The following is a 55006-nucleotide window of genomic DNA, read 5'->3' on the forward strand; positions in this document are numbered from 1 at the left end:
CCCAGGGCCTCAAGTGCGCCGATCTGTCGTAGCTGCACCGGTCAGTCGTTGCGACCACCGCTGCGGTGAAACCCCTCTAGGCCGGGTCGATCAGAGGGTCAACACAAAAAGTGCCATTTTTCTGCAAAATTTCAAAAATCCTTTAGTTTTGGCGGCTTAAGCCTGGCGCCATGGTCGGCCCCTCGCGGAACCTTTGGCAGCTTCGCGATTCCGCCCTAGGCAGACATGGGTGTAGGGCTTTCCTAGTGACCGCGTACCAGGGAACGAGTGATACGAGCATGACGTCGCCCCGGATCACCGTCGCCCTGAGCGTCTACAACAACGCGGAATATCTGGCTGACGCGCTGGACAGCATCCTTGCCCAGACCTTTGGCGATTTCGAGCTGGTGATCGTCGATGACGGCTCGACCGACCACTCCCCCGCCATTATCGACCGCTATGCGGCGATCGATCCGCGTATCCGGGTGATCCGCCAGGCCAATCAGGGGCTGGTGGCCAGCCTGAACCATATCATCGCGGTGGCACGTGGCCCCTATATCGCCCGCATGGACGGCGATGACGTCGCCCTGCCCGAGCGTTTCGCACGGCAGGTGGCCTTTCTCGACACGAACCTGGACCATGGCGTTGTCGGGACACAGATCGAGACGATCGATGCGCAGGGGCATCGCCGCAGCGAACCGCCGGTCGATCACCCCTTGTCCGCCGATGTCATTGCCGCCGCCTTGCCGACCGCGTCGCCGCTTTGCCATCCTTCGGTGATGATGCGTCGTGACGTACTGGAAGCCGCAGGCGGCTATCGGCCCGCCTATCGCCATTGCGAGGATTACGACCTGTGGCTTCGGTTGGCGGAGCGGACGCGGATCGCCAATCTGCCCGAGCGGCTGCACCTCTATCGCTATTCCCCATCGCAGGTGTCGCACCGGCATGTCTTGGCCCAGCGTTATGGCGTGGCGGTCGCGCGGCTGGCCCGGGTGGCGCGTGCCGAAGGGCGACCTGACCCTTCGGACGGCTGGACCGCCCTTCCCCCGATCGAGACGCTCGATACCATTTTCGGGCGGCCGGGTGTGGCAAGCGATGTCCGCGCCGAAGTGGTGCGCGGGCTCTTATACGCGCCCGAAGTGATGGCGGGAGAAGGGCTGACCTGGATCGCCGCGCATCTCGACGATGTGCGCCGGGCGGGTGGCGAACCCGTAGCCGGGCTTTGGCGAGCCGTGGCGCGGTTGGCGAGTCACCATCAGCGGCTGGGCGCGATCCGGCTCGCCGGGCTGCTGACCCGGCATCGGATCCGGCGATGAGCGGTTCTTCGGTTCGCGGGGCGGCGCTCTGGTCGATCGGCGCGCAATATATCGCCTTTGCGATTCAGTTCGTCGTCAGCGTGGTCATATCGCGCTTCTTCCTCAGCCCGTCCGAGATGGGGCTTTATTCGATCGCGCTGTCGGCCGCGATGCTGGTGTCCGCGTTGCAGGATTTCGGCATCCGCCGGTTCGTGGCGGGCGAGCGCGACCTGACCGAAGAGCAGCTGCGCACCTGTTTTTCGGTGTCGCTGATCTTTGCGCTGGGTATCGGCCTGATCATCTTTGCGCTCGCTTGGCCGGTGGCGCGATTCTACGACAATGTCCGGCTGACCCCGCTGCTCGTCATCATCGCCGGGTCCTATCTGATCGTGCCCTTCGGCATCGTGCCGGGCGCGATGCTTCAGCGACGGATGGACTATTACTCCATCTTCCTGACCAGCGTCGGCGCGGCGGTGGTCAATGCGGTGTTTTCGCTGGCACTGGCCTGGGCGGGCTATTCGGCCTTTGCGCTGGCCTGGGCCTCGGTCGCGCAACAGGCGGCCCGCGCGATCATCGGCCAGTGGCGGTCCGGCATCCGTCCGCCTTTCCCACCCAGCCTGAAGGGCATCGGCCCGATCCTGCGTTTCGGATCGAACAGCTCGCTTCTCTATATCAGCGACGCGATCAGCTCGCGCAGCCCGGAGCTGGTCATCGGCCGTATCCTGACCCTGACCGCGGTCGGCCTGTACAGCCGCGCCTCGAGCCTGGGCGCGCAGTTGCAGATGCTGGTCAGCGGCGCGGTCGATGGCGTCTTCTATCCGGCCTTTGCCCGCCTGCGCGATGCGGGAGCCGATCTGGCCGCGCCCTATCAGCGGGTGGTCGCGGCCTATAGCGGCGTGACCTGGCCCGCCATGACCTTCCTCGCCACCGCCGCGACGCCGATCGTGCTGATGCTCTATGGGCCGCGCTGGGCGGGCGTGGCGCCGCTGTTGAGCTGGATCGCGCTGGGGCAGTTGTTCTTCGCCGCCGTGCCGCTGCATTTCGAGCTGCCCATCCTGCTGGGACATATCCGGCGGCTGATCGTCGCCAATGCGCTGGATACGATCGCGTCGATCGGGCTGCTGATCCTGGGGGCGACGGTCAGCCTGGAATGGGCGGCGATCTCGCGCATCGGCTATGGGATCGTGTGGTTCGTGCTTTACGCCACGCTGATGAAGCCGCTGACCGGCTTTGCCTGGCGGGGGATGGTCAAAGTCTATGCCCAGAGCCTGATCGCCACGCTGGCGACGGTCGCGCCGCTGCTGGCCGTCTATCGCTGGGTCGCATCGCCCGAGGCGGTCGGCTTCACGCTGTTGAGCGTGAGCGCGGCGGCGGGCGTGCTGGCCTGGCTGGCGGTCGTCTATGCCGTGCGCCACCCGGTCCGGCGCGAGATCGATGCGATCGCCGGGGGCATCTGGGCCAAGCTGCCGGTCGGGCGGTTGCGCCGGGCCGGGTAAGGCCTGCCCGGCTTGTCGAGCGGGCCCCCGTTGCCCATAGTCGGCCCATGTCCCCGCCCCCACCCGGACTCGACGATCCCGAACAAGCGGCCTTCGCCTGGGCGCGGTTCCGCATGCTGATGGCGTGGATGACGGTCGCGGCCGCCGTCGCGGTGGCCTTCGCGATGATCGCGCTGGCCGAGGTCTATGGCCCGCTCAACGGGGTGACGATGCTGGGGGTGATTGGCGGGATCGGCGGCATGGTGATGCTGACCGGGGCGCTGATGGGGCTGGTCTTCCTCAGCTCGGGCACCGGGCATGACGAGGATGTCGACCGGCGACCATAAAAAACCGGCCCCCGCGAACATCGCGAAGGCCGGTCCTTTATCCATCGAAAGCGTGGAAGGCGATCAGCCCGCCGCCGCCTCCGGCTCCACCGGAGCCGCCGCGCGGACGCGACGACGGCGGGGCTTTTCCTCGGGAGCCGCTTCCGCCTCGGGCGCAGCGCTCAGGGCCGGGGGCAGGCGATCGGCGTCGAAGCCGGTCTGCTCGCCCGTATCCTGCACCTCGGCGGGACGCTCGCGACGCGGGCGACCGCGACGACGGGGCGCTTCCTCCTCGGCCTGCGGTGCCGAAGCGACCTCGGGGGTGATGACGGGCGCGGTCACGACCGGCTGCGCATCCTCGACCATGGCGGGCTGTTCGGCGCGCATCGGGCGGCGATCCTCGCGCGGCTCACGGCGCGGGCGATCGTCGCGGTCGCGCCGGGGACGCTCTTCGCGCTGCTGATTGTCGCGAGCATAGGTTTCGCGCGGCTGGTTGTCGCGCTGGCTGTCTCTGGGCTGACGCTCACGCCGCGGCTGTTCGACCTCGCCCTGCTGCTCGCCGGGACGGATGGGATCGCCCTCGTCGCCATAATCCTCGGCGTCGTTGTCGAAGCCGTCGTCATACTGGTCGTCGCGCGATTCCTCGCGCTGGCGGCGCTGATTCTGCTCCTCGAAGCGCGAGCGGGTTTCGCTCAGCACCCGGAAATAGTGATCGGCGAACTGCCAGTAATATTCGGTGTTGACCCGGTCGCCCTGACGCTGCGCCTCGGTCGCCAGATTCTTGTACTTCTCGTACAGCTGGCTGGCGTTGCCGCGCGCGCGGTTGTCGATGCGATTGCCATTGTCGGAACGGCCGGGATTGCCGCCCGGACGCTGCCCACCATTGTTGTTGCCGCCACGACCGCGACGGCGGCCGGCCTGCCGATTATTGATCAAGCTGTTCGTCCTTAGTCGTCAAACCAACAAGGTCCACTTTTTCCGACCCACTCTTCCCGACATCGCGCGCGGTTCGCGCGATGCGAAGCTGTCGCACCCGATTTCGGGCGCTGCCACGGCCGCCGGACAGCAGCGACTACATGACGAAGGGTATGGGCATCGGCCCGACATCCTGCGACCCCGAAAAACCGGTGAGAGTGCCAGATGTTCGCGTGCCCCTGTGCCCGCTCTAGCGGGTCGGACCTAGGTCCTTCAAGTGAAATATAGGGCATCACGCGCGATTGTTCAATGCGCCAGCAGGGCACGCGGCCGCCCGCCCAGATCGCGGTGCAGCGTTACCGCAAAGCCTTGATCCGCCAGCAAAGCCGTCACCGCCCCGGCCTGTTCATGCCCGATCTCGACCACCGCCGCCCCGCCGGGGGCGAGCAGGCGGCGCAGTTCGGGGGCGAGCAGCCGGTAATCGTCCAGCCCGTCCGGCCCGGCGAAGAGTGCGGTGCCGGGCTCGTAATCGCGTACCTCGGGCGAGAGCGGCTCGGCCGTTCCGATATAGGGCGGGTTGGTGACGATGCAGTCGAACGGCCCCGCCAGCCCGGTCGCCCAGTCGCCGCACAAGAACCGCGCCCGGTCGGCCAGGCCACAGGCCGCGGCGTTGGCGACGGCGTATCGCAACGCTTGCGGGGAACGGTCGACACCCAGCCCCTTCGTGTCGCGCCACTCGTCGAGAAGGGCGAGCAGCAACGTGCCTGGCCCGGTGCCCAGGTCGAGCAGGGTGGCGGGGGCACGCCCCCTGAAGTGCCGTAGCGCCGCATCGACCAGCGTCTCGCTATCGACGCGGGGGACCAGCGCGCCGGGGCCGACCATCAGGTCCAGCGTCCAGAAACCCCGCGTGCCGGTGATATAGGCGACCGGCTCCTGCGCGGCGCGGCGCTCGACCAGCGGCCAGAAGCTGTCGGGGACCGGGCGGGTCAGGTCGAGCAGCAGGGCATTGCGCTCGATCCCCAGGGCGTGGGCGAGCAGCAGTTCCGCGTCGAGCCGCGCGGTGGGGGAGAATGCGAAACGTTCGGCGGCTGTTGCGATCGCGGTGCGGGCGTCCGTCACGCCGTCTCACCCCGGCGCATGCTGGAAATCAGAGAAAATCGGTTCGCGCGGAGGCGCGGAGGCGCGGAGATGTGCGGCTTGGGGCAGCGCTTGGGTGCCATCGACCGGCGAAGATGGAAAGCCTGCGGCGCAGCGGGTTGCACCGCTCCGCGTCTCCGCGTCTCCGCGCGAATATCAGCCATCGAGCGCGGCGAGCCGTTCGGCTTCATCCTCCGCCAGCAGCGCGCCGATCAGTTCGTCCAGTTCGCCCTCCAGGATTTCGGGCAGGCGGTGCAGCGTCAGGTTGATCCGGTGATCGGTCACGCGGCCCTGCGGAAAATTGTACGTCCGGATCCGCTCCGACCGGTCGCCCGAGCCGACCATCGACCGCCGGGTACCTGCGCGTTCCGCCGCCAGCCGCTCGCGTTCGGCTTCGTAGAGGCGGGTTCGCAGCACCTTCATCGCCTTGGCGCGGTTCTTGTGCTGCGAGCGTTCGTCCTGCTGGATCACGACCAGCCCGGTCGGGATATGGGTGATGCGGATCGCCGAGTCGGTGGTGTTGACGTGCTGCCCGCCTGCACCCGACGAGCGGTAGATGTCGATGCGCAGATCCTTGTCGTCGATCTGGAGATCGACCTCCTCCGCTTCGGGGAGCACCGCGACGGTCGCCGCTGAGGTGTGGATGCGCCCGCCCGATTCGGTGACGGGCACGCGCTGGACGCGGTGGACGCCCGATTCGAACTTCAGCTTGGCGAACACGCCCGCCCCCGCGACCGAGGCGACGACTTCCTTATAGCCGCCGGTATCGGGCACCGAGGCGGAGATGACCTCGACCCGCCAGCCCTGCCGCTCGGCATAACGCTGGTACATGCGGAACAGGTCGCCCGCGAACAAAGCCGCCTCATCGCCACCGGTCCCGGCGCGGATTTCAAGCATCGCGGCGCGTTCGTCGGCGGCGTCGCGCGGCAGCAGGGCCAGCGCCAAATGGCGATCCGCCGCCGCCAGCGCATTGCGGTTAGCGTGGAGTTCCTCTGCCGCCAGCTCGCGCAGCTCGTCGTCGCCGTCCTGCGTCATGAACGCCAGGCTGTCGGCCTCCTGCCGCAACCGACGCACCTCGGCGGCGGCATTGGCGACCGGCTCCAGCTCGGCATATTCCTTCGACACCGCGACAAAGCGGTCCGAGGGCAGCTCGCCGGTGGCCATCATCGCCTGCAATTCGTCGCGTCGCGCCTCGATCTGCGCGATGCGCTCCGCCGAAATGGTCTTCATCGCGGCGTCAGACGCTGCGCCAATGGGGGAAGCTGCTCGCCATGATCCTCGGCGATCTCATCCTCGAACAGCAGGTCGGACAGGCTCTGCGCCACCATGTCGAGCGACACCTTGGCCTGCTCGCCGGTCTTCAGCGCCTTGACCTGCACCTGGCCGTTCGCCAGCTCGTCATCGCCCAGGATCAGCGCATAGCGCGCGCCCTGGTCGTTCGCCTTGGCCATGCGACGCTTCATATTGCCACGAAACGCCATGTCGGTCGCGACGTCCGCGCGGCGCAGCTCGGCGACCAGCCCCGTCGCACGCAATTCCGCCGCCGCCCCCATTGACACCACGACCGCATCGATCCCCGGCTTCTCCGGTTCGTCGAGCAGCATCGCCAGCCGTTCGACCCCGGCCGCCCAGCCCACGCCCGCCGTCGCCGGTCCGCCAAGCGACTCGATCAGTCCGTCATAGCGCCCCCCCGCCAACACGGTGCCCTGCGAGCCCAGCCGGTCGGTCACGAACTCGAACGCCGTGTGGCGGTAATAATCGAGCCCCCGCACCAGCCGCGCATTGCGTGTCCAGGCGACCCCCGCCGCGTCCAGCCCCGCCGTCACCGCCTCGAAAAAGGCACGGGCTTCGGGGGTCAGATAGGCGTCGATATCGGGCGCGGCATCGGCAATCGGCCGGTCGCGCGGGTCCTTCGAGTCGAGGATGCGCAACGGATTCTTCTCCAGCCGCACCAGGCTGTCTTCGGACAGTTGATCCCGGTGCGCCTCGAAATGCGCGACCAGCGCGTCACGCCAAGCGTCGCGCGTCTCGGCATCGCCCAGCGTGTTGAGTTGCAGCGTCACGCCCTCGGCGATACCCAGTTCGCGCAGCAACTGGTCGGCCATCACCAGCAGTTCGACATCCGCCGCCGGTTCGGGCGCGCCCAAAATCTCGGCGTCGATCTGGTGGAACTGGCGATAGCGGCCCTTTTGCGGGCGCTCGTAACGGAACACCGCGCCCGAGGTGACGAGCTTGAGCGGCGCATATTGCTGCCACCCCTCGGTCAGATAGGCGCGCGCGATCCCGGCGGTGAATTCGGGCCGCAGGGTCAGCAGGTCGCCGCCGCGATCGGGGAAGGTGTACATTTCCTTCGACACGACATCGGTCGTCTCGCCGATCGACCGGGCAAAGACCTGCGTATCCTCGAACACCGGCAGGTCGAGCCGCTGGAAGGCGTAGAGGCCATGGACATGCTCGAAGGTGCCGAGCACCTGCGCAAAGCGGCGCTGTTCGTCGCCGAAGATGTCCTGCGTGCCGCGCACGCGCTTGGGGGTTTCGATCCGTGCCATAGAGGTGGCGCTATCTAAGGTAGCGAGCGCCGCTGCGCTAGAGTGCGATCACCCGTCCCTGGACAACCAATCCGCCAGTGCCAGTTCGGTCGTGGGACGCGTCTCCGCGCACATGCTGTGCCGCATGATCTCCAGCGCCCAGCGGCGATGATCGTCGCTCTCGCTGGCCACCGTATCGCCCGGCACCCACAGGTCGTACTCGCGCATATGCGCATCGGCGGCGGTGAACAGCACGCAGATATCCGCCGCCACCCCGGTCAGGATGACGCGGCTGACGCCCAGTTGCGGCAGCAGCACCGGCAGGTTGGTGGCATAGAAGCCCGAAAATTGCGGCTTCACGATGAAATAGTCGCTGTCGCGCGGCCGGAGCGCGGCGATCAACGCACGGCCGGGGCTGTCCTCACGGTCGCAATGCGCGACGATCGAGGAGCGTTCGGAATGCCAATGGCCGAAATTGTCGTTGACGTAGATGACCGGCACGCCCGCTTCGTCCGCCTCCTCCCGCAACGCCACGATCCGCCGCGCCGCCGCCTCGGCCGCTGCGCGCAGATCCTCCCCGCCCTCGAAGTCCAGGTCGTTGATCATGTCGATAATGATCAGTGCGGCGGCATGGGGGGCAGTGTCGGGCATGGCGGCAACATGTCACACCACGCACCCTAAAGCCTTGATCTGCTTGAATTACACTTCCCCATCGACGGTGAGGCCGAACAATTTGAACCGAACCAGCAACGATATCGGACCAATCGGTTGACCGTATTCCCAAGCGATTGAAGCAGAAACGAAAATATCATTGAAATATATGCAAGCTGCCAATGTCGTTTATTTTCGGCAATACAAGATTTACCGACGTGCCTATAGGGTCAGTACCGCCGGAGTTTACCATGCCTGACCGCCAAGAACTTGAGGAATCGCTTTCCCGCCTCGCCACTTCGAACCGTTTGCCGCCCCACCTCGAGCGGCAATTCGATTGCGATCGCGCCGATAGTTCACGCAGCCAGGTCGCCTATGTCCTTGTCACCCTTCTGGTTCTGACACTGTTCGGCCTAGTGGCGGATGCGCGCATCGGCGTTTTGAATCTGTCTCTCCACTGGAAGCTGAGCCTGCAATTGCCCGCCATCGCGCTGGGGCTGTGGCTCGTGGCGCAGCGGCGAATCGCACCGGCCCATATGTGGCTGGCCGGGGCGATCCCGCTGGTCATCACCGTCGCGCTGGTCACCCGCCTGTCACTGGCGGTACCGCCACCCCTGTCCGAGCGGCTGGCCACGACCGCGCTGGTCGCGGCCTTTGTCACCAATCTCGTCCTGCCGATCAGGACGCACGCGGCGATCCTGGTGTCGCTCGCCAATATCGCCGCCTATCTGGGCCTGCCCTTCGCCATTGCCCCCTGGACCCCGCTGCTCCAGTCGGTCGACATCCTGATCTTTCACAGTGCGATGATCCTGGCGACGCCGGTAGGCGGCTTTTTCTACGAGCGGGTGCAGAAGGAGCGTTTCCTGCTGACCCTGATCCAGCACCGGCAGAGCAGCGAGCTGGAAGCCGCGGTCCAAGAGCTGACCCGCATGTCCCTTTGCGATCCGCTGACCGGGGCGGGCAATCGGCGCAGTCTGGACGCACGCTATCCCGAATTGTGGCAGGCCGCCCGGACGCGCGGCGAGGCGTTCAGCCTGATCCTGATCGATGTCGATCATTTCAAGCTGTTCAACGATTCGGCCGGACATGCGGCGGGCGACCTGTGCCTGCAGGCGGTGACGAAAACGATCGCCGCCGCCGCCCGCTGCCCGATCGAGCAGGTCACCCGCTGCGGCGGCGAGGAGTTCGCCCTGCTGGTCCCCGGCGCCGACCTGAGGGTTGCGGAGGCCGTTCGTCGCCATGTCGAGGCCATGGCGATGCCGCATCCCGGACTGCCCCCCGGCCGCATCGTCACGGTCAGCATCGGGCAGGCGATCCTCTATCCGGGCCGCACCACCACCAGCCAGGACGATCTGTTCCGATCGGCGGACGACGCGCTCTACCGGGCCAAGCGGGACGGGCGCAATCGCGTGGCCATCGCCGAGGACGAATTGCGCGCCGTGGGGTGAGCCGGTTTCCCCCATGGTCAAGTTCGCTCGCTGCGCGTTAAGTCCTGCTCATGACCACTCCCCGCTGGCAGCGCCTGCAAACCCGTATCGGCGATCGGATCGCGCCGCCGCGTTTCCTGCTGTTCGCGCTGATCCTGATCGGGGCGGCTGGGGGGCTGGTGCCGGTTCTGGGCATGACGCGGGGCATCCTAGCCGGATTCGATGCCGCCGCGCTTCTGTTCATCGGGTCGCTCATCCCCCTGCTGCGTCAGGGTCAGGCCGCGAAGATGCGCGCCCGTGCCGCGCGCAACGACGCCAATCGCGCGGTGCTGCTCGTGTTTTGCGGGATCGTGCTGTTCGTCGTGCTGGTCGCGGTCGGCGGCGAGTTGCGTGGGCGGAGCAGCACCGTCACCGTGGCGCTGGTCGTCGGCACGCTGATCCTCGCCTGGCTGTTCTCCAACATCGTCTATGCGCTGCATTATGCGCACCTCTATTACAGCGTGGATGGCGACGGCGATGCGGGCGGTCTGCAATTCCCCGACACGGCCGAGCCCGATTATTGGGATTTTCTGTATTTCTCGGTGACGCTGGGCATGACCTTCCAGACCAGCGACGTGTCGATCGCCTTGCGCCGGATGCGACGGGTGGTGACCGGCCAGTGCCTGGCGGCCTTCATCTTCAACCTCGGCGTCATCGCCTTTACCGTCAACGTGTTGGGCGGCGGCGGCGGATAGGGGACCGCCAAAAGGGTCTGGACGACTGGCCTATCGGGTGCCTAACCTGCCGCCATCTCCCCGTCGCCGCAAAAGGCCTTTCATGATCCGCCACCCGCTTCGTTCCGTGTTCGTCGCCTCGCTGCTCGTCTCCTCCGCTGCTGCCCCGCTCTTCGTGGCGAATGCCCAAGTCCCGCAGGGCAACTCCGCGCCCGCCGCTGCGGCTCCCTTCGTCAACACCATACCCGATGCGGTCGACACGCCCTATCCGGGCACGATCAAGCTGGTCGTCGATGCCACGGATACCCAGCGCGGCATCTTCCGCGTGAAGGAGACCATCCCCGTCGCCAAGGCGGGTCCGATGGCGCTGCTATTCCCCAAATGGCTGCCCGGCGCGCACAATCCGCGCGGCGAGATCGAGAAGCTGGCGGGTCTGGTCATCAAGGCGAATGGCCGCGTCCTGCCTTGGACGCGCGATACGGTCGATGTCTTCGCCTTCCATGTCGACGTGCCGTCGGGCACGAAGGCACTGGACCTGGAGTTCCAGTTCCTGTCGGCGACCAAGCCGGACCAGGGCCGCATCGCCGTAACCCCGACGATGATCTCGCTCCAGCCCAATTCGGTCAGTCTGTATCCGGCGGGCTATTATACCCGCCAGATCCCGATCCAGATGACCGCGATCTTCCCTACGGGTTGGACGGCGGCGGGCGCGGTCCCGGCCAAGGCGTCGGGTTCGACCTACACCTATGACACGACCAATTACGAAATCCTGGTCGATTCGCCGGTGCTGGCGGGCAAGTACGGCAAGGTCTTCCCGCTCAGCCCGCAGGTGAACCTCAACGTCTTTGCCGACAACGCTGCCGAACTGAACGCCAAGCCCGAGCAGATCGCCGCGCACCAGCGGCTGGTCGATCAGGCGGTGAAGACCTTCGGCGCGCAGCATTACGACAAATATGAGTTCCTGCTGTCGATCAGCGACCAGCTGGGCGGGATCGGTCTCGAGCATCACCGCTCGTCCGAAAACGGCGTGACGCCGGGCTATTTCACCGAATGGGACGCCGGGCCGGGCCGTCGCAACCTGTTGCCGCACGAGTTCACGCACAGCTGGGACGGCAAGTTCCGGCGCGGCGCGGACCTGTGGACGCCCGATTTCCGAACGCCGATGCGCAACTCGCTGCTCTGGGTCTATGAGGGGCAGACGCAATTCTGGGGTTATGTGCTCCAGGCGCGGTCGGGCATGGTGTCGAAGCAGGATACGCTGGACCAGTACGCCTCGATCCTCGCCATCTACGACACCGCGCCCGCGCGGCAGTGGCGCGATCTGCTCGACACCACCAACGACCCCATCATCTCGTCGCGCAAGCCCAAGGGCTGGACCAGCTGGCAGCGGTCGGAGGATTATTACAACGAAGGCCTGATGGTCTGGATGGAGGTCGATGCGATGCTCCGCCAGAAGTCGAACGGCACCAAGTCGATCGACGATTTCGCCAAGGCGTTCTTCGGCATCCGCAACGGCGACTGGGGCGAAGTGACCTATACCTTCGAGGATGTCGCCAGCACGCTGAACGGCATCGTGCCCTATGACTGGGCCGGTTTCCTGCGCCAGCGCATCACCGAGACGGGCAAGCCCGCGCCGATCAACGGCTTTGCCATGAACGGCTACAAGCTGGTCTACACGCCCGAGCCGACCCCGACCTTCAAGCAGGGCGAGAAGGGCAGCACCAACGTCACCTATTCGATCGGCCTGACGGTGGCGAACAGCGGCGAGGTGACCAGTTCAATTTGGGACAGTCCGGCGTTCAAGGCGGGCATCGATGTCGGCACGCAAATCCAGGCGGTGAACGGCGAAAGCTATACCGGCGATCGGCTGAAGGCCGCGATCCTGGCCGCCAAGGACCCGAAAAAGCCGGTCAAGTTGGTGATAAAGAACCAGGATGTCTTCCGCGAGGTGACGATCGATTATACCGGCGGCCCGCGCTATCCGCGTCTGCAAAAGGTCGGCACCGGCGAGACCGGGCTGGATCGCTTGCTGACCGCACGCTGACGCCTGTCTGACGAAGGCTTCATCCTCGTCTATCGACACGACATGGCGGGTTGCGCTATCGCGCCCGCCATTGTTTTTCCACCGGAACTCTTCCGGTATTGGCAAGAAAGACCGATTCGATGCGCATCGACCTCATTCCCGTCGGCAAGAGCCCGCCCGATGACCTCAATGTCGTGATCGAGGTGCCGACCGGCGGCGAGCCCGTGAAGTACGAGTTCGACAAGGCGTCCGGCGCGCTGTTCGTCGACCGCATCCTGCACACGCCGATGCGCTATCCGGCGAATTACGGCTTCGTGCCGCACACCCTGTCGCCCGATGGCGATCCGCTCGACGCGCTGGTCGTGTCGCGCTCGCCCTTCATCCCGGGCTGCGTCGTGCGTGCCCGCCCGATCGCCGTGCTGAACCTGGAAGACGAAGCCGGCGGCGACGAGAAGCTGGTCTGCGTGCCGGTCGACTCGACCTTCCCCTATTATTCGAACGTCGGCGGTCGCGACGACCTGCCCGAGATCGTGTTCCAGCAGATCGAGCACTTCTTCACCCACTATAAGGATCTGGAGAAGAAGAAGTGGGTGCGTATCGGCACCTGGGGCGACCGCGACGAAGCCCGCCGCATCGTCACCGAGGCGATCGAACGCTATGAGGACGCCAAGGCCAAGGGCGAAGAGCCCCACGACCACGACGTCCCCGGCCGCGCCTGATCCTTCCGGTTCCGGTTTGACGAAGACGCCTCGGTGCCCCGCGCACCGGGGCGTTTTTGTTTCTACCTTTCTTCTACTCCCCTCCCGCAGGCGGGAGGGGTTGGGGAGGGCCATCCCGGAGCCTGAGGAAGGGTCCATCCCTTGGCCTTCGACTGCGCCCAGGCTTAACGGAGCGGGGGATGTGCGGCGGCCAAGAAGATTGGTTCGCGCGGAGGCGCGGAGAATGCGGAGGTGGCTCGCCTGCCGCTGACAGCATCCCTCGATCATCAGCCAGAGATGAAGGAATGAGGCACGCCTCGGGGCTCAACACCTCTGCGCGAACCCTATTCCGGTCTACCGTCCCGCGAGCGTCTTCAAAGCCTCACCCGACACCCGCTGCACCGTCCACTCGTCCATCGCCTGCGCCCCCATCGCGCGGTAGAATTCCACCGCGGGCGTGTTCCAGTCGAGCACCGACCATTCGAACCGCGCCCAGCCGCGATCCCGTGCTATCCCCGCCAGATGGATCAGCAACGCCTTGCCGACCCCGCCCCCACGCGCGGAGGGCGTGACGTACAGGTCTTCGAGATACAGCCCGCGCCGCCCGGTCCAGGTCGAGAAATTGGCGAAGAACAACGCAAAGCCGACCGCCTGACCGTCCCGCTCGGCGATGACCGCCTCCGCCGCCGGAGGCACGCCGAACAGCGCCTCGGCCAGCATCGGCTCGGTGGCGACGACCGCGTCGGGCTCGCGCTCGAACGCCGCCAGTTCGCGGACGAAGCCCAATATCGTGGCGGTATCGGCCGGTTCGGCCGGGCGAAGGGTGATGCTCATAATCCGGCCTCGCTCTGCGGTCCGGGCGCGACAGGCCGCCGCACCGCCACCACGCACCCCGCAATGATCAGCACCGCCCCCGCCAGCGTGAACAGCGAGACATGCTCGCCGAACACCGCATAGCCCAGCCCCGCCGCCCAGACGAAGGCGGTATATTCGACCGGCGCCAGCACCTGTGCCTCTGCGCGCGCATAGGCCCAGGCGAGCAGCAGCGCCGACAGGCTGCCGAGCAGCGCGGCGATCACGATGCTGGGCCATTGCTGCGCGGCGGGCCAGCCCGAGACGAAGGGCGCGGCGGGCGTCATCAGCACCGCGATGACCAGCATGGTGAACAGCGCGACCTCGGCCGGGCCCGCGACCTGCGCCTGCCGCCGCAACAGCACCAGACTAACCGCGTAAAGGATCGAGGCGACCAGAATGGCGAGCGAGCCCAGCACCACTTGCGTGGAGGCCTGCGCCTGCACCTCGCCGCCCGCGATCACCAGCACGCCCGCGCCCGCGATCAGCGACCCCAGGATCGCGGCGCGCCGGATTGTCTCGCCCAGCATGAAGGCGGCGAGGAACAGCGCGATCAGGGGCGAGAGAAAGGTCAGCGCGATGCTCTGCGCCATCGGCACCCGCGCCAGGCCCCAGAAGAACAGCAGGACCGAGGCGCCGCCCGTCGCCCCGCGCGCGATATGAAGAGCCAGCACCTCGCGCGCGGGCCAGCGTCCCCGCTTGGCCAGGAACAAGGCGCCGGTAATCGCCACCCCGACCCAGGACCGCCACAGCACCGCGCTATAGGCCCCGCTGTCGATCGACAGCCGCTTCATCAGCGTGTCCATCACCGAATAGATCGCGATACCCAGCGCGGCGGCGCCAAAGGCGATGACGGGAGAGGTGCGCGCGCTCATGCCGTGGCGATACCGGGGCGGCGGCGGAAAGGCGAGGCTGCTATTCCTCCCCTGTAAGGGGAGGTGGCAGGCCGAAGGCCTGACGGAGGGGTATCACCCTATCGAGAGCGGGACACCCCTCCACCATGCTTCGCATGGTCCCCCTCCCCTTGCAGGGGAGGAATTTATGATTGGGATTAAACCCCGCCCGGCATCCGTTGCCCGTTCGAACCGAACATCAAGGGACAAAGGGAATGAAGACGCTGATCGCCGCAACGGGTCTGACGATGCTGCTGGCCGCCCCTGCGGGCGCGCAGGTCACCGCCTCGGTCGGCGCGGACTATGCGTCGGGCCAATACGGCACCAGTCAGGAGGTGCGCAGCGCCAGTTCCACCGCGACGCTGCGCGCCAAGCGCAAGCGGGTGACGGTGTTCGCCGCACTGCCCTATGTGCAGGTCGATGCGCCGGGCAATGTCGTCGCGCCCGGCGGGCCGCTGGGCCTGCCGATCCTGGTCGATCCCACCAAGCCCGCCACCCGTGTGAAGCGCAGCGGGCTGGGCGATGCGGTGGTCGGCGCCTCGGTCCAACTGGTGCCGCCGCGTCGCCATCACCTGGCGCTGGCCCTGACCGGCAGCGCCAAGCTGCCCACCGCCTCGGCCTCGCGCGGGCTGGGCACGGGCAAGGCGGATTATTCGATCGTGGCGGAGGCAGCGGTGCCGGGCAAGGTCACGCCCTTCGCGGCGGTCGGCCACACCTTTGTCGGCCAGCCCGATGGCTATAGCCTGCGCGAGGTGACCAGCGCGCGCGGCGGCGTGGCAGTCGGGATCGGCAAGGCGAGCGAGGTCAGCGTCTCGTACAATTACGCCTCGCGAGTGAGCGATCAGGTCGCCGACCGGCAGGAAATCGGCGCGGGGCTCGACACCGCATTGTCGCAGCGCCTGTCGCTGGGCGTGCAGGGCAGCGCCGGGGTCAGCAAGGGCGCGCCCGATATGGGTGCAGGCGTGCGGCTGGGGTTGCGGCTGTGAGCCATTCCTCCCCTGCAAGGGGAGGTGGCGGGGCGCAGCCCTGACGGAGGGGTGTCGCCGGTCGCGAGGTCATACCGCCTTCGCCAACGGCGACACCCCTCCACCAGCTTCGCTGGTCCCCCTCCCCTTACAGGGGAGGAATTATGGATGCACCAGCATCCGGCGATACCAGGGCAGGATATGCTCGCGGAGCAGCGGCGCCAGCGTCATCATGTCCACCGTCGCCGCATCCACCCAGACCGCTTCTTCGATCTCCGCCGCCGGAACCGGTACGTGCGTGCTGCGCAGGTGGAAGACCGTCGCGTCGATCCGGTGCCCCGGCTCATTCGCCGCCGCCGCCGCGAACCGGCCGACCGGCCGCAGCGCGTCCACATCCACGCGCAGGCCTATTTCCTCGTCCAGTTCGCGGATCAGCGCGGCGGCGGGGTCCTCGCCCGGTTCGATCTTGCCGCCCGCCTGCATGAAGCAGGACGTGCCCGCCTTGCGCACCAGCAGCAATCGCCCCGCCCCGTCGTCGATCAGGGCGGCGGCGATACGGATGACGGCAGGCATTACTCCGCCGCGATCGCCGCCTTGGCGATATCGGCCGCTTCCAGTTCGGCGGCCTTGGCCTCGACCAGCTTGACGATATGCTCGACCATGTCGGCATCCTCGACCGTGTGATCGGTCAGGCCCGACAGATAGACCATGTGCTTGCCGTTGCCGCCGCCGGTCACGCCGATATCGGTCTCGCGCGCCTCGCCGGGGCCGTTGACGACGCAGCCCAGCACCGACAGCGACATGGGCGTGCGGATATGCTGGAGCCGTTCCTCCAGCACCTGCACGGTGCGGATCACATCGAAGCCCTGCCGTGCGCAGGACGGGCAGGATACCACGCGCACGCCGCGATTGCGGATGCCCAGCGCCTTCAGGATCTCGAAGCCGACGCGCACCTCTTCCTCGGGCTCGGCCGAGAGCGAGACGCGGATCGTGTCGCCGATCCCGAACCAGAGGAGCGAGCCGATGCCGATCGAGGACTTGACCGTCCCGCCGATCAGCCCGCCCGCCTCGGTGATCCCCAGATGCAGCGGGCAGTCGGTCGCCTCGGCCAGCCCCTGATAGGCCGCGACCGCCAGGAAGACGTCGGACGCCTTCACCGCGACCTTATATTCGTGGAAGTCATGGTCCTGGAGCAGCTTGATATGGTCGAGCGCCGACTCGACGAGCGCCTCGGGGCACGGCTCGCCATATTTTTCGAGCAGGTCCTTCTCCAACGACCCGGCATTCACGCCGATTCGGATGGCGCAGCCATTGGCCTTGGCGGCGCGTACGACTTCGGCGACGCGCTCGGACGAGCCGATATTGCCCGGATTGATGCGCAGGCACGCGGCCCCCGCATCGGCGGCTTCCAGCGCGCGCTTATAGTGGAAATGAATGTCCGCGACGATGGGAACACGCGCCGCCTTGGTGATCTTGGCCAGCGCGGCGGTCGAATCGGTGTCAGGGCAGGAGACGCGGATGATGTCCGCACCCGCCTCTTCGCAGCGCCGGATCTGGTTGATCGTGGCGACCGGATCGCTGGTCGGCGTGTTGGTCATGGTCTGCACGGTCACGGGGGCGTCGCCGCCCACGGGCACGTTGCCCACCATGATCTGACGGCTTTGGCGGCGGACGATATCACGCCAGGGACGAATGGACATGGACCGCTATATACGCGCAGCGAGTTGCGGTTCAAAGTCAGTGCTGTACCAGACCGCCAAATGACCGCCGCCCCCATCCCCCGCCATTACGGCCTAGACTGGTTGCGGATCGGCGCCTTCGCCATCCTGATCCTCTATCATATCGGCATGGTGTTCGTGCCCTGGGGCTTTCACGTCCAGCTGGCGCGGCTGCCCTGGGTGGCGATCCCGATGCTGGCGAGCAATCCGTGGCGGCTGATGCTGCTGTTCGTCGTGTCCGGCTATGCCACGCGCGCGCTGGCGGTGCGGCATCCCAGCGTCTTCAGCTTCGCGCGGGGGCGCAGCATCCGGCTGCTCGTGCCGCTGCTCTTCGGCGTCTGCGTGCTGGTGCCGCCGCAGATCTGGGCCGAGCTGGCGAGCAAATATGGCTATGCCGGATCCTATTGGACCTTCTGGATGCGGGACTGGCTGGGCTTTCGGGCGATCGGGGGCGTGGTGCCGACGCCCGCCTGGAATCACCTTTGGTTCGTCGGCTATCTCTGGGCCTATACCATGGCGATCGCGGTCATGCTGGCGGTCGGCCATGGCCTGGCCGGGGCAACGCAGCGGCTGTTCGACCGGGTGTTCGGCGGATGGGGCGGCGCGGTGCTGCCGGTGGTCTGGCTGTTGCTGGTCGATATCCGGCTGTTCCCCGGCCAGTCGGAAACCCATGGCCTGCTCGACGACTGGCTGGCGCATGCCATCTATCTCCCCGCCCTGCTCTTCGGCTTCGGCATGGCGGGGTCGGAGCGGGTGCTGGACAGCTTCCGCCGGGGCTGGGTCGTCGCCGCGCTGATCGCGCTGGCCAGCTATGCGGTCGCCGCCGGACTGGAGTGGCGCTGGCCGGGCATGGCGGGCGCGCCGCCGGGGCTGGGCATCGTCTTTGCGGGCGCGCGCGCGGTACAGGGCTGGATGGCGGTCGTCGCGCTGATCGGGGTGGCCGAGCGATTTTGGAACCGCGACCATCCCTGGCGGCGGACGCTGACCGAAGCGGTCTTCCCCTTCTATCTGATCCACCAGACGATCATCATTCTGGTCGCCTTTGCCTTGCGCGGGCTGGGCTGGCCGCTCTGGCTCGATACCATGATCCTGATCGCGGCGACGGTGGCGGGATGCTGGGCCTTTTATCTGATCGGACGCAATGTCAGATGGCTACGGCCCCTCATAGGCTTGAGGCCGGGGGATGGCAGCAAGCCTGCGATCTGATAGGGGCGCGGGCGTTTCCCTGACAGTTTCGGAGTTTCGCCCATGTTCCCATCCTGGTCGCTGGTCATCCATGGCGGCGCGGGCCGGATCACCCGTGATGTCCTGACGCCCGAACAGGATGCAGGCGCCCGCGCCGGGCTGGACGCCGCGCTCAAGGCCGGGTCGGCGGTGCTGGCCGATGGCGGCGGCGCGCTGGACGCGGTCGAGGCGGCGGTACGCGTGCTGGAGGACGATCCGCATTTCAACGCCGGACGCGGCGCCTGTTTCACGCGCGAGGGGACCAATGAACTCGACGCCGCGATCATGGACGGGCGCGACCGGCGTGCCGGATCGGTCGCGGGGGTGACTCGCACCCGCAATCCGGTGTCGCTCGCCCGCCAGGTGATGGAGGCGAGCCCGCATGTCCTGCTCGCCGGATCGGGCGCGGATCGCTTTTCGGTGGAACAGGGGCTGGAGCAGGTCGACCCCAGCTGGTTCCACACCGACGAGCGGCGGCGCCAGCTCGACGAGCTCCTCTCCCGCAATGCCGACGCGTTCGATAGCGACATGAAATACGGCACGGTCGGCGCAGTCGCCTGCGACACCCAGGGTCATGTCGCCGCCGCCACCTCGACCGGGGGCGTGACCGGCAAGCGCTGGGGGCGGATCGGCGACTCGCCCTTGATCGGCGCGGGCACCTATGCCGACGACTGGGCCTGCGCGGTGTCGTGCACCGGATCGGGCGAGGTCTTCATCCGGGTCGGCGTCGGGCATGAGATCGCCGCGCGCCGCCGCTTCACCGGCGAGGATATCCAGACCGCCGCCGACACCGTGCTGGCCGAGGTCAAGGCATTGGGCGGCACCGGCGGCACCATCGTCGCGGCACCCGACGGCGCCATCGCGTGGAGCCTGACGACGGCGGGCATGTATCGCGGCCGCGCGACTTCGGCGGGCGAACATCGGGTGGCGATCTATGCCGACGAAGGATAAAGGGCGCGCTATGAAGCACTTGCGCATTCTCCTCGGGATGCTGGCGGGCCTGTTCGCCAGCCTGTCCCTCGCCTCCCCCGCCGCCGCCTATTGGGAATATGGCCACGAGACCGTCGCGGCCATCGCCTGGGCGAACATCACCCCGCATGCCCGCGCCGAGATCCGCCAGATCCTGCGCGCCCAAGCCCAGCTCGATACGCCGACCTGTCCGGTCCGGACGATCGAGGAGGCCAGCGTCTGGCCCGATTGCGTCAAGCCGCTGAAGGACGAAAACGGCAAGTCGCGCTTCGGCTATGCCTATGTCTGGCATTATCAGAATATCGACATCTGCCAGCCCTTCCGCCTGCCCCCGGCCTGCGACACGGGCGACTGCGTGTCGGCACAGATTCCGCGCCAGCTCGCCATCCTGAGGAACAGGCATGCGGGCGCGAAGGAGCGGGTGATGGCGCTGGCCTTCCTGGTCCATTTCGTCGGCGACCTGCACCAGCCGCTCCACGCGGGGGACAAGAGCGACAAGGGCGGCAACGACACCCATGTCGATTACGGCACCTATGCGACGCCCCGCCTGAACCTGCATTCGATCTGGGACGGCCTGCTCGCCGAGCGGGCGATCTCGACCCCGCCCAAGCTGGTCCGCGCCTATCCGGCGGCCGAGCGGCGGCGCGAGTCGGCGGGCGGCGTGACGGCGTGGAGCCGCGAGAACTGGGCCATCGCCAAGCGCGCCTATGCCGCCGCGATGGGGGGCGATCCGTGCCGGCCGACGCCGGCGCATATGACGATGGATGAAGCCGCGATCCGCGAGATGGCACCGGTCGAGCGCGAACAGGTGAAGCGTGGCGGGTTGCGGCTGGCGAAGCTGCTGAACCAGGCTTTCCGGGGATAACCCCATTCCTCCCCATCTCCGATGGGGAGGGGGACCGCCGCGAAGCGGTGGTGGAGGGGCAGACGGACCGGCCACTCTAGGAAAAATGTGACTGCTGGTTCGAATGTTCAAGGTTGTATTCTCGGCATAGCTGGCTTCGTCCGAACCCAGCGCGACCGGGCGCTCCTTGCCATAGCTGATGACGTTCATCCGCTCCGGCGAAACACCGCGTGCCGCCAGATAGTTCTTGGCGGCGTTGGCGCGACGATCACCCAGGGCGAGGTTATATTCGCGGGTGCCGCGCTCGTCGCAATGTCCCTCGATGGTGATGCGGACATTGGGATAGCGTGCCAGCCACTGCGCCTGGCTGTCCAGGATCGCGCGCGACTGGGGATCGATGTCATATTGGTCGAGCCCGAAATGGATCGTGTTCGACGTCACCGAGCGCTTGAAGTCGGCGTCCGAGCCGGGAACGATCGCGCCGTCCGGATTGGTGGTCGCACCCGCATTGGGATCGACGCCATTGCCCTGGCTGACCGGCGCGGGCGGCAGCACTTCGGGGCGCTTCTTGGCGCAGCCCGCCATGGCGATCGCCATGGTGGCGACGACGAGCGTGGTCTTGATCTTGGTCATCGGACTCTCAACTCCCTACAGATTGGTGGAACCCCCGAAACAATTTACTGGCGCAGCGGCCCCCAGGCGGGGTCCGACCCGTCGAGCGGCGTCGGAATACGACGCTCGTTCACGCCCGTCAGGTCGACCATCCACACATCCGCCTTGCCCGACGACCCCTGCGTCGAGCGCTGGAAGGTGATGACGCGGCCATTGGGCGACCAGCTCGGCCCCTCGTCCTGCCAGCTGTTGGTCAGCAGCTTTTCGCCGCCGCCCGACGGGTTCATGATGCCGATCCGGAACGCACCGCCCAGCTTGGTGAAGGCGATCAGGTCGCCGCGCGGGCTCCACACCGGGGTCGCATAGCGCCCGCCGCCGAAGCTGATCCGCTGCTGGTTCGAGCCATCGGCATTCATGACGTAGATCTGCTGCCCGCCGGACCGATCGCTCTCGAACACGATCTTCGAACCATCGGGGGAATAGCTGCCGCCGGTATCGATCCCCGGCGCATTCGTCAGGCGTTGGGGTGCCCCACCTTGCGACGACACGCGGTAGATGTCGGTATTGCCGCCCTGCGCCATCGAGAACAGAATCCAGCGGCCATCGGGCGAGAAGCGCGGCGCGAAGGTCGTCGCGGCGTTCTGCACCACCAGACGCTGGCGCCCGGTGCCGATGTCATAGACATAGATGGCGGGCCGCTTGTCGATATAGGACATATAGACGATCGACTGCTGGTTGGGCGCGAAGCGCGGGGTCAGCACGATCGACTGGCCGTTGGTCAGGAAACGATGGTTCGCGCCGTCCTGGTCCATGATCGCCAGCCGCTTGATGCGACGCGCCTTGGGCCCGGTTTCCGAGACATAGGTGATGCGGCTGTCGAAATAGGGGCCTTCGCCGGTCAGCTTGGTATAGATGGTGTCGGCGCATTTGTGCGCCGCACGCCGCCAGTCGCCCGGCGACACGACAAAGCCCTGTCGCGCCAGCTCGCTCTTGGCCAGCACGTCATAGAGATAGCAGCCGACCGTCAGCGTCCCGTCGCCATTGGCGCGGACATAACCCTGGACCAGCGCCTGCGCGCCGGTGCCGTTCCAATAGTCAAAGGCGGGCGCCGTCACTTCCGGGAAAGACACGGTGCGCAGCTGCGCGGGCGGGATCGGCGTGAACAGCCCTGAATTGCGCAGGTCGTTGACGATGATCTCGGACAGCTTCTGCCCCACCACGTCGGTGGTGCCCGCCGGGGTCTGCACCACCGCGCTGGTCGGCATCGCCGGGACAGCGATCGGCATCGGCGCGGAGATACCGCCCTCGACATCGACGACCAGCCCTTCCTGACCGTTGGCAGGCTGGGCGGCGGGCTGCTGCCCGGCGGCGGGAGCGGCCTGATCCTGGGTTGCGGGCACGGGCACATCCTGTGCCCCCACAGCGCTGGCCGCCAGCGCCAGGGTGAGCGGAAGAGTCAGCAGGGAACGGGGCATAAGCATCATCCTCAACCCGGAAGTTTGTAGCGCAGCGTGATGTTCCGCCAGCCATTGGGAATGTCGTACAGTTCCTGCGGAAGCCCCCGCAGCGGCGAGCAGCCCTTGAACGTCGCGATCGCCAGCGCGTCGACGCGGTCGACATAGCGGTCATTCTCGCCGTCGACGCCGGTATGGCCGACGACGCGCGGTTCGGAGGCCAGGCTGCCGTCGCGGTTGATGTGCAGGTTGATCGCGACCCGAATCTTCTCCGCGCCCGGTCCCGGCGTCACCTGCCGATTGGCGCAGGGCTGGACCTGCCGCTGGATCGCCGAGGCGATATTGGCCAGCTGCAGCGCGCCCATCTTCGCCGCCGGAGCCGCTTCCGACCTGGAGGGCGACGGATCGGGCGACAGGCCCTTCAGGAAATTGTCGCCCAGACGCGATCCGCGCGGCTTGGCCGTGGTCGCCGTCTGGCTCTGGCCGCTGCCCCGCGCCGGGGTGGCGGGCTTGGCGGTGGAGGGCCTGGCCGCCGGGCTCGGCTTGGCCGGAGCGGCGGGCGCGGGCTTGGCCTCGCGTACCGGCTTGGCGGGCGCGGGCTTGGCGGGCGCGGGCTTTTGTTTCGGCTGGGGCTGGGGCTGGGGCTGGGGCTGCGGCTGGGGCTTTTCCGCCGGTTTGGGCTGGGGCCTCGGCTGCGGCTTAGGTTCCGGGCGCGGCTGGGGCTTGGCCGGTTCGGGTTTCGGCTGGGGTTTAGGTTGCGGCTGAGGTTTCGACTGCGGCGCCGGGGGCGGCGGGGCGGGCTGGGGCTCGGGTTCGGCCTCCACCGGCTCGGGCGGCGCGGCGTCCTCGGGCGGTCCTTCCTCGGGCGCGATCGACTGGGCGGCCTGCTCGTTGGGGTTGGGCGACGCGGCTTCCAGCGCGACGTCCTTGACCAGCGAGATGTCGATCGGCGTGACCTTCAGCTTTTCCGGGTTCGGCGTCGACAGAAAGCCGACCGACAACAGGCCGAACAGGACGATATGTCCTGCGACCGCAATCGCCAGTCCGGTCCGTTCCCCACGCTCCATTAGCGGGTGCCCGCTCCCTGTGACGGTCCGCCCTCCACGGTGACCAGCGACACGCGGTTCAGCCCGGCGCGGTTCAGCTCGCCCATCACCCGCATCACCCGGCCATAATCCAGCGCGCGGTCGGCGCGCAGATAGACCTGCGGCACCTGTCCGTCTGGGCCCTTGCGGGCCGCGATGGCGTCCAGCCTGGCGGGCAGGTCGCCTTCGGTGATCTCGTCATCGTTCAGGAACATGCGCCCCTGTTCGTCGATCGCGATCTGTTCGGGCTTCTGCTCCTGGTCCAGCGCCTTGGCGCGGCTGTCGGGCAGGTTGACCGGCACGCCGCTCGTCAACAGCGGCGCGGTCACCATGAAGATGATCAGCAGCACCAGCATCACGTCGACCAGCGGCGTCACGTTGATGTCCGCCATCGGCGCACGGCGGCCCCGACCGGAGCGGGAGGGAAGGTTCATGGCCATCGCCGCTACCCTTTCAACGCGCCTGGTCGAGCTGGCGGCTGAGCGTGGTGTGGAAGCCGTCGGCGAAGCGGTTCAGCGACGCCTCCACCCGGTTCACGCCGTGGCTGAAGCGGTTGTACGCTATCACCGCCGGGATGGCGGCGAACAGGCCGATGGCGGTGGCGAACAGCGCCTCCGAAATGCCGGGCGCCACGACCGCCAGCGAGGTGTTCTGCGCCTGTGCGATGCCGGTGAAGCTGCGCATGATGCCCCAGACGGTGCCGAACAGCCCCACGAACGGCGCGACCGAGCCGACCGTCGCCAGCACGTTCAACCGGTCCGACAGCTTGTCGATCTCGCCCGCCACGGCCGATCCCATCGCGGTCGCCAGGCGCTCGCGCGTGCCGTCGCGGTCGATATGCCCGCCCGCGGTCGAGCGCCGCCATTCCTGCACACCCGCCGAGAAGACCCGCGCGGATGGCAGTTCATTGTCCTGCTCCATCCGATGAAAGGCATCGATATCCTCGGCCTTCCAGAAATCGCGCTCGAACCGGGTCATGCCCTTCTTCGTGCGCGCCAGCTTGCGCGAGAAGGCGACGATGATCGCCCAGGTCCAGATGCTGGCGAGCAGCAGGCCGATCATCACGAACTTCACCACCCAGTCGGCGTGGATGAACAGCGCGACGGGCGACAAACTGGCGGCATCCATGTTGAAGACGGGATTCATGGGTGTTGGGTGTCCCCTTGCCAGACAAGGCGTTGGTAGATGGCGATCCAGTCGGCGGGCTGCCGACGCGGGCGACCGTTCGGGCCGACCCACGCGACGGTCACGCGCGCGTCGGTCAGCTTGACCGCCCCGCACCTGACTGTCTGATGAATGACGACGCGCACCGCACTGACCTCGATCAGTCGGGATGTGACGATCAGGTCGTCGTCGAGCCGCGCGGAGGCGGCATAGCGGATGGCGATGTCGGTGACGGCATAGGCGCCCTGCCCCGCCTCATGCGCGCCGCGCTGGTCGATCCCGGCTGTCCGCAACATGTCGGAGCGGGCGCGCTCCATATAGCGCAGGTAATTGGCGTGATAGACCACGCCCGACAGGTCGGTATCCTCGAAATAGACACGCACCGCAAAGCGATGCTCATGCCCCTCGAAGCGGCCGCCCTTCGGCTGGTCTTCTCCCGTCACCGTCATGGTGACTGCCCGTTAACCCATCCGTCCGGGCGAAGGAAGGCACTTGCACGCCTGTTACCTACAGGTTACATGAAACCTATAGGTTACAGGAGGTTGTGATGAATCTGGTGGAAAAGGCGGAACAACGCAGTCGGTTGCGGGCGGCGCTATTCTACGCGCTGGCGACGATATTGCCGCTGATGACGATCCTGGCGTTGGCGGGACCCGGCGAATCCACGACCCGGCTTCTGCTCTGGCTGCTCATAATCGGGCTGGCCGCCTTGAACCTCAGTAGCCTCCCGTTTCGCTGGAGCCGGTGTGGACCGGTATCCCGTCTCATGAATGACGAGACGACCAAGGATCACCGGCGATCAAGTTTTGCCGCCGGCTTTTGGGCAATGATCCTGTCGGCGGCGACGACCATGGTGGTGGCGACCTTCCAACCATTGGGTGCTGCGGCCCTGGGCCGAATCACGATCACCGCCGGGCTTACCGCTGCGCTCATCGCCTTTGCCACATTGGAACTGCGCGCCAGCCGATGAACGAGACGCTTTGCAACGACCTGAAGGCCGCCCGCGAGGCGGCAGGGCTGACCCAGGGCGCGCTCGCCGAGGCGATCGGGGTCAGCCGCAAGACGATCAACACGGTCGAGAACGGCGTCTTCCAGCCCTCGACCCTGCTCGCGCTGAAGTTGGCGCGCGCCCTGGGCCGACCGGTCGAATCGCTGTTCTGGATCGCCGATTGACCCGTGCCTACTGGATCGCGGCGGGATCGACCTTCAGCGAGGGCGGGTTGATGACCGGCGGGGTATAGGGCTTGGCGGCGGGCACCGGCTGGCTCGACGGGACCGGGCCGGTGGGCGCGGTGGCCGGGGCGATGGCGGGGGCCGCGCTGCTCGCGATGGTCAGCGGGGCGACGCCCTGCTGCACCGGCACCATCGTGCCCGCGCGCCAGGCGTCATAGGCGCGGAAGAAGGCGATGAAGGGTGCGTTGAGCTTTTCCAGCCGCTCGGCCGCCTTCATGTCGAAAGCGGTGGTCGGGGCGGCGCTGATGTCGGCCAGCACTTCGTCGGCGGCGGCGCAGAAGGTCTTGCGGACCGGCGTGATCGAGAAGAAATTGTAGAGCCGGGTCATCGCATCGTCATAGCTGTCGCGCCAGTCGCCGCCCTGCGCCTGATACTCCGCCGAATAGCGCTTTTCCGCGGCCGCCAGCTCGATCCGCTGGACGGTCAGCATGGTGTTGTAGCGGGTGACGATCTGCCCCTCATCCGGCCCGCGACAGGCCAGCGCGGCGACGTTCAGTCCCGAGCGCAGGTGCCAGACGGTGGCGGCGCTGGTCAGCGAGCGATTGGGCGTGGCGTAATTGCCGTCGGGCAGCAGGGCCGGGATTCGCATCCCCGGCGTGGCACCGGCGGGCAGGGCTGCGCGGACATATTGCGGCGGGGCCGGGACCATGACCGGCGGCGGCGCGACCTTGGCGGTTTCGCGCGCGGCGCATCCCGCCAGCGACAGGCCGATCGCCACACCCGATACAATACGCAAACTCGCCATGACCCTGATCCTCGGAAAACCCCGCCCCCGGTTATGGGCGACGTCATGCCGAAACAAGGTTAACACGTCGTAACCTGTGCGATGAAACGAGGCGTATGTCAGGGGGTTGGAAGTCGTATCATTCCTCCCCTGCAAGGGGAGGTGGCAGGGCGAGGCCCTGACGGAGGGGTGTTACGGCCAGTGGGGACACCCCCTCCACCATCCTTTGGATGTGTGCGAGCGAGATGGTGCCCCCGGCACCATCTTGACGTGCCGGGGGCACGTCAAAGCTCGCTCACCCTCCCCTTGCAGGGGAGGAACAGGTTTACGCCGCGCGCGCGACCAGTGCGGCGGCGGCTTCGGTCATCAGCTGCGCGAGGATGTCGGCGATCGGCTCTTCCTTCGTGACCATGCCGACCGACTGGCCTGCCATCACCGAGCCATGCTCGACATCGCCGTCGATCACCGCGCGGCGCAGCGCGCCCGCCCAGTAATGTTCGATCTGGAGCTGCGCCTCCATCATCGCGACCTTGCCCTCGTCCAGCGCCTGGGCGACTTCGCGCTGCTTGGCGGTGAACAGCTCGCCGCCCGCATTCTTCAGCGCGCGGACCGGGATGACCGGCAGGCGCGGGTCGATCTGCACGCTGGCCACCGCATCGCGGGCCGAGGCGCGGATGAACGCCTTCTTGAAATTGGCATGGGCGATCGATTCGGTCGCACAGACGAAACGCGTGCCGAGCTGAACGCCCGCCGCGCCCATGTCGAGATAACCCGCGATCGCCTCGCCCCGGCCGATACCGCCCGCCACGAAGACCGGCACCTGCTCCGCGATCTCGGGCAGCATTTCCTGCGCCAGCACGCTGGTCGACACCGGGCCGATATGGCCGCCCGCTTCCATGCCCTCGATCACCAGCGCGTCGACGCCCGAGCGGATCAGCTTCTTGGCGAGGCTGAGCGCGGGCGCGAAGCAGATGACCTTGGCCCCCGTCTCCTTGATGGCCTCCAGCGCGCCCTTGGGGGGCAGGCCACCGGCCAGCACCACATGGCCGACCTGGTGACGGCCGCACACGGCGATCAGGTCGAATAGCTGCGGGTGCATGGTGATCAGGTTCACGCCGAACGGGCGGCTGGTCATCGCCTTGGTCGCGGCGATCTCGGTATCGAGCAGCTCGGGGGTCATCGCGCCGCACGCGATCACGCCGAAGCCGCCCGCATTCGACATGGCGGAAACCAGGTTGCGCTCCGAGACCCAGGACATGGCCCCCGCCATGATCGCCATGTCGGCGCCCAGAAATTCCGCGCCGCGCGCCATGCGGGTGGCGAGACGCTGTTCGCCGGTGGTGGTGGTGAGGGTGTCGGTCATCGACGCTCCATGCCTTGGGCTGGAGCGGACGGCAAGATTTGGTTCACGCGAAGCCGCGATGCCGCGAAGAAGAATGGGTTCGCGCGGAGACGCGGAGGCGCGGAGATGACCTGCGCGCGGCAGCGCCATCACTTGATCGACGATGGTTGAAAAAGGAGCGGCGACGCGGCTGGATTCACCACCTCCGCGTCTCCGCGCCTCCGCGCGAACCAATCTTCTTGAAGACTCTTCGCGTCTTCGCAGCTTCGCGCGAACGAAAGCCCCCTCCCCGAGCCAAACCCAGAGAGGGGGAAGCCTTTAGGCCGCTTCGGCGTCCAGGCCGTAAGCGGTGTGCAGCACACGCACCGCCAGTTCGGTATAGTCCTCTTCGATCAGCACGCTGACCTTGATCTCCGAAGTGGTGATCGCAAGGATGTTGATCCCGCGCGCGCCCAGCGTCTGGAACATGGTCGAGGCGACGCCCGCATGGCTGCGCATGCCGACGCCCACGACCGAGATCTTGGCGACCCGCGTGTCGTGAACGAGGTTGCCGTACCCGATCTCGCCGCTCGCCTTTTCCAGCACGTCCAGGCTGCGCGCCAGGTCGGCCGAGGGCACGGTGAACGTCACGTCGGTCGAACCGGTCGAATGCGCGATGTTCTGGACGATCATGTCCACATTGATCCCCGCATCGGCCAGCGGCGCGAAGATCGCGCCGACCGCGCCGGGGCGATCCGGCACGGCGGTCAGGGTGATCTTGGCTTCGTTCTTGTCATGCGCGATGCCGGTGATGAGCTGGCGTTCCATATCGTCGATTTCCTCTTCGCCCACGATCAACGTGCCGCGATGTCCGTCTTCGTCCCGTGCGTCGTCGAACGAGCTGAGCACCCGCACGCGCACTTGTTCCTTCATCGCCAGACCCACCGAGCGGGTCTGGAGCACCTTGGCGCCGACGCTGGCGAGTTCCAGCATCTCCTCATAGGTGACCTTCGACAGCTTGCGTGCGCGGGGCACGATGCGCGGGTCGGTCGTGTAAACGCCGTCGACATCGGTATAGATGTCGCACCGCTCCGCCTTCATCGCCGCCGCAACGGCGACCGCGCTGGTGTCCGAGCCGCCACGCCCCAGCGTCGTGACCCGGTTGCCCTCGGCCACGCCTTGGAAGCCGGGGATCACTGCGACCACACCGCTGGCCAGGCTCTGGTCGAGCGCGGTCGTGTCGATCTCGCCGATCCGCGCCTTCGCAAAGGCGGTGTCGGTATGGATCGGCAACTGCCAGCCCAGCCACGAGCGGGCGGGGACGCCCATCGCCTGGAGCGTGATCGCCAGCAGCCCGCTGGTGATCTGTTCGCCCGCCGAGACGACGACGTCATATTCCTGGGGATCGTAAAGCGACGAGGCCTCGCGGCAGAAACCGACCAGCCGGTCGGTCTCCCCCGCCATTGCAGAGACGACGACCGCGACCTCATGGCCCGCCTCCACCTCGCATTTGACCCGCGCCGCCACGTTGCGGATGCGCTCGATTCCGGCCATCGAGGTGCCGCCGAACTTCATCACGATACGGGCCATGCGGTTTTTGCCAATCTCCTTGGGGTAAAACGGCGGTCCTGATAGGTAGCCCCCATGACGAACGCAAGCCATTTGAACGATTCTACCATTATTGGGGCCGAAGCCGCACATTTCGGAAAGATGGCGGCGGATTGGTGGGATCCCAAGGGGTCGAGCGCGATGCTGCACCGACTCAACCCGCCCCGGCTGCGTTACATTCGCGAGCAGATCGATCTGCATTGGGATGCGGACGGACAGGGCTTCACGCCGCTTTCAGGCAAGCGGGCGCTGGATATCGGGTGCGGCGCGGGATTGTTGTGCGAGCCGCTGGCGCGACTCGGGGCCGAGGTGACGGGGCTCGACGCCGCTGCCGAAAATGTCGCGGTCGCCGCCGCCCATGCCGCGCAATCGGGGCTGGACATCCACTATCGTGCGGGCAGCGTCGAGGGGCTGGCAGGTGAGACGTTCGACCTCGTCACCTCGCTGGAGGTGATCGAGCATGTCGCCGATCCGGCGCGATTCGTGCGCGGGCTGGCCGATGCGCTGGCGCCGGGCGGGCTGATGATCCTGTCGACGCCCAACCGCACGCCGTTGTCGAGGCTGGCGCTGATCACGCTGGCCGAAGGGACGGGTGCGATCCCCAAGGGCACGCATGACTGGTCGAAGTTCCTGACGCCCGACGAGCTGACCGCGCTGCTGACCGACGCAGGACTGACGGTGCGCGACGTGCGGGGCCTGAGCTATTCGCCGACCAAGGGGTTCATGGTCAGCGACTCGACCGCCCTCGACTATTTCGTGACCGCGACCCGCTGACGCTTTTCCTCCCCTGCAAGGGGAGGTGGCAGGCCGCAGGCCTGACGGAGGGGTGTCCCAGCCCGATCGGGCGGAACACCCTCACAAGCGGGGACACCCCTCCACCATGCTTCGCATGGTCCCCCTCCCCTTACAGGGGAGGAACATGATCGGACCTCTGCAATGTCGGTCACGCATAAGCCTTCAGCGAACCATTCTGGCACCCACCGCCTCCTGATCCTGCTCGCCGTCGCGATCCTCGCTCGCGCGCTGACCTTCGGCAATCCGGTCGTCCATGTGGACGAGGAGTTCTACTTCTTCACCGGCCATTCGATGTGGCAGGGCGCATGGCCGTTCGTCGATGTGTGGGACCGCAAGCCGATCGGGCTGTTCCTGCTCTATGCCATACCCGCCGCCTTCGGCTTTCCGGCGGGGATCTGGGCCTATCAGGCCATGGCATTGGCCAGCGTCGTCGCGACCGGCTGGCTGATCGCGCGCATGGCCGAGCGGCTCGGCTGGGGCGCAGGCGCGACGGCGGCGGGGATCGCCTATATTCTGTGGCTGGACCTGCTCGGCGGACAAGGGGGCCAGGCGCCGGTCTTCTACAATCTGCTGATGATGGGAGCGGCCTGGGCGATCCTCGAATCGGATCGGCGAGGGCTGCGCCGCCTGGGTCTTGCCGCAATGGCGCTGGTCGGCCTTGTCCTCCAGATCAAATATTCGGCAGTGGTCGAGGGGGTGGTCTTCGGCCTGTGGCTGCTGGTTGCGGAGTGGCGGCGGAGCCGGTCGCCTGTTGCCCTGATCCTTTATGGCCTCGCGCTGATGGTCGTGTCGCTATTGCCCACCGCGATGGCGGCGGGCGTCTATGCCGCGATCGGGCAGTGGGACGCGTTCCTCTACGCCAATTTCCTGTCGATCTTTCATCGCAACCCCGATCCGCTGGCAGAACTGGCGGGCAATCTGGGGCAGATGGTGTTGATCCTGTCGCCCATCGTCACGCTGGCAGTGCTCGGGCTGAAGCGAGCGGAGCGCGATCGGGAGCGGAATTTCCTGGCCGTCTGGCTGAGCGCGGCGATCATCGGGGTGCTGATATTCCGGCCTTGGTTCGACCATTACGGCCTGCCGATCCTGCTCCCCGCCTGTACGGCGGCGGCGGCGATGCTGGGGCGGGAAGCTTGGCGGCGGCGCTATACCCCTGCCCTGCTGCTGACCGTCGCGCTGGCGGGGCAGATCGTGCTGCTGTCCTTGCGCCACGAACGCGGGGACGCGACCGAGTTCGCCGCCCTGTCCCAGGCGGTCGGCAAGGGGCCGGGTTGCCTCTACGTCTATTCGGGCAGCACCATGCTCTATGTCGCGACCCAGCGCTGCGCCCTGTCGCGCTGGATCGTCCCTGCGCATCTCAGCCGCGCGCGCGAGGCCGGGGCGACCGGCGTCGACCAGGATGCCGAGATCGCCCGCATCCTCTCGCAACATCCCGCCGTCATCGTGATGCGCCCGCCCTATAATGGCGAGCGTCCCGAGGCCCATGCCCGCGTCCTGGCAGCGATGGCCGATGGCTATCGGCTGGCAGCGAAACTGCCGATGGGCAATGAGACGATCAGCGTCTATAAATCCACGCGATGAAACGCCTTCTCGCCTCGATCCATGACGTGTCCCCCCGGTTCGAGGGGGCGGTCGATGCGCTGTACGACCGGCTGTCGGGGCATCTGGGCGGCCCGCGCCTCGCCATGCTGGTCATTCCCGACCATTGGAACAGCGCGCCGATCGCACCCGGCACCCCCTTTGCCACGCGGCTGCGCAACTGGGCGGACATGGGAATCGAGATGTTCGTCCATGGCTGGTCGCATAAGGACGATATGGTTCACACCGACCAGAAGACCGCGCTGAAGGCCAAGCACATGACCGCGGGCGAAGGTGAGTTCGTCGGCCTGGACCGCGCCGAGGCGCTGCGCCGGATGCAACGCGGCACCGCGCTGATCGAGGATATCATCGGCCGCCGCGCGACCGGCTTCATCGCCCCCGCCTGGCTCTATTCGGACGAGGCGCGCCTGGCGCTGGGGGATGCAGGTTTCGGGCTGGCGGAGGATCATTTCCGGGTCTGGACGCCGACCGACGGCAAGGTCATCGCGCGTGGCCCCGTCGTCACCTGGGCCAGCCGTTCGCGCGGGCGGCAGTTGAGTTCGCTCGCCGCCGCCGCCGTGCTGCGTCACGGCCTGCGCCCGACCCCGGTCGCGCGCGTCGCGGTGCATCCGGGCGACAATGGCGTGCCCGCGCTGCTCGACAGCATCGACAAGACCTATGCGCGCCTTGCCCGTACCCATCGGCCGTCGCGCTACGCGGACCTGCTCGCCGCCTGAATCAGCGCGCCGCCAGCGCGTGCAGGTAGCGATGCCGCGCCTCCGACCCGCGCGGGTATTGCGAGAGCGCCTTCTGCTCGTCCGTGGTCAGCGTGAACTTGCGATAGCCCTTGCCCGTCAGGCACTGTTCGACGTCGCCGACCTGAATCGTCTGGAGCAGTCGCTTTTGCCGATCCGGCTGCGTGCGACGGACGGACAGCATCCAGTCGTCGCCGCCATCGGCGGGGCTGGGAAAATTCATCAGGCGATCCGCCGTCTCGAACCCCCGAATGAACCGCTTGGCCGGTTCGTCCTGAGAGACGTCGCGAAAATAGCCGATCTTGGCGCATTCGACCGAATCGGCGCGATACTGGTCATAGCGAATGCCCGGCTTGCCCCAGCTCTCGACCGGATCGCGCGAGGCCGCCGACACCGTGGCGGAACAGCCCAGCAGGGCCAGCGCGACCATTGCCCGCGTCAAGACGCTGCCTCCACGCGCGTGGCCAGTTGGTGCATATACCGATGCCGCGCCTCCGACCCGCGCGGGTAACGCTTCAACATCTTCACCTCGCCGCGCGACAGCTGGAAACGGGAATAGCCCTTGCCCGCCAGGCAGCGCTCGACATCGCCGACCTGGATTGCATGAAGCCGGCGCTTCTGTCGGTCGGGCTGGGTCCGTAGAATCGAATTGATCCAGTCGCTGGCATCACCGCCGCCGTTCAGGTTATTGTCCGCCGCCGTGAAGCCGGTGATGAACCGCTTTGCCGGTTCATCCTGCGATACGTCACGGAAATAGCCGATCTTGGCGCATTCGACCGAGTCGGCGCGATACTGGTCGAAGGTGACGCCGGGTTTGCCCCAGCTTTCGATCGGGGGACGGTCGGCCCCCTGCGCGGCGCCCGAAGACGCCAGCATGATGCCCATCACGACTGCGAAGCCACGACTCATCGACCGTCTCCCATGACATTTTTGTCATGATGACAGACTCACGGGCGGTGCGAAAGGTCCGTTCCGGCTTAGGCGACGGCCTGCAACTGCTCGCCCTCGTCGAGCAATTGCTGATAGCGCGCGATCAGCGCCTCGGCATGATCACGGTCGCTGAACACCTTGCCCGCCGCCACGCGCGCGGCGTTGCGCAGCACGCGCTGGTCGCGCGCCAGCAGCCGCTCGATCGCCTCGGCACAGGCCGCCCCGTCGCGCGCGCGGAAGGTCTCGGCGAACAGCGGGTTCGCCACCTCGGCACAGCCGCCATAATCGGGCACGACCAGCGGAAGGCCGGAGGCCAACGCTTCGGACGCCACCAGCCCGAACGTCTCGGTCTCGCAGCCATGGACCAGCGCGTCGCAGCTCGCCATGATCCGGGCGAGGCGCGGGCGGTCATAGACCGGGCGGAACAGGCGGATATGGGGGCTGCCCGCGATCCGCTTCTCCAGCGTCCGGCTGGCGACGCCGCCGCCGATCAGAATTAGGCCGACCGGCCGGGTCGAGGCCACGCGCTCGACCGCGTCGATGACCATCGGCCAGCGCTTTTCGGGATGATGCCGCCCCAGCCCCAGCAGCAGATGCGCGTCCTCAGGGAGAGCGCACTGCGCCAGCAGCGCGGCGCGCAGCCGTTCGTCGCGGTGGTCGGGCGAGAAGAAATGCCGCTCGATGCCCAGCGGAATGCCCTCGTCCACCCGCACGCCGCGCTTGCCCAGGCGCTTCACCAGCGCCGGGCCGTTGGACAGCACCAGGTCGTAATGGTCGAGAAAGCGGTTCATGTAGCGGCTGTACCAGCTGAACCAGTCCTCCACCCGCTCCTGCGCGACCAGGCCGTCCAGCCAGCGGACCGGGTAGGTGCCGACATTGTCGTTGTGCATGAAGAAGACCTTCTTCGCGCGCCCCTGCCAGCTGGCGACGAACCAGGCGGGCTTGGCGGGCGAGGAGACCTCCACGATGTCGGGGTCCAGCTCGTCGAGCAGCTGGCAGACCGGCGCGGAGTCCCAGAACATCCCGTAATTGGTGTCCAGGATCAAGCGCGGCGCCTTCACATAGATGATCTTGCCGCCGCCGGGGCGTTCCTCGACCCGGTCCTCGGTGCCCGGCGCGAGCACGATCAGCTCATGGCCCATCTCGGCCAGGATCGACATCTTGCGGTCGATATAGGTCCGCACGCCCCCGCCGGTGGGGGAGTAGAATTCGTTGACGTCGACGATGCGCATCGCCTGTTCCTTACTCCACCGGACCGAAACCGCCCAGCCCACGCAGATATTGGGCACGGATGGTCGTCGTCGCCACCCCGTTGGGCACGTCGATCAGCGCGGAGGCGAGCGGCGGCTTGCGGCGGCCAAGCTTCGTATTGGCCGGGAAGCCTGCGCCGTCGCTCCAGAAATTGAACTTGTTCTTGCCGTCACGGTCATGGGTGAACAGCAGGGCATAGCGGCCGGGGCGCGGCACGCGGATGCACAGCGCGATCGCGCCGCCTGCCGGGGTCGGCACCTGGACGCGGCGGAAGGTCTTGCCCGCGCTGACCAGCACGCTGTCGTCCTGGAGGAAATCCTCCTCGTTCGCGGGATAGAGTTCCAGCTTCAGATTGCCCTTGCGGTCCTTCAGCCCCTCGATCCGCGCCAGGATGGCGGGACCGCCGCCACTCGTGCACGCCGCCGCATCGCTGCCCAGCACCTGCGCGCCCGCCGCCTGCGGCATCATCGCCAGGCCGATCGTCGCCGCCATCATCATCTTCATCACGCGAATCATGCGCGTACCTTCCGAACCAGTGCCGCCACACCGAACCCCGCGATCAACACGACATGGACCAGCAGGGTCAGCGCCGCGGTGAAGGCGATCAGTTCGCTCAGTTCCTGATCCTGCCCGATCAACAGGATCGCGAAATTGGCGAAAAGAAGGTCCTTGTTGGGCACCAGCGGCAGGCGCGAGACGAGCAGCCGCGCCGCCGACAGGAACAGCCACATGCCCAGCGACACGCTCGGCATCCCATAATGCCACGCCAGTGCGACCAGCAGCGAATTGGCGATCAGGCGGGTGCAGTGGACCATGAAGACCCACCAGAGCGTCTTGCGATCGAGCGAAAAGACCCGCCGCGAAAAGATCAGGAAGGGCAGCGAGGTCGCCATGACGATCGCGATCGATCCCCAGACCAGCCGCAGCTGTTCCGGCGTCAGCAGTTCGCGCCCGACCGGCAGGGCCAGGCCGATCATGAGGAGGGTGATCGCATTGCCCGCAATGGCGGACAGAATGCCGACATCCTTGACCGCGCCGAAGGGGGCGGCGACCATCTTCGCATTCGCGCGCGCCCAGGCGTAGAAATAGGCCTCGCCCGAATAGCTGAACGCCACTTCGTTCGCGATCCGCTTGCGGATCAGCGCCGCCATGCCGCTGATCGGGATGCCCCACAGCCGCCGGAAGATGATATAATCGCCGATCGGCAGCGCCATGTAGAGGCCGACAAAGACGATGTAGAAGAGCGGGTTGGTCGGCACCGAATGGCTGAGGCCGACCAGACCGCGCCCAAGCAGTTCCTGCCCCAGCCCGACGATCATGGCGAGCGTCAGCACGCCGCCGATAATGGCGGGCCAGCGGCTCTTGACCGTCTTCAACGGCTCCAGCGCGGCCATGTCGCGCGCCACCGGGCCGCTCGCACCGCCGACGCCCTGCGCCGCTCCGGATACCGAGCCGCCAGGCAGGGCCTGTTGCGGGGTCATGGGATCATCTCGTTCATTCTGCACGTTATGGAGATTCCTCGGCGGCGTTCGCCGGTGGCGCCCGCTAACCTCAACACTGCTTTCTCGCACCTGAATAAGAATTCATCCTCTGTCGTGCGATTGTGTCGACCTTAGGGCTGAAATTGACATAATTCAGCGACAAGCGGCGATTAGCGCTCCCATTATAGACCCGCCCCATCTCCCACGGAGCCTATGCCCGCCGATCATATCCTGACCTATGCCTTGGCCATGCGCGGCGGCGTCGAAGCGGCGCTGGGGCGGATGCTGCCGGGCTGGCTGAACCGGGGACGGCGCGTCACGCTGATCCTGGGCGACGAGGACGGCCAGTTCCAGGGCGGCGTGCCGAGGGGTGTCGAGACGGTAACGCTGGGCCACCAACGCTATGCCGGGCTGTGCCGCGCATTGCCTTTAGCGATCGAGCGGGTGCGGCCCGATATCGTCTTCTGTCCGGGCAATCACTATACCGCCATGGCCGCGTGGACGCGGGCGCGGCTGGCCGGGTCCTGCCCGCCGATCGTCGCCAAGATGTCCAATGCGGTCGATCGCGGCGATCAGGCGGCGCTGATCGCCTGGGGCCAGCGGCAATGGCTGGCGGGGCACCGGCTGTTCCTGGACGCGCTGGTCGCGATGACCCCGGCGACCGCGCGCGAGGCGCAGGGCGCCACCGGGCTGTCGGTCGCGGTGATTCCCAATCCGCCGACATTGCTTGATCCCATGGCGGTTCCGCGCGCCACGACGCCGGGCCGCCGCATCCTGGGCGTCGGGCGGCTGGAGCCGCAGAAGCGCTGGGACCGGCTGATCACCGCGATGACCCATCTGCCCGACGATATCGGCCTGACCATATTGGGCGAGGGCAGCCTGCGCCCCGCCCTGACCGCGCAGATCGAGATACTGGGCCTGTCGCACCGGGTTTCGCTGCCCGGCCACAGCGCCAACGCACCTGCCGCGATGGCGGCGGCGCAGGTCGTTGCCCTGCCCTCCGACTATGAAGGCGTGCCCGGCGTGCTGCGCGAGGCGCTGGCGGTCGGCACGCCCGTGGTCAGCACCGATTCGAGCCCGGCGGTGCATGAGATCGTGTCCGATCGCTCGCTGGGCACCATCGTCCCGCGCGAGGATCTGAGCGCCCTGGTCGCGGCGCTGCGCCACTGGCTCGATCCCGTGGCACCGCGTCCCGAACCCGTCCCGCAACCCGGGCAGGATTCGGCCGAGCGTTATCTGGCGCTGTTCGACTCGATCGTCGCCGCCCGTGCCCGCCGCGGGCTGGGCGAAACGGGGCCGCTGGAACCCGTGCTCGCCGGGTAGAGCGGCCGGAGCTTACTGAATATCGGCCTCGGCGCGGGCCGTGTCCTTGTCCTGTTCCGCCTCACGCTCCGAGCGGCGCTGGAGCGCGGACTTGGCCATGGCGGTCATCGGATCGGCCAGCGCCAGCCCGAGGATACCAAACAACGCACTCGCCATGATCTGGGTCGACAGGGTCAGCGCGGGCGGCAGGTCGACGGTGCGCTTGGCGACCATCGGCACCACGACATAGCCGTCGAAGGTCTGCACGACCAGATAGGTGCCGATCGCCCAGAAGCCCGCATCGCTACCGGCCGAAAAGCCGACCGCGATCATCAGCGCGCCGGTGATGATGGCCCCGATATTGGGGATGAAGGCCAGGATGCCCGCGATGATGCCCAGCAGCAACGCCATCGGCACGCCGCCGATCATGAGCGCGATGCCGGTCAGCACCCCCTCCACCGCCATGCCCAGCAGACGCCCGGCGAGCAGGCGGCGCAGCGTGAACATCACGCGCCCTTGCGTGATCGCGAATTCGGCGCGGGCGGCACGCGGCACGAACCATTGCAGGCCGCGCGCATAGCCTTCGGGGTCCATCGCCAGGAACAGGCCGATGATCAGGATCATGAACATCGTCGTCACCGCGCCCACGGCGGTGCCGACCCAGGAGGTCAGCTTGCCGATCGACCCCATCGACTGTTTCAGCAGGCCGTTGATATCCGACGTGCCGGGCATCAGCCCCTGCGACGACAGCCAGCCGGTCACCTTGCCCGCCTGCGTCTCCAGCGTGGAGCGGAGCTGGGTCACCTGCTGCGTCATCTCGACACCGGTCAGGTAGAAGGTGCCGAGCAGGAAGACGATCACCGCCAGCACGACGATCAGCAACCGCCAGCCGCGTCCGATCGGCAACACCCGACCGAGCAGTCGCACGCCACCGTCAAGCAGCGTGGCAAAGACCAGCCCGGCAAAGATCACCAGCAGCGGCTGGACCAGCAGCACCGTCACCGCCATCGCGGCGATCAGCCCCAGCCAGATCGCCGCGCGGGTCAGCTCCCGCCGGACAAAGCCTTCCCGGAACTCGATCGGCGCCGGGCGGTCGGTCAGCGGGGCCTGGTCGCTCATGGCGTGGCGCCGTCGCCGGTCTTGACGGTGGTCGGGTGCAGCGAGAGGCCCGCCCGGCCCGACCGCAGCGAGGTCCACCAGGTGACGGGGTTCAGCGTCGTGTCGCCGTCCAGGCTGAAGGTCACGAACTCGGCCCGGCCGCCGATATTCTCATAGGGCACCGCCCCGCCCAGCCCCAGCTCGGCCAGCGAGAAGCGGCTGTCGGCCGAACGGTCGCGATTGTCGCCCATCAGGAAGACATGATCGGCCGGGATGGTGATGGCGGGATAATTGTCGCCCGGGCTCCACCCCATTTCGACCGTGTCGTAACGGCGGCCATTGGGCAGCGTCTCAGTCACGATCGGCAGGTGGCAGACCCATTGGCCGTTCGCGGTGCGGACGCGCGCCTGATCGCCATAGTCGGTGCACGGGCTGTTCGTATCGATGGGGATGTCGATATAATGGATCGGCCCGCGCTGAACCGGCTTGCCGTTCAGGATCACCGTGCCGTCGCGCACCGCCAGCGTATCGCCGGGCAGGCCGATCACCCGCTTGATATAGTCGTTATGCGTGCCCGGCGGGGTAACGATCACGACGTCGCCGCGCTTGGGCAGCGAGCCGAAGACCCGGCCATGGATGAAGGGCAGCTGATAGCTCCAGCTCGCCTCGGGTTGGCGCAGCACCACCGACTTAAAGATCGCGACCGGGTTGGGAATGGTCGGCGAGATATAGGACCAGCCATAGGCGAACTTGCTGACGACCAGCCGGTCGCCGACGCGCAGGCCCGGCAGCATGGATTCGGAGGGGATGTAGAAGGGCTTGGCGATGAAGCTGTGGAAGCCCAGCACGATCAGCAGCAGCCAGAACAGCCCCTTGACCTCGGCCCACCAGTCGGTGCCCTTCTTCCTGGCGGGCGGCGTCTGCGCAGGTGGCGGCGGCGCGCTCACCGTCGGATCGGCGGGTGAGCCTGGGTTCGTGTCCAACACCGCGTCCTTCATGCGGAAACTTCCGGTCGTGCCTCGATCACGACAAAGGCCTGCGCCCAGGGGTGATCGTCGGTCATGGTCAAGTGGATATGGGCGACGTGGCCCTCCGGCGTCATCGCGTCAAGCCGTTCGCGCGCGCCGCCGGTCAAAGAGAGGGTCGGCGCACCGCCGGGCAGGTTCACGACGCCGATGTCGCGCATGAACACACCCTGCGAGAAACCCGTGCCGACCGCCTTGGAAAAGGCCTCCTTGGCGGCGAAGCGCTTGGCGTAGGTGCCCGCGCGGGTGAAGGGGCGTTTGGCCGCCTTGGCCTGCTCGATATCGGTGAAACAGCGCGCCTCGAACCGGCCGCCATGCCGATCCAGCGCGGCCTGGATACGCTCGATATTGCAGAGGTCGGAGCCGAGACCGATAATCATGCAATCCTCCCCGGCACGGAGAGGGGGACCGCCGCGAAGCGGTGGTGGAGGGGGCTCACCACCATATGAGTCCTTTGGGGCGCTCCCCCTCCACCAGCCTGCGGCTGGTCCCCCTCCCCGTGCCGGGGAGGATTCACCGGGCCAGGTCCATCGCGGCGCGCATCTTGCGCACCACTTCGGGCAGGCCGACGAACACCGCGTCGGCGATCAGGAAATGGCCGATGTTCAGCTCGCGCACCTGCGGGATCGCCGCGATGGGGGCGACATTGTGATAGGTCAGCCCGTGACCGGCATGAACCTCGATCCCGTTCTTCGCCGCCAGCGCCGCCGCGTCCGACAAGCGGCGCAGTTCCGCGCTGCGCGCCTCGCCGTCCAGCTCGGCATAACGGCCGGTGTGCAGCTCGACCACCGGCACGCCCAGATGCAGCGCCGCCTCGATCTGGCGCGGATCGGGTTCGATGAACAAGGAAACCCGGATACCCGCCTCACCCAGCTTCGCCACCATGGGCGCCAGCCATTCGCGCTGCCCGGCGGCGTCGAGGCCGCCTTCGGTCGTCCGCTCCTCGCGCTTTTCCGGCACGATGCAGGCGGCGTGCGGGCGGTGCTTCAGCGCGATGGCGAGCATTTCCTCGGTCGCCGCCATCTCCAGGTTCAGCGGCACGGTGAGGTCCGCAGACAGCCGCGCGATGTCGTCGTCGGTGATGTGCCGCCGGTCCTCGCGCAAATGCGCGGTGATGCCGTCCGCACCCGCTTCTGCCGCGATCAGCGCCGCCTTGACCGGATCGGGGTAGCCCGCGCCGCGCGCATTCCGCACGGTCGCGACATGGTCGATATTGACGCCCAGGCGCAGATGCTCGGTCATGCCGCCGCGCGGCTCCCCGGCTTGATCGCGGGGATCGCGGCCAGTTCGGGCGGCAGATCGTCGGGGCTGTAGCTCGGCACGTCCAGCCGGATCAGCGGGAAGAAGGGCACGCCCAGATCGGCGGCGCCGTTCGAGCGGTCGACCAGCGAGGCGGCGGCAATCGTCTCGCCCCCTTCGCGCGCGATGGCGGCGATCGCCTCGCGGCTGGACAGGCCGGTCGTGACCACGTCTTCCATCATCAGCACCTTCTGCCCTGGCTCCAGGCGGAAGCCGCGGCGCAGGTGGAAGGTTCCCTCGGGCCGCTCCAGGAACATGCCCGGCACACCCAGCGCACGCGCCATTTCATGGCCGACGATGACGCCCCCCATGGCGGGGGCGACGACGGCGCTGATCTGCGCCTTGATGTCGGCCGGGATCTTCGCGGCCACCGCCTCGCACAGACGGGCGGCGCGGGCCGGGTCCATCAGGACGCGCGCGCATTGCAGATAGCGCGGGCTGCGCAGGCCGGAGGAGAGGATGAAATGCCCTTCGAGCAGCGCCTCGGCGGCACGGAACTCGGCAAGGACGTCTTCATCGGTCATGGGGGCAACTCCGGCATCGGTCAGATGACCCGGCCTCATAGGATCGCCCCGCCCCCCGCGCAATCTGGCATATGCGCTCAAGGGTTGAGGGGGCGAAGTCCCGTGCTATAGTCCCCCTAACAAAAACGACATGAGGCCCCGCCCCAGGACCGTCGGACGACCGATGGACGGGTGAGGGAGATGGGAGACGAGAGCGGGATGAGCGAGGTCAAGCGCATGTCCGGACCCCGGAGGATGAGGATGCCCAAACGCATGAACGCGCTCGCGATCGCCGCCGGGATGGGATGCGCCGCGCTGTCGGGTGTCGCCTTCGCGACTCCGGCCGCGCCCCCTGCGACCCAGACCGCCGCCCCCGCGCCGCAGGCCGCCGCCGAGGGGGCGGGCGTCTCCAACACCGCGCCGACCAGCGCCGCGGCCCCCGCCACCGCCGCGCCGACCAGCCCGCTGCTGGCGCAGGACGGCGCGCCCGCGACGACGATCGATCCCAATGTCGGCCTGCCGATCGACGGCCGCTTCGGCCTTCAGCCGCAGGTAACGAAGAACGGCGAGTTCGCGCATTGGATGCACAACGACGTGTTGGTGCCGGTCATCACCGCGATCTGCGTGCTCGTCCTGCTGCTGCTCGCCTGGGTCGTGTTCCGCTATCGCCGCGCCGCCAACCCGGTGCCATCCAAGACAAGCCACAACACGCTGGTCGAGGTGTTGTGGACGCTGGGGCCGGTCGTGGTCCTCGTGCTGATCGCCATCCCCTCGATCGGCCTGCTCCAGGCGCAGTTCAAGCCCGCGCCCGCCGGTGCCGTCACGCTGAAGGCGATCGGCAACCAATGGTACTGGACCTATCAGTATCCGGATCATGGCGGGATCGAGATCACCGCCAACATGCTGAAGGAAAAGGATCAGGTCGCGCCGGGCGAGCGTGCGCGCACCGATGCCGACGGCCCCCGCCTGCTGGCGGTGGACAATCGCATCGTCCTGCCCGTCGGCGTGCCGATCCGCCTGATCACCACGTCGAACGACGTCATCCACAGCTGGGCGATCCCGGCCTTCTGGATGAAGCTGGACGCGGTGCCCGGCCGGTTGAACGAGACGAGCTTCACCATCGAGAAGCCGGGCCTGTATTTCGGCCAGTGCTCGGAACTGTGCGGCGCACGCCATGCCTTCATGCCGATCGCGGTGCAGGCCGTGCCCCCGGCGCAGTTCGCCGCCTGGGTCGCGGCCAAGGGCGGCAAGATGCCGGGTTCGGTCGCGCCGTCGGCGGCGGTCATCCCGCAGCCGGGTGCCGAGGGTTCGAAGGTCGAAGCCACCCAGGCCAATGCGGCCGAGGCGGTCACCGGTCCGGCCGACAACATGGCCACCCCCGCCCAGTCCCCTTCTTCCGCGCAGGGCGCCACCGGGAATCCGGCCGGCCCCGGCAACGCTGGACAATAAGCCATGACCGACACCGCACTTCACCCCGGATCGGCATTCGTCGGTCATGAGGATCATCACCACGCGCACCATGACGCCGACCACAAGCCCGGCTTCTTCGCGCGCTGGTTCCTGTCGACCAACCACAAGGATATCGGCACGCTCTATCTGATCTTCGCGATCGTGGCGGGGATCATCGGCGGCGGCATCTCCGGCCTGATGCGCGCCGAGCTGCGCGAGCCGGGCATCCAGTATCTGGGTATCTGGGCGGGGATGCTCCACGGCGGCGCGCAGAGCCTCGACCAGTCGCTCCACCTGTGGAACGTGCTGATCACCGCGCATGGCCTGATCATGGTGTTCTTCATGGTCATGCCCGCGATGATCGGCGGGTTCGGCAACTGGTTCGTGCCGATCATGATCGGCGCGCCCGACATGGCCTTCCCGCGCATGAACAACGTGTCCTTCTGGCTGCTGATCCCGGCCTTCACCCTGCTGCTCGCCTCGCCCTTCTTCGGGTCGGGCGCGGGCGTGGGCTGGACCGCCTATGCCCCGCTATCGACCTTCGGCGAGCCGGGTCCATCGGTCGACATGGCCATCCTGTCGCTCCACCTCGCGGGTGCCTCGTCGATCCTGGGGGCGATCAACTTCATCACCACCATCTTCAACATGCGCGCGCCGGGCATGACGCTGCACAAGATGCCGCTGTTCGTCTGGTCGGTCCTGGTAACCGCCTTCCTGCTGCTGCTCTCGCTGCCGGTGCTGGCCGCCGCGATCACCATGCTGCTGACCGATCGCAACTTCGGCACGACCTTCTTCGACCCCGCCGGGGGCGGTGACCCGATCCTGTACCAGCATCTCTTCTGGTTCTTCGGCCACCCCGAAGTGTACATCATGATCCTGCCGGGCTTCGGCATCGTCAGCCAGATCATCGCGACCTTCAGCCGCAAGCCGGTCTTCGGCTATCTCGGCATGGCCTATGCCATGGTCGCGATCGGCGTGGTCGGCTTCGTCGTATGGGCGCACCACATGTTCGCCACCGGCCTGTCGGTGAACACGAAGATGTACTTCACCGCAGCGACGATGATCATCGCGGTGCCCACCGGCATCAAGATCTTCTCTTGGATCGCGACCATGTGGGGCGGTTCGCTGTCGTTCAAGACGCCGATGGTCTGGGCGATCGGCTTCATCTTCATGTTCACCGTCGGCGGCGTGACCGGCGTCGTGCTGGCGAATGGCGGCATCGACGATTACATGCACGACACCTATTATGTCGTGGCGCACTTCCACTACGTCCTGTCGCTGGGCGCGGTCTTCGCGCTGTTCGCGGGCTTCTATTACTGGTTCCCCAAGATGTCGGGGAAGATGTATAGCGAGCTGCTCGGCCAGCTGCATTTCTGGGTGTTCTTCGCGGGTGTGAACCTGTTGTTCTTCCCGATGCACTTCCTGGGGCTTCAGGGCATGCCGCGCCGCTATCCGGACTATCCGGATGCCTTTGCGCTGTGGAACAAGGTTGCGACGCATGGCTATGAGATCATGGCCGCCGGCATGGCGATCTTCTTCATCAACCTGATCTGGTCGCTGATCGCGGGCAAACCCGCAGGCGACAATCCCTGGGGCGAAGGCGCGACGACGCTGGAATGGACGTTGTCCAGTCCGCCGCCCTATCACCAGTTCGAGACGCTGCCGCGCATCGACTGATCCCGGCCACCCCATCCAGAAAGGGCCTCGGAGCGTTGCTCCGGGGCCTTTTTCATTGCGATTTCGCAATGACACGCAGTGGGCTCGACTCATCGTGATATGCGACGAAGCGCGGAACCATTTCACGCTTTGTTATCCAACTTCGCGGCATTTTCCGCTGGTCCGCAGACAGGCGGGCCTAGCGGGATTTCGAGACATGACGGGGTGGGACGAGCGGGACGCGTCGCCGATGGCGGCCACCGCCACCGAGGGGACGGCCGCGCCTGCGATACCGGGCGAGACGAACGGCGTCCTGGCGCGCGCGGGAAAGGGCAGCGCATTGTTGCCGCTGGTCGCGCTGGCCGCGTGCGGCGGCGGTGGCACGGGCGGGGGCACGACGAGCGCCACCCCCGCCGGCAATGCCGGTACGCCGACCGATACATCCAGCTCCGCCCCCATCGTCGTCGTCACCGCGCCGCCCACCGCCACCGAGGCCAGCCGCTTCCTGGCGCAGGCGACGATGGGCGCCACCCGCAGCACCATCGATGCCGTCGTCTCGCGCGGTTATGACGGTTGGCTGACCGACCAGTTCGCCCTGCCCCGCGCGACCAGCCACTGGGACTGGCTAACCGCGAACGGCTTCGACTCGGCCAAGATGAATTCGATCAACGGCTTCGACCCGTCCATGTGGCGGCAGATGATCGTCGAGCCCGACCAGCTGCGCCAGCGGGTCGGCATGGCGCTGCTCGACATCCTGGTCGTCGGCATCGACCAGTCCAGCGATACGTGGCGCGCCTATGCGATGGGGGCCTATGTCGATCTTCTGCTCGACAACGCCTTCGGCAATTACCGCGATCTGCTGGGCGCAGTGACGACCAGCTATGCGATGGGCAATTTCCTGACCTATCTCTACAATCGCAAGGCCAACCCGACCACCGGCACCCAGCCCGACGAGAATTACGCGCGCGAGCTGATGCAGCTGTTCACCCTGGGCGTCAGCCAGTTGAACATGGACGGCACGCCCAAGCTGAATGGCGGCCAGACGATCGACACCTATGGCCAGGCCGATGTGACCGGGCTGGCGCGCGTCTTCACCGGCCTGGTCCCGACTAGCACCGACAGCAACACCCCCGCCCGCCTGCGCCAGCCTTTGGTGATGAACGCCTCGCTCAACGAAACCGGCGCCTCAACCTTTCTGGGCACCACGGTCAGCGGCGGCGGCATGGCCGCGATCTCGGCCGCGCTGGACGCGATCTTCGCGCATCCCAATGTGCCGCCCTTCATTGCGAAACAGCTGATCCAGCGGCTGGTGACCAGCAACCCCTCGCCCGGCTATGTCACCCGCGTCGCCACCAAGTTCGCCGATAACGGCCAGGGCGTGCGCGGCGACATGAAGGCGGTGATCCGTGCCATCCTGCTCGACAGCGAGGCACGCACCCTGCCGACCGCCGCCACCGCGGGCAAGCTGCGCGAACCCGTGCTGCGCCTGACCGGCTGGGCGCGGGCGTTCAAGGCGGCCTCGCCCTCCAACGCCTGGCCGATCGGCGATACGACCAATCCGGCGAACCGGCTGGGCCAGGCCAAGGGGCACAGCCCCTCGGTCTTCAACTTCTACCGCCCCGGCTATACCCCGCCCGGCACCAACCTGGCGAGCAGCGGCCTGGTCGCGCCCGAGTTCCAGATCACCAACGAACAGAGCGTCGTCGGTTATGTGAACTTCATGTACGGCCTGATCGCCAACGGCATCGGGGATGTGAAGGCCGATTACACCGACATCCTGACGCTGGCGGCGGACAGCAAGGCGCTGCTCGACGAGGTCAATCTGGTCCTCGCCGCCGGGCAATTGTCCGCCACCACCCTGGCCTCGATCCGCGCGGCGGTGGACAGCGTGTCCGCCACCGCCGCCAATGGCCCGATCAACCGCGTCGGCATCGCGATCCTGCTGACGATGGCCTCCCCCGATTACCTGACCCTGCGGTGATGAGCATGATGCAAGATCAATCCAGACGCGCTTTCCTGAAGCGCAGCGCGCTGCTCGGCCTGGCCGGGACCGCCACCCCCTTCGTCTCCAGCCTGGCCGCGATCGGCGAGGCCGCCGCCGCCACCGCGTCCGACTATAAGGCGCTGGTGTGCGTGTTCCTCTATGGCGGCAACGACTATGCCAACACGCTGGTCCCGTATGACGAAGGAAGCTTTGCCGCCTACCGCACGGCGCGCGCCAATATCGGCTATCAGCGCGACGTGCTGGCGGGGACCGTGCTGAACCCGACGGTCGCCCTGCCCGATGGCCGTGCCTATGCGCTGTCGCCGAGCATGCCGGAGATGAGCCAGTTGTTCGCCGCCGGAAAGATGGCGGTCGCGCTGAACGTCGGCACGCTGGTCGAACCGACGACCAAGAGCCAGTATCAGCGCCGCACCGTGCAACTGCCGCCCAAGCTGTTCAGCCACAATGATCAGCAGAGCTTCTTCCAGGCGTCCAGCCCGGAGGGTGCGGGCAGCGGCTGGGGCGGGCGGATCGGCGACGTGTTCCAGAACGGCAACGGCAATGCCGCGCTGACCTGCATCAACACCAGCGGCAATGCGGTGTACCTGACCGGGCGCAACGCCATCCAATATTCGGTCGGCACCGGCGGCCCGATCGCCCTGCTGAACAGCAGCCGCACGCTGTACGGATCGTCGACCGCGCTCGACACGCTGCGCGCGCTGATGACGACCGAGACCGGCCTTGCCATGGCCAACGAACATGCGCGGATCAGCAAGCGGTCGCTCGACATCCAGGCCCAGTTGAGCAGCGCGCTGGCCGGGGCACCCGCCACCAATTTCCCGCTCTTCCCCTCGAACAACACGCTCGCCGACCAGCTGAAGATGGTCGCCCGCATGATCGCGGTGAACCAGACGCTGGGCCTGAAGCGGCAGGTGTTCTTCGTGTCGATGGGCGGGTTCGACCTGCACGACAATCTGGTTGCGCAGCATCCGGGTCTGCTCGCCAAGATCTCCTCGGCGATGAAGGCCTTTTACGACACCACCGCCGCGATGGGCGTCGCCAACCAGGTGACGAGCTTCACCGCATCGGACTTCGGTCGCACGCTCCAGTCGAACGACGACGGGTCGGACCATGGCTGGGGCGGCATGCACTTCATCGTCGGCGGCGCGGTTCGGGGGCAGCGTTTCTATGGCAAGGCGCCGATCGTCGGCACCAACACCAATGACGATGTCGGCCAGGGCCGCCTGATCCCCACCATGTCGGTCGATCAATATGCCGCGACCCTGGCCAGCTGGTTCGGGATCGATTCCGGCGGCTTGCGGACCGTGTTGCCCAATATCGGCAACTATGACTCCTCGACCTGGAATCAGGGGTTCATGGGATAGGCCGAGCGCCTTGTAATAATATAACATATTGATTTGAGGCAATTCTCCGATCATCGCCAATCGGAAAACTTAACCCTCGGATCGTCTGGCACCGAACCGCGCGGCCCCCATATGGGCGGCCGCGCCCGTCCGGTCGCGATACAGATTCCAGAGGAGCTTCCATGCCCACTCCCGCCAAGGGTTATGCCGCCCAGTCGGCCGAAACCCCGCTCGCCCCCTTCTCCTTCGAGCGTCGCGACCCGCAGGGCGACGATGTCGCGATCGACATCCTTTATTGCGGCGTCTGCCATTCCGACCTGCACACCGCGCGCGGCGAATGGGCGGGCACCCAATATCCGTGCGTGCCGGGGCATGAGATCGTCGGCCGCGTGACCGCCGTCGGCGGCGACGTGACCCGGTACAAGGTCGGCGATCTGGTCGGTGTCGGCTGCATGGTCGACAGCTGCGGCCACTGCCCGTCCTGCCATGACGGCGAAGAGCAATATTGCGAGACGACCGGCTTCGTCGGCACCTATAACGGCCCCGATCCCGTGCTGGGCGGCCATACCTTTGGCGGCTATTCCGACCATATCGTGGTCAAGCAAGGCTTCGTCCTGAAGATCAACCATGACGAGGCCGATCTGGCTGCCGTCGCGCCGCTGCTCTGCGCGGGCATCACCACCTATTCGCCGCTGCGCCACTGGAAGGTCGGGCCGGGCCAGAAGGTCGGCATCGTCGGCCTCGGCGGTCTGGGCCATATGGGCGTGAAGATCGCCGCCGCCATGGGGGCAGAGGTGTACGTCTTCTCGACCTCGCCCAACAAGGCCGAGGATGCCAAGCGGCTGGGTGCCAAGGGCCTGATCGTGTCGAAGGACGAGGCGCAGATGGCAGAGCATGCCAACAGCTTCGACTTCATCCTGAACACCGTCGCGGCCCCGCACAATCTCGACGCGTTCCTGATGCTGCTGAAACGCGACGGCACGATGACGCTGGTCGGCGTGCCCGATTCGCCGCACCCCTCGCCCTCGGTCGGCAACCTCGTCTTCCGCCGCCGTTCGCTGGCAGGCTCGCTGATCGGCGGCATCGCCGAGACGCAGGAGATGCTCGATTTCTGTCATGAGCATGGCCTGACCGCCGACATCGAGATGATCGCGATGGACGAGGTCAACACCGCCTATGACCGGATGCAGAAGAGCGATGTTAAGTATCGCTTCGTCATCGACATGGCGACATTGAAGCAGGACTGACCTTCATGAGTCTCACGCCCCTCCCSCAGGCGGGAGGGGATGGGGGAGGGAAAGCCACGGGCGTTGGTCTCGGTGAGACATCCCGCCCTCCCCCCGGCCCCCTCCCGCCTGCCGAGGCGAATTTGGTCGCGTTCAGTAGCCCCGGCGAGACGGTGGTCGCCGACGGATTGTCCCACAGGATCGCATAGCGCACCTATATGCGGGGCTCCCATGTCCAGCATTCCCTCCTCCGTCTTCGTTCCCGCCGACTGGCGCGACTTCCTGGCGCTCACCAAGCCGCGGGTGATGACGCTGGTGGTGTTCACCGGCCTGTGCGGGATGCTGGCGGCCCCTGTCGGCGTCGATCCGGTCATCGGCTTCACCGCCATATTGTGCATCGCGCTAGGCGCGGGCGCGGCGGGGGCGCTGAACCAATGGTATGAGGCGGACCTCGACGCGCTGATGAAGCGCACCGCCAAGCGGCCGTTGCCCGCCGGGCGCATGACCCGCGAATCGGCGCTGCATTTCGGCGTGGGGCTCGCCTGTTTCTCGGTTCTGCTGATGGGGCTGGCGGTCAATTATGTCGCCGCCGGAATCCTGACCGTCTCGATCCTGTTCTATGTGCTGGTCTACACCGTCTGGCTGAAGCGGCGGACGCCGCAGAATATCGTCATCGGCGGGGCGGCGGGCGCGTTTCCGCCGTTGATCGGCTGGGCCGCCGCGACGGGTGAAGTCGCGCTCCTCCCCTTCCTGCTGTTCAGCCTGGTCTTCCTGTGGACGCCGCCCCATTTCTGGGCGCTGGCCCTCTTCGTGAAGACCGATTACGCCAATGCGGGCGTGCCGATGCTGCCCGTGGTGGCGGGCGAGCGGGTGACGCGCGCGCAGATCGGCCTCTACACCATCCCGATGGCGATCGCCGCCGTTGCGCCCTGGCCGCTGGGGCTGACGGGTTCGATCTATGGCGTGATCGCGACCGCCGGAACGGCGCTGTTCGCCGCCTATGCCGCCATCGTCGCCTTCCGCCATACCCGGCCCGAGGATTCGATGAAGCCCGAGAAGCGGCTGTTCAAATATTCGATTCTCTATCTTTTCCTTCTCTTTGGCGCGCTGGTGGTGGATCGTTGGGCATGACGCCTGACGATTCGAATCGGATTCGCGCCAAGCAGCGCGCCCGCGCCACCGCCATGGCCCTGCTGCTCGGCTTTCTGGTGGTGCTGATCTTCTTCATCACCCTGTCGAAAATCCGGTCGGGCATGCACTGATGCGACTGACGCGCCAGGGTCGGACGGTTGCGCTGGCGATCTTCGGCGTGGTGTTCATGACCGGCCTCGCCTTTGCCAGCGTGCCGCTCTACCGCATGTTCTGCCAGGTGACGGGTTATCAGGGTACGACCCAGCGGGGTGCCCGCGCACCCGGCAGTGTCCACCGCCAGATCACCGTCAATTTCGACGCCAATGTCTCCTCGCGCCTCGCCTGGACTTTCAAGCCCGAGAACCCGCATGAGACCGTCGATATCGGCGCGCGCGACATGGTGTTCTTCACCGCTACCAATAACGCAAAAGTGCCGGTCACCGGCACCGCGACGTTCAACGTCACCCCCGATCAGGCGGGGCGCTATTTTACCAAGATCCAGTGCTTCTGCTTCACCCAGCAGACGCTGAAACCCGGCGAGACGGCGCGGATGCCGGTCATCTTCTTCATCGACCCGAAGATCCTGAACGACCCCGACGCGCGCGACATCGAGACCATCACCCTGTCCTACACATTTTACCCGGTGGATTCGGCGAAGAAAGCGGGTTAGCCTGTCCCCAAAATAGCAAAAACATAGGGACGGGATCATGGCTGGCGCGAAGAACCACGACTATCATATCCTGCCGCCGAGCCCCTGGCCGCTGGCCAGTTCGATGTCGGCGCTGTTGATGGCCTCCGGCGCGATCATGTGGATGCACAGCGTGCAGGGCGGCGGCTGGGCGTTCCTGGCGGGCCTGGCGGCGGTGCTGTTCTGCATGGGCAGCTGGTGGGCCGATGTGGTGCGCGAGGCGCATCATGGCGACCATACCCCCGTCGTGCAGCTGCATTTCCGATACGGCATGATCCTGTTCATCGCATCGGAAGTGATGTTCTTCGTCGGCTGGTTCTGGGCCTTTTTCGACTTCGCGCTGTTCCCGACCGCGATGAGCTTCGTCGACGGACAGGTCGAGCGCGCGACCGAGGGTGCCGCCGCCATCGCCGCGACCTGGCCGCCCAAGGGGCTGGAGGTGATCGACGCCTTCAAGCTGCCGCTTCTCAACACGCTGATCCTGCTGACCAGCGGCACCACCGTCACCTGGGCGCATCACGCGCTGATCCACAACCAGCGCGGCGGCGAGAAGCGCGGCCTATGGGGTGCGCTGGGCGTGGGCGACCGCGACGGCGTGCTCAAGGGCCTGTGGCTGACCGTGATCCTGGGCCTGATCTTCAGCGCGATCCAGGCCTATGAATACATGCACGCGCCCTTCCCGTTCAAGGGCATCAACTATGGCGCGGCCTTCTTCATGGCGACCGGCTTCCATGGTTTCCACGTCATCGTCGGCACCATCTTCCTGATCGTCTGCCTGATCCGCGCCTATCGCGGCGACTTCACGCCCCGCCAGCATTTCGGGTTCGAGGCGGCGGCCTGGTACTGGCATTTCGTCGACGTGGTGTGGCTGTTCCTGTTCGTCACCATCTATGTCTGGGGTGGCTGGGGCGCGCCGGTTCATAGTGGCTGAGTTTACGCCTCCGACCATCGCGCAGGCGGCATTTCAGGGGCTGTGTCCGCGTTGCGGCCAGCCCCATTTGTTTGCAGGGCCGGTCTTCTCGACGAAGGTGACGACCTTTGCCGATGCATGCGCCGCGTGCGGGCTGGACTTCACCCGCTTCAATGTCGGCGATGGCCCGGCCGCGTTCCTGACGCTGATCCTGGGCACGATCATCACCATCGCGGCCATCACCGTCGAGCTGACCCTGCATCCGCCGCTGTGGCTGCAAATGGCGATCTGGCTGCCGCTGACCGCGATCGGCGTGGTCTATAGCTTGCGCATCGCCAAGGGTGCGCTGATGGCGGCCGAATATCGCAACGAGGCGCGTGAGGGGGCCGTGGTTCGCCCCGAAGACGACGAAGACGCCCGAGACGGGGAATCATGAAGCGCCTGCCCGTCCTGCCCACGCTGATCGTCGGTCTGGCGGTCGCGGCGATGATCGCGCTGGGCCTGTGGCAGCTGCTCGACCGGCTGCCGCGGAAGGAAGCCTATCTGGCGCAGCTCGCCGCCAATCCGGCGCGCCCCGTCATCGCCTTTCCGCTGTTCCCGGACGACAGCCTGCTCTTCCGCCGCACGGTCGCCGATTGCCGCCCGCCCGTCGCCATCCGCCGCGCAGGCGCCGGGGCGGCGGGGTTCCGCCTGATCGCCACCTGTTCGGTGCCGCAGGGATCGCTGCAGGTGCAACTGGGCACGACCCATGATCCGCGCGCGGTGAGCCATTGGCCGGGCGGTCGCGTGAGCGGCTATGTCTCCCATGCGCCCGACAGCCGGTCGTTGCTCCAGTCGGCCTTCGACCATCGTCCGCAGGACATGCTGCTGGTCGCCGACACCCCCGCCCCCGGCCTCGATGCGAACCCCCGCCCGGGGATCGACGGGATACCCAACAACCATCTCGCCTATGCGCTGCAATGGTTCCTGTTTGCCGCCATCGCCGCAATTATCTATGTTTTGGCGGTCGCTCGGCGCAATCGAATGGTTGTGGTACGCAACGCACCCCGTTAAGCCGCAGCGCATCATGCGCTATCACAGTACCCGTGGCTCCGCCCCCGTCCTCGATTTCCGGGGTGCGACCCTGGCCGGTCTCGCCAGCGATGGCGGGCTCTACGTGCCCGAGACCTGGCCGACCCTGACCCGCGAAGAGATTGAGGGGCTGGCGGGCCTGTCCTATGCGCAGACCGCCGCAAAGATCATGGCGCCGTTCATCGGCGACAGCCTGACCGCAGAGGAACTCCAGGGCCTGTGCGACGCCGCCTATGGTCGTTTCTCGCACGCGGCCGTCACGCCCTTGGTCCAGCTCGACCATGACCAGTGGCTGCTGGAGCTGTTCCACGGCCCCACGCTGGCGTTCAAGGACGTCGCGCTCCAGATGCTGGGCCTGTTGTTCGAGCGGTTCCTGCGCGGCACCGACACCCGGCTTACCATCGTCGGTGCGACCAGCGGCGACACCGGCTCGGCCGCGATCGATGCGGTGGCGGGGCGTGCGAATATCGACATCTTCATGCTGCACCCGGCGGGCCGCGTGACCGAGATCCAGCGCCGCCAGATGACGACGGTGCTCGCCCCCAACGTCCACAACATCGCGATCGAGGGCAATTTCGACGACGCGCAGGCACTGGTGAAGGCGATGTTCAACGACCGCGCCTTTGCCGACCGCCACACCCTGTCGGCGGTCAATTCGATCAACTGGGCGCGGTTGATGGCGCAGGTCGTCTATTATTTCTACGCCGCCGTCCGGCTGGGCGCGCCGGGCAAGCGCATCGCCTTCTCGGTGCCGACGGGCAATTTTGGCGATGTGTTCGCCGGTTATGTGGCCGCGCGCATGGGCCTGCCCATCGAGCGGCTGATCGTCGCGACCAACGTCAACGACATCCTCCACCGCGCGCTATCGTCGGGCGACTATTCCAAGGGGCAGGTCCAGGCGACCGCCACCCCGTCGATGGACATCCAAGTCAGCTCGAATTTCGAGCGGCTGCTGTTCGACGCCAATGGCCGCGACGGCGCCGCGCTGGCTGCGCAGATGAAGGGCTTCGAGGGTACGGGCGCGATGCGGCTGACCAATGCGCAGAGCCAGAATATCGCCCCGCTCTTCACCAGCGCGCGCGTGGACGCCGATGACATGAGCCGGGCGATGCGCTGGGCGGCGGACGAGGCCGGGCAGATCCTCGACCCGCATACCGGCATCGCCCTGTCCGCCGCGCGCAAGAGTGGGCTGGACGTGCCGGTGGTGACGCTGGCCACCGCGCACCCGGCCAAGTTCACCGATGCGGTCGAGCGCGCGACCGGCAGCCGCCCCGCGCTGCCCCGCCGCGTCGGCGACCTGTTCGAGCGCGAGGAACGCTATACCACCCTGCCCGCCACCTTCGACGCGGTGACGGCCTTTATCGACGGGCATGGTTTGCGCTAACGCACTCCCATGAAACTCGAAACGATGATCGGCGAGCCCTGGGCGGATTACGGGCTGGTCGACTCCGGCCATGGCCGCAAGCTGGAACGCTATGGCCGATTCCGCTTCATCCGCCCCGAACCGCAGGCAATGTGGGCCCCCGCGACCGAGGACTGGCGCGCGGCGGCCGAGTTCGTGCCCGGATCGGACGAGGATGGCGGCGGCCGCTGGAACTTCAACGAACCGGTCCCGCGCGACGGCTGGCCGCTCAAGTGGAACGAGGTTCGCTTCACCGCGCAGAACACGCCGTTCCG

57 protein-coding genes and 1 pseudogene (1 of these 58 cut by a window edge) are annotated in these 55006 nt (G+C 66.9%); 30 read left to right on the top strand and 28 right to left on the bottom strand.

The features are described from left to right. The first annotated feature begins 278 nt into the window (after positions 1-278). Genes ASF14_RS18070 through ASF14_RS18080 form a run of 3 tightly spaced genes read left to right on the top strand, consistent with a single transcriptional unit; the run spans position 279 to position 3096 of the window. A complete protein-coding gene (locus tag ASF14_RS18070; RefSeq protein ID WP_056438508.1) occupies positions 279-1295 on the top strand; it encodes a glycosyltransferase family 2 protein in 1017 nt (338 codons plus the stop codon). Next, positions 1292-2770, top strand: a complete 1479-nt coding sequence (locus ASF14_RS18075; protein WP_056438510.1) for an oligosaccharide flippase family protein — start codon at positions 1292-1294, stop codon at positions 2768-2770. The genes ASF14_RS18070 and ASF14_RS18075 overlap by 4 nt, the downstream gene beginning before the upstream one ends. 47 nt (positions 2771-2817) lie before the next feature. After that, entirely contained in the window at positions 2818-3096 is a 279-nt protein-coding gene (locus ASF14_RS18080; protein WP_056438513.1) for a hypothetical protein, read from the top strand. A 63-nt stretch (positions 3097-3159) separates the two neighbouring features. Here ASF14_RS18080 and ASF14_RS18085 read toward each other — a convergent pair whose 3' ends face one another. The 5 genes from ASF14_RS18085 to ASF14_RS18105 all read right to left on the bottom strand — a co-directional run bounded on the left by ASF14_RS18085 (position 3160) and on the right by ASF14_RS18105 (position 8306). Then, positions 3160-4011: a DUF4167 domain-containing protein gene (locus ASF14_RS18085; RefSeq protein ID WP_056438515.1), complete on the bottom strand. Its 852-nt coding sequence runs from the start codon at positions 4009-4011 to the stop codon at positions 3160-3162. Positions 4012-4296: 285 nt separating this feature from the next. Continuing rightward, a complete protein-coding gene (gene prmC, locus ASF14_RS18090; protein ID WP_056438518.1) occupies positions 4297-5109 on the bottom strand; it encodes a peptide chain release factor N(5)-glutamine methyltransferase in 813 nt (270 codons plus the stop codon). Positions 5110-5283: 174 nt separating this feature from the next. Beyond that, positions 5284-6357: a peptide chain release factor 1 gene (gene prfA, locus ASF14_RS18095; protein WP_056438521.1), complete on the bottom strand. Its 1074-nt coding sequence runs from the start codon at positions 6355-6357 to the stop codon at positions 5284-5286. Next, complete coding sequence (hisS, locus tag ASF14_RS18100) at positions 6354-7676, bottom strand: histidine--tRNA ligase (RefSeq protein ID WP_056438524.1); 1323 nt, start codon at positions 7674-7676, stop codon at positions 6354-6356. Before hisS ends, prfA begins: the two co-directional genes overlap by 4 nt. A gap of 48 nt (positions 7677-7724) precedes the next feature. After that, complete coding sequence (locus ASF14_RS18105; protein ID WP_056438527.1) at positions 7725-8306, bottom strand: cysteine hydrolase family protein; 582 nt, start codon at positions 8304-8306, stop codon at positions 7725-7727. 251 nt (positions 8307-8557) lie between these two features. Between ASF14_RS18105 and ASF14_RS18110 the strand changes: the two genes are divergently transcribed. The 4 genes from ASF14_RS18110 to ppa all read left to right on the top strand — a co-directional run bounded on the left by ASF14_RS18110 (position 8558) and on the right by ppa (position 13188). Then, positions 8558-9754 carry a GGDEF domain-containing protein gene (locus ASF14_RS18110; protein WP_168371566.1) on the top strand — a complete coding sequence of 399 codons (1197 nt, stop codon included), beginning with the start codon at positions 8558-8560 and terminating at the stop codon, positions 9752-9754. Positions 9755-9804: 50 nt separating this feature from the next. Next, complete coding sequence (locus ASF14_RS18115; RefSeq protein WP_056438530.1) at positions 9805-10467, top strand: DUF1345 domain-containing protein; 663 nt, start codon at positions 9805-9807, stop codon at positions 10465-10467. Positions 10468-10549: 82 nt separating this feature from the next. Then, on the top strand, positions 10550-12490 hold the full coding sequence (locus ASF14_RS18120) for a M61 family metallopeptidase (RefSeq protein ID WP_056438532.1): 1941 nt from the start codon (positions 10550-10552) through the stop codon (positions 12488-12490). A gap of 119 nt (positions 12491-12609) precedes the next feature. Further along, positions 12610-13188 (top strand): inorganic diphosphatase, encoded by a 579-nt coding sequence (gene ppa, locus ASF14_RS18125; protein ID WP_056438535.1) that lies wholly within the window; start codon positions 12610-12612, stop codon positions 13186-13188. 333 nt (positions 13189-13521) lie between these two features. On the opposite strand, the gene ASF14_RS18130 is transcribed toward ppa, so the two are convergent. After that, positions 13522-14001 (bottom strand): GNAT family N-acetyltransferase, encoded by a 480-nt coding sequence (locus tag ASF14_RS18130; protein WP_056438538.1) that lies wholly within the window; start codon positions 13999-14001, stop codon positions 13522-13524. After that, a complete protein-coding gene (locus tag ASF14_RS18135) occupies positions 13998-14894 on the bottom strand; it encodes a DMT family transporter (RefSeq protein WP_056438541.1) in 897 nt (298 codons plus the stop codon). The genes ASF14_RS18130 and ASF14_RS18135 overlap by 4 nt, the downstream gene beginning before the upstream one ends. A 233-nt stretch (positions 14895-15127) precedes the next feature. Here ASF14_RS18135 and ASF14_RS18140 point away from each other — a divergent pair, with 233 nt between their 5' ends. Further along, complete coding sequence (locus tag ASF14_RS18140; protein WP_056438544.1) at positions 15128-15898, top strand: transporter; 771 nt, start codon at positions 15128-15130, stop codon at positions 15896-15898. Positions 15899-16039: 141 nt separating this feature from the next. Here ASF14_RS18140 and ASF14_RS18145 read toward each other — a convergent pair whose 3' ends face one another. Next, positions 16040-16450 carry an NUDIX hydrolase gene (locus ASF14_RS18145; RefSeq protein WP_056438547.1) on the bottom strand — a complete coding sequence of 137 codons (411 nt, stop codon included), beginning with the start codon at positions 16448-16450 and terminating at the stop codon, positions 16040-16042. Further along, positions 16450-17577 carry a flavodoxin-dependent (E)-4-hydroxy-3-methylbut-2-enyl-diphosphate synthase gene (ispG, locus tag ASF14_RS18150; protein ID WP_056438549.1) on the bottom strand — a complete coding sequence of 376 codons (1128 nt, stop codon included), beginning with the start codon at positions 17575-17577 and terminating at the stop codon, positions 16450-16452. Before ispG ends, ASF14_RS18145 begins: the two co-directional genes overlap by 1 nt. 60 nt (positions 17578-17637) lie before the next feature. Here ispG and ASF14_RS18155 point away from each other — a divergent pair, with 60 nt between their 5' ends. The 3 genes from ASF14_RS18155 to ASF14_RS18165 are packed head-to-tail and all read left to right on the top strand — an operon-like array spanning position 17638 to position 20653. Further along, the gene (locus ASF14_RS18155; RefSeq protein WP_056438552.1) at positions 17638-18801 is read left to right on the top strand and encodes an acyltransferase family protein; all 1164 of its coding nucleotides are present in this window, start codon (positions 17638-17640) and stop codon (positions 18799-18801) included. A 42-nt stretch (positions 18802-18843) separates the two neighbouring features. After that, positions 18844-19770 (top strand): isoaspartyl peptidase/L-asparaginase family protein, encoded by a 927-nt coding sequence (locus ASF14_RS18160; RefSeq protein ID WP_056438556.1) that lies wholly within the window; start codon positions 18844-18846, stop codon positions 19768-19770. A gap of 10 nt (positions 19771-19780) precedes the next feature. After that, entirely contained in the window at positions 19781-20653 is an 873-nt protein-coding gene (locus tag ASF14_RS18165; RefSeq protein WP_056438558.1) for a S1/P1 nuclease, read from the top strand. 117 nt (positions 20654-20770) lie between these two features. On the opposite strand, the pseudogene pal reads toward ASF14_RS18165, so the two are convergent. The 6 genes and pseudogenes from pal to ASF14_RS18190 form a co-directional block, all read right to left on the bottom strand. Then, positions 20771-21265: pseudogene (pal, locus tag ASF14_RS21010) on the bottom strand (peptidoglycan-associated lipoprotein Pal); the annotation flags it as partial. A 44-nt stretch (positions 21266-21309) separates the two neighbouring features. Beyond that, positions 21310-22719, bottom strand: a complete 1410-nt coding sequence (gene tolB / locus ASF14_RS18170; protein WP_056438959.1) for a Tol-Pal system beta propeller repeat protein TolB — start codon at positions 22717-22719, stop codon at positions 21310-21312. Positions 22720-22730: 11 nt separating this feature from the next. Beyond that, complete coding sequence (locus ASF14_RS18175) at positions 22731-23765, bottom strand: hypothetical protein (RefSeq protein ID WP_056438560.1); 1035 nt, start codon at positions 23763-23765, stop codon at positions 22731-22733. Next, a complete protein-coding gene (gene tolR / locus ASF14_RS18180) occupies positions 23765-24223 on the bottom strand; it encodes a protein TolR (protein ID WP_056438561.1) in 459 nt (152 codons plus the stop codon). Before tolR ends, ASF14_RS18175 begins: the two co-directional genes overlap by 1 nt. Positions 24224-24236: 13 nt before the next feature. Beyond that, complete coding sequence (gene tolQ / locus ASF14_RS18185) at positions 24237-24929, bottom strand: protein TolQ (protein ID WP_056438563.1); 693 nt, start codon at positions 24927-24929, stop codon at positions 24237-24239. Continuing rightward, entirely contained in the window at positions 24926-25396 is a 471-nt protein-coding gene (locus tag ASF14_RS18190) for a YbgC/FadM family acyl-CoA thioesterase (protein WP_056438566.1), read from the bottom strand. Before ASF14_RS18190 ends, tolQ begins: the two co-directional genes overlap by 4 nt. Positions 25397-25494: 98 nt before the next feature. Between ASF14_RS18190 and ASF14_RS18195 the strand changes: the two genes are divergently transcribed. Continuing rightward, positions 25495-25917, top strand: a complete 423-nt coding sequence (locus ASF14_RS18195) for a hypothetical protein (RefSeq protein ID WP_056438568.1) — start codon at positions 25495-25497, stop codon at positions 25915-25917. Next, on the top strand, positions 25914-26120 hold the full coding sequence (locus tag ASF14_RS18200) for a helix-turn-helix transcriptional regulator (protein WP_056438572.1): 207 nt from the start codon (positions 25914-25916) through the stop codon (positions 26118-26120). The genes ASF14_RS18195 and ASF14_RS18200 overlap by 4 nt, the downstream gene beginning before the upstream one ends. A gap of 7 nt (positions 26121-26127) precedes the next feature. Here ASF14_RS18200 and ASF14_RS18205 read toward each other — a convergent pair whose 3' ends face one another. From ASF14_RS18205 to ASF14_RS18215, 3 genes are all read right to left on the bottom strand, one after another. Continuing rightward, complete coding sequence (locus tag ASF14_RS18205; RefSeq protein ID WP_082442337.1) at positions 26128-26925, bottom strand: hypothetical protein; 798 nt, start codon at positions 26923-26925, stop codon at positions 26128-26130. A gap of 304 nt (positions 26926-27229) precedes the next feature. Further along, positions 27230-28216 (bottom strand): NAD(P)H-dependent flavin oxidoreductase, encoded by a 987-nt coding sequence (locus tag ASF14_RS18210; RefSeq protein WP_056438961.1) that lies wholly within the window; start codon positions 28214-28216, stop codon positions 27230-27232. A gap of 348 nt (positions 28217-28564) precedes the next feature. Beyond that, a complete protein-coding gene (locus ASF14_RS18215) occupies positions 28565-29815 on the bottom strand; it encodes an aspartate kinase (RefSeq protein ID WP_056438578.1) in 1251 nt (416 codons plus the stop codon). 54 nt (positions 29816-29869) lie between these two features. Between ASF14_RS18215 and ubiG the strand changes: the two genes are divergently transcribed. From ubiG to ASF14_RS18230, 3 genes are all read left to right on the top strand, one after another. After that, complete coding sequence (gene ubiG, locus ASF14_RS18220; RefSeq protein WP_082442338.1) at positions 29870-30607, top strand: bifunctional 2-polyprenyl-6-hydroxyphenol methylase/3-demethylubiquinol 3-O-methyltransferase UbiG; 738 nt, start codon at positions 29870-29872, stop codon at positions 30605-30607. A gap of 162 nt (positions 30608-30769) precedes the next feature. After that, complete coding sequence (locus tag ASF14_RS18225; protein ID WP_056438581.1) at positions 30770-32209, top strand: hypothetical protein; 1440 nt, start codon at positions 30770-30772, stop codon at positions 32207-32209. Further along, a complete protein-coding gene (locus ASF14_RS18230; protein WP_056438584.1) occupies positions 32206-32943 on the top strand; it encodes a polysaccharide deacetylase family protein in 738 nt (245 codons plus the stop codon). Before ASF14_RS18225 ends, ASF14_RS18230 begins: the two co-directional genes overlap by 4 nt. Before the next feature lies 1 nt (position 32944). Here ASF14_RS18230 and ASF14_RS18235 read toward each other — a convergent pair whose 3' ends face one another. The 5 genes from ASF14_RS18235 to ASF14_RS18255 form a co-directional block, all read right to left on the bottom strand. Then, a complete protein-coding gene (locus ASF14_RS18235) occupies positions 32945-33403 on the bottom strand; it encodes a hypothetical protein (protein ID WP_156361307.1) in 459 nt (152 codons plus the stop codon). Beyond that, the gene (locus ASF14_RS18240) at positions 33400-33870 is read right to left on the bottom strand and encodes a hypothetical protein (RefSeq protein ID WP_056438590.1); all 471 of its coding nucleotides are present in this window, start codon (positions 33868-33870) and stop codon (positions 33400-33402) included. Before ASF14_RS18240 ends, ASF14_RS18235 begins: the two co-directional genes overlap by 4 nt. A gap of 68 nt (positions 33871-33938) precedes the next feature. Beyond that, entirely contained in the window at positions 33939-35123 is a 1185-nt protein-coding gene (locus ASF14_RS18245) for a glycosyltransferase (RefSeq protein WP_056438594.1), read from the bottom strand. A gap of 10 nt (positions 35124-35133) precedes the next feature. Next, complete coding sequence (locus ASF14_RS18250; protein WP_056438597.1) at positions 35134-35658, bottom strand: DUF2141 domain-containing protein; 525 nt, start codon at positions 35656-35658, stop codon at positions 35134-35136. Further along, entirely contained in the window at positions 35655-36623 is a 969-nt protein-coding gene (locus tag ASF14_RS18255) for a hypothetical protein (protein ID WP_236697137.1), read from the bottom strand. The genes ASF14_RS18250 and ASF14_RS18255 overlap by 4 nt, the downstream gene beginning before the upstream one ends. Positions 36624-36836: 213 nt before the next feature. Here ASF14_RS18255 and ASF14_RS18260 point away from each other — a divergent pair, with 213 nt between their 5' ends. After that, positions 36837-37946: a glycosyltransferase gene (locus ASF14_RS18260; protein WP_056438601.1), complete on the top strand. Its 1110-nt coding sequence runs from the start codon at positions 36837-36839 to the stop codon at positions 37944-37946. Positions 37947-37958: 12 nt separating this feature from the next. Here the strand turns inward: ASF14_RS18260 and ASF14_RS18265 are convergent, their stop codons facing one another. From ASF14_RS18265 to pyrE, 5 genes are all read right to left on the bottom strand, one after another. After that, entirely contained in the window at positions 37959-39044 is a 1086-nt protein-coding gene (locus tag ASF14_RS18265; RefSeq protein ID WP_056438602.1) for an AI-2E family transporter, read from the bottom strand. Then, positions 39041-40021 carry a signal peptidase I gene (lepB, locus tag ASF14_RS18270; protein WP_056438605.1) on the bottom strand — a complete coding sequence of 327 codons (981 nt, stop codon included), beginning with the start codon at positions 40019-40021 and terminating at the stop codon, positions 39041-39043. The genes ASF14_RS18265 and lepB overlap by 4 nt, the downstream gene beginning before the upstream one ends. Then, positions 40018-40428, bottom strand: coding sequence for a holo-ACP synthase (gene acpS / locus ASF14_RS18275; protein WP_056438608.1), 411 nt, complete (start codon positions 40426-40428; stop codon positions 40018-40020). The genes lepB and acpS overlap by 4 nt, the downstream gene beginning before the upstream one ends. Before the next feature lie 133 nt (positions 40429-40561). Beyond that, on the bottom strand, positions 40562-41290 hold the full coding sequence (locus ASF14_RS18280; RefSeq protein WP_056438611.1) for a pyridoxine 5'-phosphate synthase: 729 nt from the start codon (positions 41288-41290) through the stop codon (positions 40562-40564). Beyond that, positions 41287-41871, bottom strand: coding sequence for an orotate phosphoribosyltransferase (gene pyrE / locus ASF14_RS18285; protein ID WP_056438614.1), 585 nt, complete (start codon positions 41869-41871; stop codon positions 41287-41289). Before pyrE ends, ASF14_RS18280 begins: the two co-directional genes overlap by 4 nt. A gap of 252 nt (positions 41872-42123) precedes the next feature. Between pyrE and coxB the strand changes: the two genes are divergently transcribed. The 13 genes from coxB to ASF14_RS18345 form a co-directional block, all read left to right on the top strand. Continuing rightward, a complete protein-coding gene (coxB, locus tag ASF14_RS18290; protein ID WP_056438617.1) occupies positions 42124-43299 on the top strand; it encodes a cytochrome c oxidase subunit II in 1176 nt (391 codons plus the stop codon). Positions 43300-43302: 3 nt separating this feature from the next. Continuing rightward, entirely contained in the window at positions 43303-44976 is a 1674-nt protein-coding gene (ctaD, locus tag ASF14_RS18295) for a cytochrome c oxidase subunit I (protein ID WP_056438620.1), read from the top strand. Between the two features lie 196 nt (positions 44977-45172). Continuing rightward, positions 45173-46936 carry a DUF1800 domain-containing protein gene (locus tag ASF14_RS18300; protein WP_056438622.1) on the top strand — a complete coding sequence of 588 codons (1764 nt, stop codon included), beginning with the start codon at positions 45173-45175 and terminating at the stop codon, positions 46934-46936. A gap of 5 nt (positions 46937-46941) precedes the next feature. Continuing rightward, positions 46942-48324, top strand: coding sequence for a DUF1501 domain-containing protein (locus tag ASF14_RS18305; RefSeq protein ID WP_330218802.1), 1383 nt, complete (start codon positions 46942-46944; stop codon positions 48322-48324). 161 nt (positions 48325-48485) lie between these two features. Continuing rightward, positions 48486-49550, top strand: a complete 1065-nt coding sequence (locus ASF14_RS18310) for an NAD(P)-dependent alcohol dehydrogenase (protein WP_056438628.1) — start codon at positions 48486-48488, stop codon at positions 49548-49550. A 210-nt stretch (positions 49551-49760) separates the two neighbouring features. Continuing rightward, positions 49761-50660: a heme o synthase gene (locus tag ASF14_RS18315; protein WP_056438631.1), complete on the top strand. Its 900-nt coding sequence runs from the start codon at positions 49761-49763 to the stop codon at positions 50658-50660. Beyond that, positions 50657-50791, top strand: coding sequence for a hypothetical protein (locus ASF14_RS22445; protein ID WP_257575300.1), 135 nt, complete (start codon positions 50657-50659; stop codon positions 50789-50791). The genes ASF14_RS18315 and ASF14_RS22445 overlap by 4 nt, the downstream gene beginning before the upstream one ends. Beyond that, positions 50791-51330, top strand: a complete 540-nt coding sequence (locus ASF14_RS18320) for a cytochrome c oxidase assembly protein (RefSeq protein ID WP_056438634.1) — start codon at positions 50791-50793, stop codon at positions 51328-51330. Before ASF14_RS22445 ends, ASF14_RS18320 begins: the two co-directional genes overlap by 1 nt. A gap of 37 nt (positions 51331-51367) precedes the next feature. Continuing rightward, positions 51368-52279, top strand: a complete 912-nt coding sequence (locus tag ASF14_RS18325; protein ID WP_056438638.1) for a cytochrome c oxidase subunit 3 — start codon at positions 51368-51370, stop codon at positions 52277-52279. Then, entirely contained in the window at positions 52269-52694 is a 426-nt protein-coding gene (locus ASF14_RS18330; protein WP_443025840.1) for a DUF983 domain-containing protein, read from the top strand. The genes ASF14_RS18325 and ASF14_RS18330 overlap by 11 nt, the downstream gene beginning before the upstream one ends. After that, positions 52691-53311 carry an SURF1 family cytochrome oxidase biogenesis protein gene (locus ASF14_RS18335; RefSeq protein ID WP_056438643.1) on the top strand — a complete coding sequence of 207 codons (621 nt, stop codon included), beginning with the start codon at positions 52691-52693 and terminating at the stop codon, positions 53309-53311. Before ASF14_RS18330 ends, ASF14_RS18335 begins: the two co-directional genes overlap by 4 nt. A gap of 13 nt (positions 53312-53324) precedes the next feature. Next, the gene (gene thrC / locus ASF14_RS18340; RefSeq protein ID WP_056438646.1) at positions 53325-54713 is read left to right on the top strand and encodes a threonine synthase; all 1389 of its coding nucleotides are present in this window, start codon (positions 53325-53327) and stop codon (positions 54711-54713) included. A 9-nt stretch (positions 54714-54722) separates the two neighbouring features. Beyond that, positions 54723-55006, top strand: partial view of a class I SAM-dependent methyltransferase gene (locus ASF14_RS18345; protein WP_056438649.1) — the 5' end (the start) only. Its footprint extends 586 nt past the window's final position; 284 of the gene's 870 nt are visible here — the first part of the coding sequence; its start codon is at positions 54723-54725; the stop codon falls past the right edge of the window.

It is taken from the genome of Sphingomonas sp. Leaf257 (assembly GCF_001422185.1).
Taxonomy (GTDB): Bacteria; Pseudomonadota; Alphaproteobacteria; order Sphingomonadales; family Sphingomonadaceae; genus Sphingomonas; species Sphingomonas yabuuchiae.

Coding starts and splice junctions, on each gene's coding strand:
- ASF14_RS18175 (WP_056438560.1), bottom strand. CDS start 23,765: ATGGAGCGTGGGGAACGGACCGGACTGGCGATTGCGGTCGCAGGACAT.
- ASF14_RS18110 (WP_168371566.1), top strand. CDS start 8,558: ATGCCTGACCGCCAAGAACTTGAGGAATCGCTTTCCCGCCTCGCCACT.
- ASF14_RS18230 (WP_056438584.1), top strand. CDS start 32,206: ATGAAACGCCTTCTCGCCTCGATCCATGACGTGTCCCCCCGGTTCGAG.
- tolR (WP_056438561.1), bottom strand. CDS start 24,223: ATGGCCATGAACCTTCCCTCCCGCTCCGGTCGGGGCCGCCGTGCGCCG.
- lepB (WP_056438605.1), bottom strand. CDS start 40,021: ATGAAGGACGCGGTGTTGGACACGAACCCAGGCTCACCCGCCGATCCG.
- ASF14_RS18320 (WP_056438634.1), top strand. CDS start 50,791: ATGCGACTGACGCGCCAGGGTCGGACGGTTGCGCTGGCGATCTTCGGC.
- ASF14_RS18325 (WP_056438638.1), top strand. CDS start 51,368: ATGGCTGGCGCGAAGAACCACGACTATCATATCCTGCCGCCGAGCCCC.
- ASF14_RS18305 (WP_330218802.1), top strand. CDS start 46,942: ATGATGCAAGATCAATCCAGACGCGCTTTCCTGAAGCGCAGCGCGCTG.
- tolB (WP_056438959.1), bottom strand. CDS start 22,719: ATGCCCCGTTCCCTGCTGACTCTTCCGCTCACCCTGGCGCTGGCGGCC.
- ASF14_RS18215 (WP_056438578.1), bottom strand. CDS start 29,815: ATGGCCCGTATCGTGATGAAGTTCGGCGGCACCTCGATGGCCGGAATC.
- ASF14_RS18160 (WP_056438556.1), top strand. CDS start 18,844: ATGTTCCCATCCTGGTCGCTGGTCATCCATGGCGGCGCGGGCCGGATC.
- ASF14_RS18105 (WP_056438527.1), bottom strand. CDS start 8,306: ATGCCCGACACTGCCCCCCATGCCGCCGCACTGATCATTATCGACATG.
- ASF14_RS18120 (WP_056438532.1), top strand. CDS start 10,550: ATGATCCGCCACCCGCTTCGTTCCGTGTTCGTCGCCTCGCTGCTCGTC.
- prfA (WP_056438521.1), bottom strand. CDS start 6,357: ATGAAGACCATTTCGGCGGAGCGCATCGCGCAGATCGAGGCGCGACGC.
- ASF14_RS22445 (WP_257575300.1), top strand. CDS start 50,657: ATGACGCCTGACGATTCGAATCGGATTCGCGCCAAGCAGCGCGCCCGC.
- coxB (WP_056438617.1), top strand. CDS start 42,124: ATGAACGCGCTCGCGATCGCCGCCGGGATGGGATGCGCCGCGCTGTCG.
- ASF14_RS18205 (WP_082442337.1), bottom strand. CDS start 26,925: ATGGCGAGTTTGCGTATTGTATCGGGTGTGGCGATCGGCCTGTCGCTG.
- ubiG (WP_082442338.1), top strand. CDS start 29,870: ATGACGAACGCAAGCCATTTGAACGATTCTACCATTATTGGGGCCGAA.
- ctaD (WP_056438620.1), top strand. CDS start 43,303: ATGACCGACACCGCACTTCACCCCGGATCGGCATTCGTCGGTCATGAG.
- pyrE (WP_056438614.1), bottom strand. CDS start 41,871: ATGACCGATGAAGACGTCCTTGCCGAGTTCCGTGCCGCCGAGGCGCTG.
- hisS (WP_056438524.1), bottom strand. CDS start 7,676: ATGGCACGGATCGAAACCCCCAAGCGCGTGCGCGGCACGCAGGACATC.
- ASF14_RS18200 (WP_056438572.1), top strand. CDS start 25,914: ATGAACGAGACGCTTTGCAACGACCTGAAGGCCGCCCGCGAGGCGGCA.
- ASF14_RS18075 (WP_056438510.1), top strand. CDS start 1,292: ATGAGCGGTTCTTCGGTTCGCGGGGCGGCGCTCTGGTCGATCGGCGCG.
- ASF14_RS18155 (WP_056438552.1), top strand. CDS start 17,638: ATGACCGCCGCCCCCATCCCCCGCCATTACGGCCTAGACTGGTTGCGG.
- ASF14_RS18260 (WP_056438601.1), top strand. CDS start 36,837: ATGCCCGCCGATCATATCCTGACCTATGCCTTGGCCATGCGCGGCGGC.
- thrC (WP_056438646.1), top strand. CDS start 53,325: ATGCGCTATCACAGTACCCGTGGCTCCGCCCCCGTCCTCGATTTCCGG.
- ASF14_RS18135 (WP_056438541.1), bottom strand. CDS start 14,894: ATGAGCGCGCGCACCTCTCCCGTCATCGCCTTTGGCGCCGCCGCGCTG.
- ASF14_RS18315 (WP_056438631.1), top strand. CDS start 49,761: ATGTCCAGCATTCCCTCCTCCGTCTTCGTTCCCGCCGACTGGCGCGAC.
- ASF14_RS18195 (WP_056438568.1), top strand. CDS start 25,495: ATGAATCTGGTGGAAAAGGCGGAACAACGCAGTCGGTTGCGGGCGGCG.
- ASF14_RS18300 (WP_056438622.1), top strand. CDS start 45,173: ATGACGGGGTGGGACGAGCGGGACGCGTCGCCGATGGCGGCCACCGCC.
- ASF14_RS18310 (WP_056438628.1), top strand. CDS start 48,486: ATGCCCACTCCCGCCAAGGGTTATGCCGCCCAGTCGGCCGAAACCCCG.
- ASF14_RS18265 (WP_056438602.1), bottom strand. CDS start 39,044: ATGAGCGACCAGGCCCCGCTGACCGACCGCCCGGCGCCGATCGAGTTC.
- ASF14_RS18245 (WP_056438594.1), bottom strand. CDS start 35,123: ATGCGCATCGTCGACGTCAACGAATTCTACTCCCCCACCGGCGGGGGC.
- ispG (WP_056438549.1), bottom strand. CDS start 17,577: ATGTCCATTCGTCCCTGGCGTGATATCGTCCGCCGCCAAAGCCGTCAG.
- ASF14_RS18210 (WP_056438961.1), bottom strand. CDS start 28,216: ATGGCGCGCGGCGCGGAATTTCTGGGCGCCGACATGGCGATCATGGCG.
- ASF14_RS18115 (WP_056438530.1), top strand. CDS start 9,805: ATGACCACTCCCCGCTGGCAGCGCCTGCAAACCCGTATCGGCGATCGG.
- ASF14_RS18240 (WP_056438590.1), bottom strand. CDS start 33,870: ATGAGTCGTGGCTTCGCAGTCGTGATGGGCATCATGCTGGCGTCTTCG.
- ASF14_RS18140 (WP_056438544.1), top strand. CDS start 15,128: ATGAAGACGCTGATCGCCGCAACGGGTCTGACGATGCTGCTGGCCGCC.
- ASF14_RS18280 (WP_056438611.1), bottom strand. CDS start 41,290: ATGACCGAGCATCTGCGCCTGGGCGTCAATATCGACCATGTCGCGACC.
- ASF14_RS18250 (WP_056438597.1), bottom strand. CDS start 35,658: ATGATTCGCGTGATGAAGATGATGATGGCGGCGACGATCGGCCTGGCG.
- ASF14_RS18070 (WP_056438508.1), top strand. CDS start 279: ATGACGTCGCCCCGGATCACCGTCGCCCTGAGCGTCTACAACAACGCG.
- ASF14_RS18145 (WP_056438547.1), bottom strand. CDS start 16,450: ATGCCTGCCGTCATCCGTATCGCCGCCGCCCTGATCGACGACGGGGCG.
- ASF14_RS18225 (WP_056438581.1), top strand. CDS start 30,770: ATGTCGGTCACGCATAAGCCTTCAGCGAACCATTCTGGCACCCACCGC.
- ASF14_RS18335 (WP_056438643.1), top strand. CDS start 52,691: ATGAAGCGCCTGCCCGTCCTGCCCACGCTGATCGTCGGTCTGGCGGTC.
- ppa (WP_056438535.1), top strand. CDS start 12,610: ATGCGCATCGACCTCATTCCCGTCGGCAAGAGCCCGCCCGATGACCTC.
- ASF14_RS18130 (WP_056438538.1), bottom strand. CDS start 14,001: ATGAGCATCACCCTTCGCCCGGCCGAACCGGCCGATACCGCCACGATA.
- acpS (WP_056438608.1), bottom strand. CDS start 40,428: ATGATTATCGGTCTCGGCTCCGACCTCTGCAATATCGAGCGTATCCAG.
- ASF14_RS18255 (WP_236697137.1), bottom strand. CDS start 36,623: ATGACCCCGCAACAGGCCCTGCCTGGCGGCTCGGTATCCGGAGCGGCG.
- tolQ (WP_056438563.1), bottom strand. CDS start 24,929: ATGAATCCCGTCTTCAACATGGATGCCGCCAGTTTGTCGCCCGTCGCG.
- ASF14_RS18080 (WP_056438513.1), top strand. CDS start 2,818: ATGTCCCCGCCCCCACCCGGACTCGACGATCCCGAACAAGCGGCCTTC.
- ASF14_RS18190 (WP_056438566.1), bottom strand. CDS start 25,396: ATGACGGTGACGGGAGAAGACCAGCCGAAGGGCGGCCGCTTCGAGGGG.
- ASF14_RS18165 (WP_056438558.1), top strand. CDS start 19,781: ATGAAGCACTTGCGCATTCTCCTCGGGATGCTGGCGGGCCTGTTCGCC.